The organism is Maritimibacter sp., from assembly GCF_016774595.1.
Lineage (GTDB): Bacteria > Pseudomonadota > Alphaproteobacteria > Rhodobacterales > Rhodobacteraceae > Maritimibacter > Maritimibacter alkaliphilus.
Genome location: NZ_JACBWT010000002.1, coordinates 1,734,894 through 1,789,274 on the forward strand (window position 1 = coordinate 1,734,894; position 54,381 = coordinate 1,789,274).

57 protein-coding genes and 1 pseudogene (1 of these 58 cut by a window edge) are annotated in these 54,381 nt (G+C 65.6%); 33 read left to right on the forward strand and 25 right to left on the reverse strand.

Annotated features, from left to right (window positions below):
- Window positions 1-276 carry the beginning of a two-component system sensor histidine kinase NtrB gene (locus HOY44_RS19675; protein WP_008328657.1) on the reverse strand. It extends 792 nt beyond the left edge of the window, so only the first 276 of its 1,068 coding nucleotides appear in the window; the start codon lies at window positions 274-276; the stop codon falls past the left edge of the window.
- Window positions 273-1,256, reverse strand: a complete 984-nt coding sequence (gene dusB / locus HOY44_RS19680; RefSeq protein WP_287437116.1) for a tRNA dihydrouridine synthase DusB — start codon at window positions 1,254-1,256, stop codon at window positions 273-275. Before dusB ends, HOY44_RS19675 begins: the two co-directional genes overlap by 4 nt.
- Window positions 1,257-1,423: 167 nt before the next feature.
- Between dusB and HOY44_RS19685 the strand changes: the two genes are divergently transcribed.
- The 4 genes from HOY44_RS19685 (at window position 1,424) to HOY44_RS19700 (ending at window position 4,856) form a co-directional block, all read left to right on the forward strand.
- Entirely contained in the window at window positions 1,424-2,554 is a 1,131-nt protein-coding gene (locus tag HOY44_RS19685) for a bifunctional 2-C-methyl-D-erythritol 4-phosphate cytidylyltransferase/2-C-methyl-D-erythritol 2,4-cyclodiphosphate synthase (RefSeq protein WP_287437118.1), read from the forward strand.
- Entirely contained in the window at window positions 2,551-3,042 is a 492-nt protein-coding gene (locus tag HOY44_RS19690) for a phosphatidylglycerophosphatase A family protein (RefSeq protein ID WP_287437120.1), read from the forward strand. Before HOY44_RS19685 ends, HOY44_RS19690 begins: the two co-directional genes overlap by 4 nt.
- 2 nt (window positions 3,043-3,044) lie before the next feature.
- On the forward strand, window positions 3,045-3,515 hold the full coding sequence (locus HOY44_RS19695) for a CinA family protein (RefSeq protein WP_287437122.1): 471 nt from the start codon (window positions 3,045-3,047) through the stop codon (window positions 3,513-3,515).
- Between the two features lie 162 nt (window positions 3,516-3,677).
- Entirely contained in the window at window positions 3,678-4,856 is a 1,179-nt protein-coding gene (locus HOY44_RS19700) for an ammonium transporter (RefSeq protein WP_287437124.1), read from the forward strand.
- A gap of 228 nt (window positions 4,857-5,084) precedes the next feature.
- On the opposite strand, the gene HOY44_RS19705 is transcribed toward HOY44_RS19700, so the two are convergent.
- Together HOY44_RS19705 and HOY44_RS19710 are read right to left on the reverse strand one after the other, a co-directional pair.
- On the reverse strand, window positions 5,085-5,534 hold the full coding sequence (locus HOY44_RS19705) for a DNA polymerase III subunit chi (protein WP_287437126.1): 450 nt from the start codon (window positions 5,532-5,534) through the stop codon (window positions 5,085-5,087).
- Between the two features lies 1 nt (window position 5,535).
- Window positions 5,536-7,011: a leucyl aminopeptidase gene (locus HOY44_RS19710; protein ID WP_287437128.1), complete on the reverse strand. Its 1,476-nt coding sequence runs from the start codon at window positions 7,009-7,011 to the stop codon at window positions 5,536-5,538.
- Between the two features lie 311 nt (window positions 7,012-7,322).
- Here HOY44_RS19710 and HOY44_RS19715 point away from each other — a divergent pair, with 311 nt between their 5' ends.
- Genes HOY44_RS19715 through rsmA form a run of 3 tightly spaced genes read left to right on the forward strand, consistent with a single transcriptional unit; the run spans window position 7,323 to window position 10,413 of the window.
- Complete coding sequence (locus tag HOY44_RS19715; protein ID WP_008328641.1) at window positions 7,323-8,567, forward strand: peptidylprolyl isomerase; 1,245 nt, start codon at window positions 7,323-7,325, stop codon at window positions 8,565-8,567.
- A 47-nt stretch (window positions 8,568-8,614) separates the two neighbouring features.
- On the forward strand, window positions 8,615-9,574 hold the full coding sequence (gene pdxA / locus HOY44_RS19720) for a 4-hydroxythreonine-4-phosphate dehydrogenase PdxA (protein WP_287437131.1): 960 nt from the start codon (window positions 8,615-8,617) through the stop codon (window positions 9,572-9,574).
- Window positions 9,571-10,413 carry a 16S rRNA (adenine(1518)-N(6)/adenine(1519)-N(6))-dimethyltransferase RsmA gene (gene rsmA / locus HOY44_RS19725; protein WP_287437133.1) on the forward strand — a complete coding sequence of 281 codons (843 nt, stop codon included), beginning with the start codon at window positions 9,571-9,573 and terminating at the stop codon, window positions 10,411-10,413. The genes pdxA and rsmA overlap by 4 nt, the downstream gene beginning before the upstream one ends.
- Window positions 10,414-10,476: 63 nt before the next feature.
- Here rsmA and HOY44_RS19730 read toward each other — a convergent pair whose 3' ends face one another.
- A complete protein-coding gene (locus HOY44_RS19730) occupies window positions 10,477-11,604 on the reverse strand; it encodes an anhydro-N-acetylmuramic acid kinase (RefSeq protein ID WP_287437135.1) in 1,128 nt (375 codons plus the stop codon).
- A gap of 64 nt (window positions 11,605-11,668) precedes the next feature.
- Between HOY44_RS19730 and tyrS the strand changes: the two genes are divergently transcribed.
- From tyrS to HOY44_RS19755, 5 genes are all read left to right on the forward strand, one after another.
- Window positions 11,669-12,919: a tyrosine--tRNA ligase gene (tyrS, locus tag HOY44_RS19735; protein WP_287437137.1), complete on the forward strand. Its 1,251-nt coding sequence runs from the start codon at window positions 11,669-11,671 to the stop codon at window positions 12,917-12,919.
- 146 nt (window positions 12,920-13,065) lie between these two features.
- On the forward strand, window positions 13,066-14,184 hold the full coding sequence (locus tag HOY44_RS19740; RefSeq protein ID WP_502710712.1) for a BaiN/RdsA family NAD(P)/FAD-dependent oxidoreductase: 1,119 nt from the start codon (window positions 13,066-13,068) through the stop codon (window positions 14,182-14,184).
- Between the two features lie 72 nt (window positions 14,185-14,256).
- A complete protein-coding gene (gene xth, locus HOY44_RS19745; protein WP_287437141.1) occupies window positions 14,257-15,060 on the forward strand; it encodes an exodeoxyribonuclease III in 804 nt (267 codons plus the stop codon).
- Window positions 15,061-15,063: 3 nt separating this feature from the next.
- Window positions 15,064-16,008, forward strand: a complete 945-nt coding sequence (locus HOY44_RS19750) for a nucleoside hydrolase (RefSeq protein WP_287437143.1) — start codon at window positions 15,064-15,066, stop codon at window positions 16,006-16,008.
- Window positions 16,009-16,020: 12 nt separating this feature from the next.
- Window positions 16,021-17,439, forward strand: coding sequence for a protein adenylyltransferase SelO (locus HOY44_RS19755; protein WP_502710706.1), 1,419 nt, complete (start codon window positions 16,021-16,023; stop codon window positions 17,437-17,439).
- Here HOY44_RS19755 and HOY44_RS19760 read toward each other — a convergent pair.
- Window positions 17,436-18,158, reverse strand: coding sequence for a DUF2238 domain-containing protein (locus tag HOY44_RS19760; protein ID WP_235889006.1), 723 nt, complete (start codon window positions 18,156-18,158; stop codon window positions 17,436-17,438). The two genes, HOY44_RS19755 and HOY44_RS19760, sit on opposite strands and share 4 nt — an antisense overlap.
- Before the next feature lie 70 nt (window positions 18,159-18,228).
- Here HOY44_RS19760 and HOY44_RS19765 point away from each other — a divergent pair, with 70 nt between their 5' ends.
- Window positions 18,229-18,957 (forward strand): endonuclease/exonuclease/phosphatase family protein, encoded by a 729-nt coding sequence (locus HOY44_RS19765; protein WP_287437148.1) that lies wholly within the window; start codon window positions 18,229-18,231, stop codon window positions 18,955-18,957.
- Here HOY44_RS19765 and HOY44_RS19770 read toward each other — a convergent pair.
- Window positions 18,890-19,822: a DMT family transporter gene (locus tag HOY44_RS19770; protein WP_287437150.1), complete on the reverse strand. Its 933-nt coding sequence runs from the start codon at window positions 19,820-19,822 to the stop codon at window positions 18,890-18,892. The genes HOY44_RS19765 and HOY44_RS19770 overlap by 68 nt on opposite strands.
- Window positions 19,823-19,937: 115 nt before the next feature.
- Between HOY44_RS19770 and HOY44_RS19775 the strand changes: the two genes are divergently transcribed.
- From HOY44_RS19775 to HOY44_RS19785, 3 genes are read left to right on the forward strand one after another with little or no spacing between them, the layout of a single operon-like run.
- The gene (locus HOY44_RS19775; protein WP_287437152.1) at window positions 19,938-21,203 is read left to right on the forward strand and encodes a cation:proton antiporter; all 1,266 of its coding nucleotides are present in this window, start codon (window positions 19,938-19,940) and stop codon (window positions 21,201-21,203) included.
- 4 nt (window positions 21,204-21,207) lie between these two features.
- The gene (locus HOY44_RS19780) at window positions 21,208-22,038 is read left to right on the forward strand and encodes a PhzF family phenazine biosynthesis protein (RefSeq protein WP_287437153.1); all 831 of its coding nucleotides are present in this window, start codon (window positions 21,208-21,210) and stop codon (window positions 22,036-22,038) included.
- Window positions 22,035-22,589, forward strand: a complete 555-nt coding sequence (locus HOY44_RS19785; RefSeq protein WP_287437155.1) for a DUF1697 domain-containing protein — start codon at window positions 22,035-22,037, stop codon at window positions 22,587-22,589. Before HOY44_RS19780 ends, HOY44_RS19785 begins: the two co-directional genes overlap by 4 nt.
- Here HOY44_RS19785 and HOY44_RS19790 read toward each other — a convergent pair.
- Entirely contained in the window at window positions 22,568-23,020 is a 453-nt protein-coding gene (locus tag HOY44_RS19790) for a GNAT family N-acetyltransferase (protein WP_287437157.1), read from the reverse strand. The genes HOY44_RS19785 and HOY44_RS19790 overlap by 22 nt on opposite strands.
- Window positions 23,021-23,141: 121 nt before the next feature.
- Between HOY44_RS19790 and HOY44_RS19795 the strand changes: the two genes are divergently transcribed.
- On the forward strand, window positions 23,142-24,044 hold the full coding sequence (locus tag HOY44_RS19795; RefSeq protein ID WP_287437159.1) for a DMT family transporter: 903 nt from the start codon (window positions 23,142-23,144) through the stop codon (window positions 24,042-24,044).
- Here the strand turns inward: HOY44_RS19795 and HOY44_RS19800 are convergent, their stop codons facing one another.
- A complete protein-coding gene (locus HOY44_RS19800) occupies window positions 24,045-25,340 on the reverse strand; it encodes a flavin-dependent oxidoreductase (protein WP_287437161.1) in 1,296 nt (431 codons plus the stop codon).
- 153 nt (window positions 25,341-25,493) lie between these two features.
- Here HOY44_RS19800 and eno point away from each other — a divergent pair, with 153 nt between their 5' ends.
- The 3 genes and pseudogenes from eno (at window position 25,494) to HOY44_RS19815 (ending at window position 27,552) form a co-directional block, all read left to right on the forward strand.
- On the forward strand, window positions 25,494-26,768 hold the full coding sequence (gene eno / locus HOY44_RS19805; protein WP_287437162.1) for a phosphopyruvate hydratase: 1,275 nt from the start codon (window positions 25,494-25,496) through the stop codon (window positions 26,766-26,768).
- Between the two features lie 77 nt (window positions 26,769-26,845).
- Window positions 26,846-27,133, forward strand: a pseudogene (locus tag HOY44_RS19810) (DUF4180 domain-containing protein); the annotation flags it as partial.
- Window positions 27,130-27,552 carry a cupin domain-containing protein gene (locus HOY44_RS19815; RefSeq protein ID WP_287437164.1) on the forward strand — a complete coding sequence of 141 codons (423 nt, stop codon included), beginning with the start codon at window positions 27,130-27,132 and terminating at the stop codon, window positions 27,550-27,552. The pseudogene HOY44_RS19810 and the gene HOY44_RS19815, both read left to right, overlap by 4 nt.
- A gap of 80 nt (window positions 27,553-27,632) precedes the next feature.
- Here the strand turns inward: HOY44_RS19815 and mltG are convergent, their stop codons facing one another.
- The 6 genes from mltG to HOY44_RS19845 form a co-directional block, all read right to left on the reverse strand.
- Window positions 27,633-28,784: an endolytic transglycosylase MltG gene (mltG, locus tag HOY44_RS19820; protein ID WP_008328582.1), complete on the reverse strand. Its 1,152-nt coding sequence runs from the start codon at window positions 28,782-28,784 to the stop codon at window positions 27,633-27,635.
- The gene (gene fabF / locus HOY44_RS19825) at window positions 28,784-30,052 is read right to left on the reverse strand and encodes a beta-ketoacyl-ACP synthase II (protein ID WP_008328580.1); all 1,269 of its coding nucleotides are present in this window, start codon (window positions 30,050-30,052) and stop codon (window positions 28,784-28,786) included. The genes mltG and fabF overlap by 1 nt, the downstream gene beginning before the upstream one ends.
- A 171-nt stretch (window positions 30,053-30,223) precedes the next feature.
- A complete protein-coding gene (locus HOY44_RS19830; protein ID WP_008328573.1) occupies window positions 30,224-30,457 on the reverse strand; it encodes an acyl carrier protein in 234 nt (77 codons plus the stop codon).
- Window positions 30,458-30,675: 218 nt separating this feature from the next.
- On the reverse strand, window positions 30,676-31,413 hold the full coding sequence (fabG, locus tag HOY44_RS19835; protein WP_008328572.1) for a 3-oxoacyl-[acyl-carrier-protein] reductase: 738 nt from the start codon (window positions 31,411-31,413) through the stop codon (window positions 30,676-30,678).
- Between the two features lie 27 nt (window positions 31,414-31,440).
- Window positions 31,441-32,382 (reverse strand): ACP S-malonyltransferase, encoded by a 942-nt coding sequence (gene fabD, locus HOY44_RS19840; RefSeq protein WP_287437168.1) that lies wholly within the window; start codon window positions 32,380-32,382, stop codon window positions 31,441-31,443.
- A 75-nt stretch (window positions 32,383-32,457) separates the two neighbouring features.
- Window positions 32,458-33,051 (reverse strand): hypothetical protein, encoded by a 594-nt coding sequence (locus HOY44_RS19845; protein ID WP_287437170.1) that lies wholly within the window; start codon window positions 33,049-33,051, stop codon window positions 32,458-32,460.
- Window positions 33,052-33,360: 309 nt separating this feature from the next.
- On the opposite strand from HOY44_RS19845, the gene rpsF reads away from it, so the two are divergent.
- Genes rpsF through rplI form a run of 3 tightly spaced genes read left to right on the forward strand, consistent with a single transcriptional unit; the run spans window position 33,361 to window position 34,618 of the window.
- On the forward strand, window positions 33,361-33,726 hold the full coding sequence (gene rpsF, locus HOY44_RS19850; protein ID WP_008328568.1) for a 30S ribosomal protein S6: 366 nt from the start codon (window positions 33,361-33,363) through the stop codon (window positions 33,724-33,726).
- Window positions 33,727-33,745: 19 nt separating this feature from the next.
- On the forward strand, window positions 33,746-33,973 hold the full coding sequence (gene rpsR / locus HOY44_RS19855; RefSeq protein ID WP_008328567.1) for a 30S ribosomal protein S18: 228 nt from the start codon (window positions 33,746-33,748) through the stop codon (window positions 33,971-33,973).
- Between the two features lie 12 nt (window positions 33,974-33,985).
- Window positions 33,986-34,618: a 50S ribosomal protein L9 gene (gene rplI, locus HOY44_RS19860; RefSeq protein ID WP_138423112.1), complete on the forward strand. Its 633-nt coding sequence runs from the start codon at window positions 33,986-33,988 to the stop codon at window positions 34,616-34,618.
- Between the two features lie 75 nt (window positions 34,619-34,693).
- Here rplI and HOY44_RS19865 read toward each other — a convergent pair whose 3' ends face one another.
- Complete coding sequence (locus tag HOY44_RS19865; protein WP_287437181.1) at window positions 34,694-35,563, reverse strand: MBL fold metallo-hydrolase; 870 nt, start codon at window positions 35,561-35,563, stop codon at window positions 34,694-34,696.
- Window positions 35,564-35,874: 311 nt separating this feature from the next.
- Between HOY44_RS19865 and HOY44_RS19870 the strand changes: the two genes are divergently transcribed.
- From HOY44_RS19870 to HOY44_RS19880, 3 genes are read left to right on the forward strand one after another with little or no spacing between them, the layout of a single operon-like run.
- On the forward strand, window positions 35,875-36,015 hold the full coding sequence (locus HOY44_RS19870) for a hypothetical protein (protein ID WP_008328563.1): 141 nt from the start codon (window positions 35,875-35,877) through the stop codon (window positions 36,013-36,015).
- Between the two features lie 54 nt (window positions 36,016-36,069).
- Window positions 36,070-36,396 (forward strand): TfoX/Sxy family DNA transformation protein, encoded by a 327-nt coding sequence (locus HOY44_RS19875; protein ID WP_287437182.1) that lies wholly within the window; start codon window positions 36,070-36,072, stop codon window positions 36,394-36,396.
- Entirely contained in the window at window positions 36,393-37,280 is an 888-nt protein-coding gene (locus HOY44_RS19880) for a CE1 family esterase (protein ID WP_008328556.1), read from the forward strand. The genes HOY44_RS19875 and HOY44_RS19880 overlap by 4 nt, the downstream gene beginning before the upstream one ends.
- A gap of 3 nt (window positions 37,281-37,283) precedes the next feature.
- Here HOY44_RS19880 and HOY44_RS19885 read toward each other — a convergent pair whose 3' ends face one another.
- Both HOY44_RS19885 and ndk read right to left on the reverse strand, forming a co-directional pair.
- Window positions 37,284-37,535, reverse strand: a complete 252-nt coding sequence (locus tag HOY44_RS19885; protein WP_287437183.1) for a hypothetical protein — start codon at window positions 37,533-37,535, stop codon at window positions 37,284-37,286.
- Between the two features lie 133 nt (window positions 37,536-37,668).
- Complete coding sequence (gene ndk / locus HOY44_RS19890) at window positions 37,669-38,091, reverse strand: nucleoside-diphosphate kinase (protein WP_008328547.1); 423 nt, start codon at window positions 38,089-38,091, stop codon at window positions 37,669-37,671.
- Between the two features lie 204 nt (window positions 38,092-38,295).
- On the opposite strand from ndk, the gene HOY44_RS19895 reads away from it, so the two are divergent.
- The 3 genes from HOY44_RS19895 to HOY44_RS19905 are packed head-to-tail and all read left to right on the forward strand — an operon-like array spanning window position 38,296 to window position 41,404.
- Window positions 38,296-40,137, forward strand: a complete 1,842-nt coding sequence (locus HOY44_RS19895; protein ID WP_287437184.1) for an ABC-F family ATP-binding cassette domain-containing protein — start codon at window positions 38,296-38,298, stop codon at window positions 40,135-40,137.
- Window positions 40,138-40,153: 16 nt separating this feature from the next.
- On the forward strand, window positions 40,154-40,780 hold the full coding sequence (locus HOY44_RS19900) for a MarC family protein (RefSeq protein ID WP_287437185.1): 627 nt from the start codon (window positions 40,154-40,156) through the stop codon (window positions 40,778-40,780).
- A gap of 45 nt (window positions 40,781-40,825) precedes the next feature.
- Entirely contained in the window at window positions 40,826-41,404 is a 579-nt protein-coding gene (locus HOY44_RS19905; RefSeq protein WP_008328540.1) for a retropepsin-like aspartic protease family protein, read from the forward strand.
- Window positions 41,405-41,408: 4 nt separating this feature from the next.
- Here HOY44_RS19905 and HOY44_RS19910 read toward each other — a convergent pair whose 3' ends face one another.
- The 3 genes from HOY44_RS19910 to HOY44_RS19920 all read right to left on the reverse strand — a co-directional run bounded on the left by HOY44_RS19910 (window position 41,409) and on the right by HOY44_RS19920 (window position 45,066).
- Window positions 41,409-43,190: an SLC13 family permease gene (locus HOY44_RS19910; protein ID WP_287437186.1), complete on the reverse strand. Its 1,782-nt coding sequence runs from the start codon at window positions 43,188-43,190 to the stop codon at window positions 41,409-41,411.
- A gap of 176 nt (window positions 43,191-43,366) precedes the next feature.
- Entirely contained in the window at window positions 43,367-44,134 is a 768-nt protein-coding gene (locus tag HOY44_RS19915; RefSeq protein ID WP_287437187.1) for an SDR family NAD(P)-dependent oxidoreductase, read from the reverse strand.
- A 116-nt stretch (window positions 44,135-44,250) separates the two neighbouring features.
- Window positions 44,251-45,066, reverse strand: coding sequence for a metallophosphoesterase family protein (locus tag HOY44_RS19920; protein ID WP_287437188.1), 816 nt, complete (start codon window positions 45,064-45,066; stop codon window positions 44,251-44,253).
- A gap of 80 nt (window positions 45,067-45,146) precedes the next feature.
- On the opposite strand from HOY44_RS19920, the gene HOY44_RS19925 reads away from it, so the two are divergent.
- The 3 genes from HOY44_RS19925 (at window position 45,147) to HOY44_RS19935 (ending at window position 48,021) form a co-directional block, all read left to right on the forward strand.
- Complete coding sequence (locus HOY44_RS19925; RefSeq protein WP_008328534.1) at window positions 45,147-46,472, forward strand: HlyC/CorC family transporter; 1,326 nt, start codon at window positions 45,147-45,149, stop codon at window positions 46,470-46,472.
- 61 nt (window positions 46,473-46,533) lie between these two features.
- Window positions 46,534-47,304: a hypothetical protein gene (locus HOY44_RS19930; RefSeq protein ID WP_287437190.1), complete on the forward strand. Its 771-nt coding sequence runs from the start codon at window positions 46,534-46,536 to the stop codon at window positions 47,302-47,304.
- A gap of 63 nt (window positions 47,305-47,367) precedes the next feature.
- Window positions 47,368-48,021, forward strand: a complete 654-nt coding sequence (locus HOY44_RS19935) for a M23 family metallopeptidase (protein WP_287437192.1) — start codon at window positions 47,368-47,370, stop codon at window positions 48,019-48,021.
- Here the strand turns inward: HOY44_RS19935 and HOY44_RS19940 are convergent.
- Window positions 48,008-49,585 (reverse strand): helicase HerA-like domain-containing protein, encoded by a 1,578-nt coding sequence (locus HOY44_RS19940; RefSeq protein ID WP_287437194.1) that lies wholly within the window; start codon window positions 49,583-49,585, stop codon window positions 48,008-48,010. The two genes, HOY44_RS19935 and HOY44_RS19940, sit on opposite strands and share 14 nt — an antisense overlap.
- 529 nt (window positions 49,586-50,114) lie before the next feature.
- On the opposite strand from HOY44_RS19940, the gene HOY44_RS19945 reads away from it, so the two are divergent.
- Window positions 50,115-50,816: an invasion associated locus B family protein gene (locus HOY44_RS19945; protein ID WP_287437196.1), complete on the forward strand. Its 702-nt coding sequence runs from the start codon at window positions 50,115-50,117 to the stop codon at window positions 50,814-50,816.
- A 73-nt stretch (window positions 50,817-50,889) separates the two neighbouring features.
- Here the strand turns inward: HOY44_RS19945 and HOY44_RS19950 are convergent, their stop codons facing one another.
- The 3 genes from HOY44_RS19950 to HOY44_RS19960 form a co-directional block, all read right to left on the reverse strand.
- Window positions 50,890-52,098: a beta-ketoacyl-[acyl-carrier-protein] synthase family protein gene (locus HOY44_RS19950; RefSeq protein ID WP_287437198.1), complete on the reverse strand. Its 1,209-nt coding sequence runs from the start codon at window positions 52,096-52,098 to the stop codon at window positions 50,890-50,892.
- 8 nt (window positions 52,099-52,106) lie between these two features.
- Entirely contained in the window at window positions 52,107-52,373 is a 267-nt protein-coding gene (locus HOY44_RS19955; protein WP_287437290.1) for an acyl carrier protein, read from the reverse strand.
- A gap of 131 nt (window positions 52,374-52,504) precedes the next feature.
- On the reverse strand, window positions 52,505-54,124 hold the full coding sequence (locus HOY44_RS19960; protein ID WP_287437200.1) for a L,D-transpeptidase family protein: 1,620 nt from the start codon (window positions 54,122-54,124) through the stop codon (window positions 52,505-52,507).
- Between the last annotated feature and the right edge of the window lie 257 nt (window positions 54,125-54,381).

Below are 54,381 nucleotides of genomic sequence, written 5' to 3' on the forward strand. Positions count from 1 at the left end.
GATCTGGATGTTGCATTCGACCGGCGCTGTGGTGCCGGTGCCCACATCCACCGAATTGATGAACATCGCCCCCTGATCGCGCCTGACCCGTGCGAAGGCGCCTTCCATGTTGGTCGCGATGGCAAGCTGATCCAGCACGGCCTTGCCCGCGAGGCTTTTGGACGAGCTGTTCAGAAACGCCTCCGCCGCCGAATTCGCATCCACGATCTCGTCGTTTCCGTCGATGATGAGCCCCGGTACCGGGAGCGAGTTCCAAAGGATTTCGTCGTCGGTCATGCAGCTTCCTTCGCGGCGTTCAGGGCTGTCGGGATCAGGTCGAATACGCGCGCGGGCTCCGGCTCGGACAACACGCGACGGCGCAGATCGGGCGGTGTTCCCGCCTCGTCCATGTACCAGCCAAGATGCTTGCGGATGACCCGTTTGCCAAGCGCGTCGCCATAGAACCTGAGCGAGGATTCGTAGTGGCCCTGTACCATGTCGTTAAGTGCCGCACCCTCGGGCACGTCCGGTGCGGGCGCGTCGAAAAGCTCGGCGGCGATCTCGGCGATCAGCCAGGGCCGCCCGCCCGTCCCGCGCCCGACCATCACGCCATCGGCGCCCGAAGCATTCAGGGCGGATCGCGCGTCCGGCGTGGAACAGATGTCGCCGTTCGCGATCACCGGGATGTCCACCGCGTCCTTCACCGCCCGGATCGCGCCCCAGTCGGCCCGCCCCTTGTAGAACTGGCAGCGGGTGCGGCCGTGAATGGTAATCATCCGAATCCCCGCCGCCTCGGCCTGCGCGGCGAGCGTCGGCGCGTTCATCAGATCGTCGTCCCAGCCGAGCCGGGTCTTGAGCGTCACTGGCACCTCGACCGCCTCGACCACCGCCTCGATCAGACGGAGCGCCAGCGGCAGGTCGCGCAGAAGCGCCGACCCCGACAGGCCGCCGACCACCTTTTTCGCCGGGCATCCCATGTTGATGTCGATCATCCGTGCCCCGTTCGCTTCCACCATCCGCGCCGCCTCGCCGATCCAATAGGGATCGCGACCGGCAAGCTGGACGGCCGTATTGGCGACCTCGATGCCCAGTTCGGCCCGTTCGCGCGTGCCCGGCTTGGCCTGAACCATCTCCTGGCTCGCCACCATCTCGGACACCACAAGGCCCGCACCGAAGGACGACACGAGGTCGCGAAACGGCAAATCCGTGATCCCGGCCATCGGGGCCAGAAAGACGGGTGGGTCTAGGGTCAGCTTTTCGGACAGGCAGATCGCCACTGCTTAATCCTTGTGCGTTTGCACTCGATATAGGACGACAAGCAAAAGAGCGCAAATTAGTGGCGTTCAGCTTGGGAATTATTCCGCATATGCCTGATATTTGTGCAAATTGCCCTGCGGGAACCTGTGCCATTGTCCTCCAATCGGGCAAAGCGTAAACGAACACCATGGAAATCGCCGCAATCATCGTCGCCGCCGGACGCGGAACGCGCGCGGGCGGGGACGTGCCGAAACAGTGGCGCAGCCTCGCCGGGCGGCGCGTGGCGGACTGGACGGTCGATGCCTTTCGGACTCACCCCCGCATCGGGCGGATCGTCATGGTGCTGCACCCGGACGACATGGGTCAGGCGGCGGGCTTTACCGACGTTCTCGTCGCGACGGGCGGGGCCTCCCGCCACGCCAGCGTCGCGGCGGGGCTCGAGGCGCTGGCGGGCGATCCTCCGGACGGCGTGCTCATTCACGACGTGGCCCGCCCCCTTGCGACCCACGCCCTTATCGACCGGGTGATCGACGCGCTGGAAACGACGGGCGGGGCCGCGCCCGCGCTTGCCGTGACGGATGCGCTCTGGACCGGCGAGGACTGCTACGTCACCGGCACCCGCGACCGGACCGGGCTTTTTCGTGCCCAGACCCCGCAGGGCTTTCGCTTCGCCGCCTACCTCGACGCCCATCGCGCCCATGACGGCGACGCGATGGATGACGTCGCGGTGGCCCGGTCTGCCGGACTTGACGTGACCATCGTGGCGGGCGACGAGTCCAACCTGAAAATCACCGGCCCGGACGATTTCGCCCGCGCCGAACAGCTTTTGGGAGGTCGCGTGGACATACGCACCGGAACCGGTTTCGACGTGCATGCCTTCGAAGACGGCGATGCCGTCACGCTCTGCGGCGTCACGGTCCCGCATGACCGGGCGCTCAAGGGCCATTCCGACGCGGATGTGGGGATGCACGCCCTGACCGACGCGATCTACGGCGCCTTGGCCGAGGGCGACATCGGCCAGCACTTCCCGCCCTCCGATCCTCAGTGGAAGGGCGCCGCCAGCGACATTTTCCTGCGCCATGCGGTCGAATTGGCCGGCGCGAAAGGCTTCGCGATCTCGAACTGCGACGTGACGCTCATCTGCGAGCGCCCCAAGATCGGCCCGCACGCAGGCGCCATGCGCGCCGAACTGGCCCGGATCATGGGGCTGGACGTGGACCGGGTGAGCGTCAAGGCGACCACCTCGGAACGTCTGGGCTTCACGGGCCGGGAAGAGGGAATCGCGGCGCAGGCCGTCGCGACGCTGGTGCGCCCATGAGCCGCGTGATCGCCACCTTTCTGTTCACCGGCTACCTCAAGCCCGCTTCCGGCACCTGGGGATCGCTCTTCGCCCTGCCCCTGATCTGGGCGCTGCACCAACTGGGTGGCCCGCTCGCCATCGCCGTCGGCGCTGTCGTCCTGTTCGCCGCCGGCCTCTGGGCCACGCAGCAGATGACCGCCGAGCTCGGCATCGAAGACCCGTCCGAGATCGTCATCGACGAAGTGGTCGGTCAGGCGCTCGCTATCCTGCCCGTGTCCATCGGCGCGATGGGGGTCGGGGTCGACGTGCTGAAACTCTGGCCCGGCTGGGTCGCGGGCTTCCTGCTGTTCCGGCTGTTCGACATCTGGAAACCGTGGCTCGTCGGCTGGGCCGACCGGCGCGGCGACCCGCTCGGTGTCATGCTCGACGACGTGATCGCAGGCGTGTTCGCCGGGATCGGTGTCCTGATCCTCGCCGTGCTGTCGCATCTCATCATTCTGGTCTGACGATGGAGCCTGCCGAGCTTCTCGCCCTGTGCCGGTCAAAAGGCGTCACCATCGCCACCGCCGAAAGCTGCACCGGCGGCATGGTCGGCGCCGCGCTGACCGACATCGCCGGATCGTCGGACGTGTTCGAGCGCGGCTTCATAACCTATTCCAACGCCGCCAAGATCGAGATGCTGGGCATCCGCCCGGAGACGCTCGACGCGCACGGCGCGGTTTCGGAAGAGATCGCGCGCGAAATGGCCGAGGGGGCTTTGGCGCGATCCAACGCTAGCCTCGCCGTGTCGATCACGGGTATCGCGGGGCCCGGCGGATCCGAGCACAAGCCCGAAGGCCGGGTCTGTTTCGCCATCGCCGGACATGGGCCGACCGGGGCCGAAACGGTCGAATTCGGCGCCCTCGGGCGCGGTGCGGTGCGCGACGCGGCCATGCGCCACGCGCTCGCGCTTCTCGCCGCGCGCGCCACCGCCGCCTGAGATTCACTTCCGCCTATTTTGGCGTCATCTTTTCGACTCCTGCGCGTATTTCATGCGCATTGCGAGAACTGCGTGCAAATTAATCAGGCCGCACAGGAATGAGGCTTGCCCTTACCTTCCGCGCCCGCAACACCCCGCCCACCAATTCAAGAGGAGGGGACAATGAACGGGGCAGATACCGCCTGGATCATCGTAGCGACCGCGCTGGTGCTTTTCATGACGCTGCCGGGGCTGGCGCTATTTTACGGGGGGCTGGTACGGGCAAGGAACGTGCTCTCGGTCTTCATGCATGTCTATGCCATCGCCGCGCTGATGAGCGTGCTGTGGCTGGTGGCGGGCTATTCCATCGCCTTCGGGGACGGCAACACGATCTGGGGCGGGCTCGGCAAAGCCTTTCTCTCCGGCATCGACGCCGACACCCTGTCGGGCACGATCCCCGAAGTGCTGTTCTTCGCCTTTCAGATGACCTTCGCGATCATCACCCCCGCGCTGATCGTCGGCGCCTATGTGGAGCGGATCGGCTTCGGCTTCGTCCTCGCCTTTTCCGGTCTCTGGATGCTTCTGTGCTACGCGCCCGTCGCGCATTGGATCTGGGGCGGCGGGTTCCTGTCGGACGGCGGGATCTTCGGTGACACCGGCGTGCGCGATTTCGCGGGCGGCATCGTGGTGCACGAAACCGCCGGCCTCGCCGCGATCATGATCTCGGTCTTTCTCGGCCCGCGTCGCGACCAGAAGAAGCCGCCGCATTCGCCCGGCTTCGTGATGATCGGCGCCTCGATGCTCTGGGTCGGCTGGTTCGGCTTCAACGGCGGGTCGCAACTGGCCGCCGACGGGGGCGCCGCGATGGCGCTGACGGCCACGCATCTGTCGGCCGCCGCCGCCTCGCTCACCTGGGCGCTGTGGGAGAAGATCAAGTTCGGCCGCGCCTCGCTCGTCGGGATCGTGACGGGGACCATCGCGGGCCTCGCCTCGGTTACGCCCGCCTCGGGCTTCATCGGCCCGGTCGAGGCGCTCATCATCGGCGGTGTCGCGGGCATCCTGTGTCAGGAGGCCGTGAACCTGATCCGCAACACGCTCAAGATCGACGACACGCTCGACGTGTTCGCGGTGCATGGCGTCGGCGGTATCTTCGGCACGATCATGATCGCGGTCTTCGGCGCCGGAACCTGGGCCGCGCAGCTCGGCTCGCTCGCCATCGTGGGCGTGTTCACCATCGTCGTGACCTTCGTGCTGATTAAGCTGGTGGCCGTCGTCACCCATCTGCGCGTGGACGAAGAGACCGAGACCAACGGGCTCGACATCACGGTGCATGGAGAGCGGGCCTACGACACCGTGTCGTAGTCACATCAGGGCACAAAAATGCGAACGCCGCCGGCATTGAGCTGGCGGCGTTTTGCGTTTTGGAAGGTGGCTCGGAGGGATGGGCCAGATTGTGGAAATTAACCTTTGAGGGGGTGAGTGGAGCGCAAGTCTCTGAAAGTACGAGACAATATTTGCACTAGGATACTAGAATCCTAGTATTCTGGTATCCTGGACGCACGAACACCCCGGCCCTCGCCCACGCGACCCTTATCCTCCGCTTTCCGCTTTCAACTGCCAGCGCCCGGTTTCCTGCGACCAGTATTTCGCGACCACCTTGGCCCCGGTCATCGTCCGCCATTGCTCGCGCGCGCGTTCGACCGCCCCATCGTCGTTTCCGTCGAACAGGATCATGACGCGCGCCGCCTCGCCCACCTCGTCCGGCGCGACCTCGGCCCCGTCCATCGAGACGACACAGTCCGCCGTCGCCGTGCCGGTCGTCAGCAGGATCGGCTGATCGTCGTCATGCGGACCACCGGAAATGCCGTGCGGCAGAAACCCGTCGCCCATCCACAACTTTTCGTCGAGCCACCTGAGACGCGCTCCGTTGCGCCCGCGCACCACCACCCGCCAGCCCTGCTCGCGCGCGCGGCCAAGCAGGACCGGAAGCGTGTCTTCCAGCGGGGTCCGGGTCATGTGGTAGAAATAGGCCTCGCCCACCTCAGCCCTCGTAATTGTCTGCGATCAGACGGTTCAGCGCGCGCACGCCCCACCCCGTCGCCCCTTTCGGCGCCAGAGCCGTGGGCGACTTCACATCCGCGACGCCCGCGATGTCGAGGTGAATCCACGGCACACCGTCCTTCACGAAGCGTTGCAGGAACTGCGCCGCCGTCGTCGCGCCGGCCGGGCGGCCACCGACGTGTTTGAAATCGGCCTTGGCGCTTTCCAGCGCCTTGTCATAGGCGGGCGACAGCGGCAGACGCCATGCGCCTTCCTCTTCCGTCTCGGCCGCCTTCAGGAAATCCCGGCAGAAGTCGTCGTCGTTGGAAAACACACCCGCGTTTTCATGGCCGAGCGCGATCACGCAGGCCCCGGTAAGCGTGGCGAGGTCCACCATCGCCACGGGGCTGAACCGTTCCTGCGCGTACCAGAGCACGTCGCACAGCACCATCCGCCCTTCGGCGTCGGTGTTGATGACCTCGACCGTGTCGCCCTTCATGGTCGTGACGATATCGCCCGGACGCTGCGCCTTGCCGTCCGGCATATTCTCGACCAGACCGATAAGGCCGACGACATTCGCCGCCGCCTTGCGACCTGCGAGCGCCTTCATCACGCCGGTCACGGTGCCCGCGCCGCCCATGTCCATCGTCATGTCTTCCATGCCGCCGGCGGGCTTGATCGAGATGCCCCCGGAATCGAAGCAGACGCCTTTGCCGATCAGGGCCACCGGCGCGTCGCCGTCCTTGCCGCCCTTCCATTGCATCACGACGACCTTCGACGGGCTTTCTGACCCCTGCCCGACGGCCAGAAGCGCGCGCATTCCGAGCTTCTCGAGATCGGCCTCTTCCAGAACCTCGACTTCGACACCCAGCTCCTTCAGACCCTCGGCCCGTTTGGCGAATTCGGTCGTGGTCAGCACGTTGGAGGGCTCATTCACCAGATCACGGGTCAGGAAGACGCCATCGGCCAATGCCTTGATCCCGGCCACGGTCGGCGTCCACTGGTCGGGCTGTGTGGTCAGAAGGGTCAGCGCGCTGTCCTTGACCTCGCCCGCCTCGCCGGTCTTGTGCGCGACGAAGGCATAGGCCCGCAGCATCGCGCCAAGCGCCAATTGATCGAGGTTGCGGTGCGACCCTGCGATCACCGTGACGGCCTTGCCGTTCAGTTTGGCCCCGATCGTGGCCCCGACCTTGCGCGCGAGCTCGGGCGTCAGGCGCTTTTCGATCTTCACCACGTCGACCGCCTCGGCGGCCATCCCCACGGGCCAGGCCAACGACATCGCCTCGCCCGCCTTCAGCTTGCCGAACCCGTCCGATCCCAAAAGCCGCTCCAGCGCGCCCTTGGTCAGGCGGTTCACCCGGCGCGCGCCCTTGTCCATGCTCCCCTCGTCCGGGGCGAGCACGACGACACGGCCCTCGGCGGCGGCGAGCGTTTCGATGTCGAGCGGTTGAAATGCGGGGGTGATGACGTCGGTCATGGGGTCTCCTGTCGGGGTGTAGGGGTGCGGGCCTTGGCCGCGCGTTCTGTCCACGTAAGCACCAAGCCGGGGGCGGTGCAACCAGTCCGCCACGTCCGCCTGACGGGGAATCGCCCGCGCCAGATATGGTGGAGGATCGCGCCCGGACCACCGCATCTCGCCGCATGAAGGCGGCAATTCGCAGCCAAAACGCGGGTTCGGGGCGAGATTTGCACTCGCACCGCGCGGCAAGTCCGACTATTGTGGCGCGTGAACCGGGGGGTGAGACAACACCCCCGGCCCGTGACGAAGACACGACAAGGTTGGGCGGTATGAAGACATTCACGGCATCGACGCGGCGAAACGGCTGGGCGGGACGCATTCTCACGCTCTGTGCCTCGGCGGCCCTCGGCATGATGATGGCCGGATCGCCCGCGACGGCACAGGGTCAGTTCGTCCCGGTCGCCAAGGTCAACGATTCCGCCGTGACGGTCTATGAGCGCAATCAGCGTATGGCCTTTCTGCGGATCCTGAACGCGCCGGGCGACATCACGCAGCTCGCGCTCGACCAGCTCATCAACGAACGCATCCAACTGGCCGAGGCCGAACGCATGGGGATCACCGCCGATCCCGAGGCCGTCCAGAACGGCATGGCCGAGTTCGCCGCGCGCGGCAATCTCGACGTCGAACAGTTCGGGGCTTTCCTCGCGCAGGCCGGTATCGCGTTCGAGACGTTCCGCGATTTCGTCACCGCCGGGATCGTCTGGCGCGAAGTGGCGCGCGCCAAGTTCCTGCCGCAGGTCTCGATCACCGAGAGCGAGATCGACCGCGCCTATGCCGAGGCCGAGCCGCAGCCGGGCGAAAAGTTCCTGCTGACGGAAATCGTGCTGCCTGCTTCCTCTGATCTCAGCCTCAAGGCCTCGCGGGCACGCGCCGATCGGCTGTCCAAGATCACCACCGCCGAAGAATTCGCCGATGCCGCCAAACGCTTTTCGGTCGTCCCTTCGCGCCTGAACGCGGGCGAACGCGACTGGGTCGATGTGCAGGCCTTGCCGCCACAGGCACAAAGCGCGGTCCGTGCGACCCGCGAAGGGCGCGCAAGCCGCCCGGTCATCATCCCGGACGTCGGCGTCGCCGTCTATTTCGTGCGCGACCGCGAAACCATCCGCTCGACCAAGGTCGGCGAGCTTCTGGAATATGCCGCCTTCTTCGTGCCCGGCGGTCAGGAAGAGGCGAACCGCATCCGCGCCGAGGTGCAGATCTGCGACGACCTTTACCCGATCGCGCGCGGCCTGCCCGCCGATCAACTCGTGCGTGAAGAGCTCCCCACCGGCGCCGTGCCTGCCCGCTACCGCGCGGAACTGGCCAACCTCGACCCCGGCGAGGTGTCGACGCGCCTGACGGCTGGCAATGGAACGCTGGTGTTCCTGATGCTGTGCAACCGTCGCAACGACGTGCCCGACAGCGTGAGCCGCGCCCAGATCGCCGATGCCCTGCGCAACCAGCGGATCGGGGCCTATGCCAACGACCTGCTCGCCGACCTGCGCGCCAATGCGCATATCGAATATCTGCGCTGATCGCGGCCACGCCCGCCCCGCATTGCCGTTCACACGCGAGGTGACCCATGTCCCGCGCTGATCTGCCCATTGCCCTTTCCATCGGCGAGCCTGCCGGAATCGGTCCCGAAATCATCGCGAAAGCGTGGGAGCGGCTGGGCGCCGAACTCCCCTTCTTCGTGATCGGGGACGCGCGCCATATCGACGGCCCGGTCGAGACGATCTCGCACCCGTCCGAGGCGCATCGCGCGGTGCATCGCGGCGTTCCGGTGCTGACACGCGACTTCGGTCCGCCGCGCCGTCCGGGTGAGGTGCAGGCCGCCCATGCCGCGCATGTGATCGCTGCGATCCGGGACGGGGTGGCGCTGGTCATGCAGGGCGAAGCCGCCGCGCTGACCACTGCGCCGATCCACAAGAAGGCGTTGAAGGACGGCGCAGGGTTTTCCTTTCCCGGCCATACCGAATACCTCGCCCACCTTGCAGGCGTCGATGACGTGGTGATGATGCTCGCCTGTCCCGATCTGCGCGTGGTGCCCGCGACGATCCACATTCCGCTGGCTGAGGTGCCCTCAAGGCTGACCCGAGATCACCTTACCCGCGTGATCCGCATCACCCATGCGGCGCTGCAATCGCAGGGCTACGGCAATCCGCGCATCGCGGTCGCGGGGCTCAATCCCCATGCGGGCGAAGGCGGCGCGATCGGGCGGGAAGAGATCGAGACGATCATCCCCGTGCTAAATGATCTGCGCGCCGAAGGGCTGGCGCTTGCCGGGCCGCTACCCGCCGACACCATGTTCCATGCGGGCGCGCGCAAGGGCTATGACGTGGCGATTTGCATGTATCACGATCAGGCGCTGGTGCCGATCAAGACCATCGACTTCGCGGGCGGCGTGAACGTGACGCTGGGCTTGCCCTTTGTGCGCACCTCGCCCGATCACGGCACAGCCTTCGACATCGCGGGGCTGGGCCGCGCCGACCCGACATCGCTCATCGCCGCGCTGCGCATGGCGCGGGAGATGGCGGTATGAGCGCCATCGACGGCTTGCCGCCCTTGCGCGAGGTCATCGCGACCCACGGGCTTGTGGCGAAGAAGTCGCTGGGCCAGAACTTCCTACTCGACCTGAACCTCACCGCCAAGATCGCGCGGCAGGCGGGCGACCTGACCGCCTGCGACGTGCTGGAGGTCGGCCCCGGCCCCGGCGGCCTGACCCGTGGCCTGCTGGCCGAGGGGGCGCGCCGCGTGCTCGCGGTCGAGAAAGACGCCCGCGCCATGTCGGCGCTGGCCGAGATTTCCGACGCCTACCCCGGTCGGCTCGAAGTGCTGAACGCCGACGCGTTGGAGATCGACCCGCTGGCGCATCTGACGCCGCCGATCCGGATCGTCGCGAACCTGCCCTACAACGTGGGGACCGAGTTGCTCACCCGCTGGCTGACGCCGCCCACATGGCCGCCTGCGTGGTCGTCGCTGACGCTGATGTTCCAGAAGGAAGTCGCGGAGCGGATCGTGGCGAAACCGAAATCGAAAGCCTATGGACGACTGGCGATCCTGTCGCAATGGCGCACCGACGCGCGCATCGTCATGGAACTGCCGCCCGAAGCCTTCACCCCGCCGCCCAAGATCCGTTCGGCGGTGGTCCATCTGACGGCCCTGCCCGAGCCGCGCTATCCGGCGAACGCGGCGACGCTACAGCGGGTCACGGCCACCGCGTTTCAGCAGCGCCGCAAGATGCTCAGGGCGTCCTTGAAAGGCCTTGCGCCGGGGATCGAAGCCTTGCTGGAAAGCGTGGACATCACGCCGACCGCGCGGGCCGAGGAGATCGACCTCGAACATTTCTGCGCCTTGGCGCGGGCGTTGGACGCTGCGTGAGTTTCGAATTTCGCTGAAGCGAAATCCGATCCGAGCGGGGGCGCTGCCCCCCCCCGAGGTTTTTTAAAACAGAGAAGAGGCCGCGTTCGGGTCGTTCGGTGCGGAAAGGCGGCCGCCACCGACGTTGGCCGCGACGCCGGTCGTGGACGGGCAGGACGTGGAGAGGCCCCGGGCCACGCGCACGGCGAGATAGGCGAAGGCCTGCGCTTCGAGCATATCGCCGTCGAGGCCGACCTCCTCCACCGGGATTGCGGGAATGCCGGAGCGCGCGGCGATTTCGGCGACGAGCTTTGCGTTCTTGCGCCCACCCCCGCAGAGAAGCAGGCGGTCGGGCGGGGTCGGGCAATGCTCAAGCCCGCGTGCCACGGCCGCAGCGGCGCAGGCGGTCAGGGTCGCGGCGGCATCGGCATCGGCAAGGTCCGCAACGGCAGAGGCGAGGGTCGTGAACGCGTCACGGTCGAGCGACTTGGGAGGAACCCGGTAGAAATACGGGTGGTCGAGAAAGGCACCGACGATCCCGTCGTCCGCCGTGCCGGAGGCGGCCAGCGCCCCGTCCGCGTCGAACGCCACGCGCCGGCGCGCCCACATCAGGTCGTTGATCGGCGCGTTCGCGGGGCCGGTGTCGAAGGCCAGAAGCGCGCCCTCGTCCTCGGGCTTGTCGAAGGTCGGATCGACCCATGTGATGTTTCCGACCCCGCCCAGATTGAGGAACGCGACCGGCGTCGTCGCTTCAATCCACTTGGCCAGCGCGAAATGGTAGAACGGGGCGAGCGGCGCGCCCTCGCCCCCCAGCGTCACATCCGCCGTGCGGAAATCCCACGCCACCGGCAAACCGAGCGCCTGCGCCAGCCGGTCGCCGTCGCCCACCTGATGCGTCTGCCCCCGTCCGCGCGGGTCATGGGCCAGCGTCTGGCCGTGGAAGCCCACGATCTGTGCACCGTCGAACCCCGCAAGCGCGGCGACATGGGCCGCGTGGATTACCTCGGCGGCCTCGTCCACCCCCGGCTCGCCCGGCCAGCGGCCCAGAGCCGCGCGCAGCACGCCGGACTCGTTCTCGGAATAGGCGGAATAGCGCGCCGGGCCGAACGCGGAGATCGTTTCGCCATCGGTCAGGACCATCGCCGCATCGACCCCGTCCAGCGAGGTGCCCGACATCGCTCCGAGCGCCCAGATCGCGCGCGCCTCCATCATGGCTTTTCCTCCGCCCATGCCCCCGATATAGAGGCAGCACCCGCAGACAATGGACAGAAAACCGATGACCTACCACCCGAAATCAGACTTCATGCGCGTGATGATCGAGCGCGGCTATCTTGCCGACTGCACCGATTATCAGGCGCTGGACGAGGCCCTGACGAACGGCGTGGTGACGGCCTATATCGGCTACGACGCGACGGCGAAATCGCTGCACGTCGGGCATCTTCTGAACATCATGATGCTGCGCTGGCTGCAAAAGACCGGGCACAAGCCCATCACGCTGATGGGCGGCGGGACGACCAAGGTGGGCGACCCGTCCTTCCGTGCTGACGAACGGCCTTTGCTGGGACCGGAGCAGATCGACGCGAATATCGACGGGATGAAGCAGGTCTTCGCGAAGTACCTGTCCTATGGTGACGGCGAGACCGATGCGCTTATGCTCAATAACGCGGAATGGCTCGACGGGTTGAACTACCTCGAGTTCCTGCGCGACATCGGGCGGCATTTCTCGGTGAACCGGATGCTGTCCTTCGAGAGCGTGAAATCGCGGCTCGACCGGGAGCAGAGCCTGTCTTTTCTCGAATTCAATTACATGATACTGCAAGCCTACGACTTTCTCGAGCTCAATCGCCGCTATGGCTGCACGCTCCAGATGGGCGGGTCGGACCAGTGGGGCAACATCGTGAACGGGATCGATCTGACGCGCCGGGTGCTGGACCACGAGATTTATGGCCTGACCTCGCCGCTTCTGACCACGTCGGACGGCAAGAAGATGGGCAAGTCGCAGGGCGGGGCCATGTGGCTCAACGCCGATATGCTGTCGCCTTATGAGTTCTGGCAGTTCTGGCGCAACACGACCGACGCGGACGTGGGGCGGTTCCTGAAGCTTTACACGGAGTTGTCCGTCGAGGAGTGCGAGCGGCTTGCCGCCCTGCCCGGCAACCGGATCAACGAGGCCAAGATCGTTCTGGCGAACGAGGTGACGACGCTTTGCCACGGGGCGGAAGCTGCTGCGGCGGCGGAGGCCACGGCGCGCGAGGTGTTCGAGAAAGGTGGCGCGGGCGACGACCTGCCGACACTCACGCTGACGGCCGATGAGATCGGGGACGGCATCTCGATCACCCAGCTCATCACGCGGTCGGGGCTTGCCAAGACCGGCAAGGAGGCCAAGCGGCTGATCGCGGACAAAGGCGCCAAGTTGAACGACGCGGATGTGACCGATGCGGGGCTGATGATCACGGCCGCCGATCTGGACGCGCCGATCAAGCTGTCGGCGGGCAAGAAGCGTCATGCGCTGGTGACTTTGGGGTGAGTTTCGCCGCGGGCTGACGCCCCCGACGACCCGCCGGGGGCTCTGCCCCCGGACCCCCGAGGTTTTTTGAAACAGAGAAGAGGATCGAGGACGGTCGGGTGGAACGATATCGCACGATCATCCTTGGCGCGGGCGCCGCGGGCCTGATGTGCGCGGCGCATGCCGGGCCGGACACGCTGGTGCTGGATCACGCGAAGAAGCCGGGCGAGAAGATCCGGATTTCCGGTGGCGGGCGCTGCAATTTCACCAATCTCGACGTGACGCCCGCGAATTTCCTGTCCGAAAACAAGCATTTCCACAAATCGGCTCTGGCGCGCTACACCCAGTGGGATTTCATTGAACTGGTGTCGCACCATGGCATCGCGTGGCATGAAAAGACGCTGGGGCAGCTTTTTTGCGACGGGAAATCCACGCAGATCGTGGAGATGTTGCTGGCCGAGATGCGGGCGGCGGGCGCGGTATTGCGGTTGGAGGTCGCGATCACCTCGGTGAGCCATGCCGACGGGCGTTTCAAGGTAGAGACCGACGCGGGCGCCTTCACGGCTGAGACCCTCGTACTCGCCACGGGTGGCAAGTCGATCCCCAAGATGGGGGCGACGGGGCTGGCCTATGACCTTGCGCGGCAATTCGGGCATGACATCGTCACGCCGCGCCCGGCGCTGGTGCCGCTCACCTTCGGCGACCGTTTCGCGCCGATTTCGGGTGTGGCGACGCCGTGCCGCGCCTTCAACGACCGGATCGCCTTTGCCGAGGCGCTGCTTTTCACCCACCGTGGTCTGTCCGGTCCCGCCGTACTGCAACTGAGCAGCTATTGGCGCGAGGGCGAGGCGATCACGCTGGACATCTGCCCGCCGGGCCTGCTGGACACGCTCAAGGCCCAGCGGCAGACACAGGGGCGACATGCGCTGACCACCGAGCTGTCGCGCCACCTGCCCGCCCGTCTTGTGGAGTTCCTGGCGCCCGATCTGGGCCTTTCCGGCAACCTCGCCGACCAGTCCGACGCGCGGCTCGCCGAGATCTGCGCGGCGCTGGCCCACTGGACGCTCACACCCACCGGGTCCGAAGGTTATCGCACCGCCGAGGTGACGGCGGGCGGCGTGTCGACCGCGGGCCTGTCTTCGCAGACCATGGAATCCGCTCACCTGCCCGGCCTGTACGTGATCGGCGAAGCGGTCGACGTGACCGGCTGGCTGGGCGGCTACAACTTCCAATGGGCCTGGGCCTCGGGCGTGGCGGCGGGGCGGGCGATTGCGGCGCGGGGCTGAACCACCTGCCGATTTCCCGCTTTCGCCCCGGCGCTCGCACCGCTAGGTTTTCGCCAACCAAGGGGGTGCGCCATGAAGATCGCCAGTTACAACATCAACGGGATCAAGGCCCGCCTGCCCGCCGTCACCGACTGGCTGACCGAAGCCCAGCCTGATGTGGTGATCTTTCAGGAGATCAAGTCGGTGGACGAGAACTTCCCCCGCGAGCACTTCGAGGACATGGGATACAACGTTGAAACCCATGGACAAAAGTCGTTCAACGGGGTCGCGATCCTGTCGAAACGCCCGCTCGAAGACGTGGCGCGCGGCCTGCCGGGGGCGGAAGGCACCGGGCGCGACGGCGAGGATGACGAACAGGCGCGTTACATCGAGGCGACGGTCGTGGGCGACCAGAGCGCGGTGCGGATCTGCGGGCTTTACCTGCCCAATGGCAATCCCGTGGGCGACGAGAAATTCGCCTACAAGCTTCGGTGGATGGAACGGCTGGAAAAGCGCGCGAAAGAGCTTCTCGCGCTCGAGCAACCCTTCCTCATGGCCGGCGATTACAACGTGATCCCGCAGGGGATCGACGCGCTGCACCCGGAAAACTGGCAGGACGACGCGCTGTTTCAGCCCGAAAGCCGTGGCGCGTTCTGGCGGCTTCAGAACCTCGGGCTGACCGAGGCGTTCCGGGCGCGCAATCAGGCCGCCGAACAGTTCACCTTCTGGGATTTTCAGCGCGGCGCGTGGCAACGCAACGATGGTATCCGGATCGACCACTTCCTGCTCTCGCCGCAATGCGCGGACCTGCTTGAGGATTGCCAGATCGACAAGGAGGTGCGCGGGCGCGACAAGCCGTCGGACCATGTACCGATCTGGGTCGAGCTTGCCGCGTAACCCATGACGGAAGCACGCAAAATCATCATCGACACCGATCCGGGTCAGGACGATGCGGTGGCCATACTTCTGGCGCTCGCCTCGCCGGAGCTGGAGGTCTTGGGGATCACCGCCGTCGCCGGGAACGTGCCGCTGGGCCTGACCCAGAAGAACGCACGCATCGTGTGCGAGGTCGCGGGGCGGCGCGACGTGCGGGTCTTCGCCGGGTGCGACGCGCCGATGAAGCGCAAGCTCGTGACCGCCGAGCATGTCCATGGGCGCACCGGGCTGGACGGGCCGGAGTTGTTCGAGCCGACCATGCCGCTGCAATCCCGACACGCGGTGGATTTCATCATCGACACCCTGCGCGCCGAGCCGCCCGGAACCGTGACACTCGCCACGCTCGGGCCGCTCACAAACGTCGCCACCGCTTTCCACCGTGCGCCCGACATCGTGCCGCGCGTGGCCGAGGTCGTCAGCATGGGCGGGGCCTATTTCGAGGTGGGCAACATCACGCCTGCGGCTGAATTCAACATCTATGTCGACCCGGAAGCCGCTGAAATCGTGTTCAAATCCGGCGCGCCCGCCACGATCATGCCGCTTGACCTGACCCACAAGGCGCTGGTGACGAAACCCCGCAACGATGCGTTCCGCGCTTTGGGCACCCGCACGGGCACCTTCACCGCCGAGATGACCGAATTCTTCGAACGCTTCGACAAGGAGAAATACGGCTCCGAGGGCGCACCGCTCCACGATCCGACCGTCATCGCCTATCTGCTGGCGCCAGATCTGTTCACGGGCCGCTTCATCAATGTCGAGGTCGAGACGACGTCCGACCTCACGCTCGGGATGACCGTTGCGGACTGGTGGCGCGTGACGAACCGAGACGAGAACGCGACCTTCATGGGCGATATCGACGCCGACGGGTTCTTTTCGTTGCTGACCGAACGTCTTGCCCGTCTGCCCTGACGACCCTACCTTTTGGGTATGAGTATCAGTTTCGACAATTCCTATGCGCGCCTGCCCGAGGGCTTCTTCGCCCGGCAGGCCCCCGTTCCCGTGGCGACGCCCCGCATCGTCGCGCTCAACCGTGACCTCGCCGCCGAGTTGGGGATCGACCCGGACGCACTGACGGCCGAGGTTCTGGCGGGCAACGAGGTGCCGGAGGGGGCCGAGCCGCTGGCGCAGCTTTACGCCGGCCACCAGTTCGGAAACTTCGTGCCGCAATTGGGCGACGGCCGCGCGATTCTTCTTGGCGAAGTCATTGATACCAAGGGCAATCGGCGCGACATCCAGCTTAAGGGTTCCGGCCGCACGCCGTTTTCACGCGGTGGCGATGGGCGCGCGTGGCTCGGCCCGGTTCTGCGCGAATATGTGGTGTCGGAAGCCATGCACGCGCTCGGCATCCCGACGACCCGCGCGCTGGCTGCCGTCACCACGGGCGAGGACGTCATTCGCGAGCGGGTGCTGCCCGGTGCGGTCCTGACGCGCGTGGCGGCGAGCCATCTGCGGGTCGGCACGTTTCAGGTCTTCGCCTCGCGCGGCCAGACCGATGCGTTGCGCGACCTGACCGCCCATGCCATCGCCCGGCATTATCCCGATGCCCAAGGGCCGCTCGACCTCCTCTCCGCCGTGGTGGAGCGGCAGGCGGAGCTGATCGCGGCGTGGATGTCGGTGGGCTTCATCCACGGCGTCATGAACACGGACAACATGGCGATCTCGGGCGAGACGATCGACTATGGTCCCTGCGCCTTCATGGATGCCTATCACCCGAACATGGTGTTCTCGTCCATCGACCAGATGGGCCGCTACGCGTTTCAGAACCAGCCGAACATGGCGGTCTGGAACCTCGCGCAACTGGCCTCGGCGCTTCTGCCGCTGATCGACGAGGATGACGACAAGGCCATCGAACTGGCCGAAGATCGGCTGCACGCCTTCCCCGACCTCTTCGGCGCGGCTTGGGCGCGGCGGTTTCGCGCCAAGATCGGCCTGACCACCGAAGAGCCGGGCGACGGCGCGCTCATTCAGGGGCTGTTGTCGCGCATGGCCGCGTCGCAGGCCGATTTCACCAATACCTTCCGCGCCTTGTCGACCGGCGATGCCTCGTCCCACCTGACCGATGCGGGCGCGTGGGACAGCTGGGCCCCTGACTGGCGCGCGCGGCTGGAGCGGCAAGGGTCGGACGGTGGCGCGGTAATGCGGGCCGCGAACCCCGCCGTGATCCCGCGCAACCACCGGATCGAAGAGGCTATTCAGGCCGGTGTGGCGGGCGATTTCGCGCCGTTTCACAAATTGAACGACGTTCTCGCGCGCCCCTTCGACGACGGACCGGAAACGAATGACTTCGCGAAGCCGCCCAGACCCGAAGAGCGGGTCATGCGCACCTTCTGCGGAACCTAGTCGTCGCTGCGGCCCACGCCCATTGTGCGCGAGTGGGTCTCCAGCCGGTCGAGATGCGTTTCGACTTTCCCGTCGGTCTCGATCTCACGCGCCGCGCGCCGGAAGAATCGGCGATTGCGCAGGATGAACTCGGATATGATGGCCGAAAGCCCGTAGCGCGAGCGGAATTTGAGGAAGGCATAGCCGGACATCGCCGCAAGCCCGGCGCCGAAACAGTCGACCATCAGGTCCGTCATGGTATCGACGAGGCCGGATTTCTGCATGTTCATGCCGAACAGCTGATCCATGCCGAACTCGAAAATCTCCCACACCGCGCCGATGGTGACGGCGAAGGAAAACGAGATGCCCGCGACCGCATAGGGCGGAGCCGCGTATTGATCGCCCTCGAACATCAACAGCGTCAGGACGACGCCGACGATCCCGAACCCCATGGCCGAGGTGCCGTGCAGGAACAAATCCCACCACCAGAATCGCTCGTAAAAATTGAAGGCCTCGCCAAGAAACACGGTGCCGAACAGAAACAGCACGATGCCCGAATAGAAGTAGACCGGGATCTTGAGGTGCCAGCGTTCGGCCATGAAGGCGGGCGCGAAGGACAGCGCAAGGGTCGCCAGACCCACCGCACCGATCATCAGGTCGCCCAGCACGAATGCGGCGACACTGGCCACGATGAGGATCGCCCAGACGGTGTATGTGATGAAGGAGTGACCGCGTAGCATCCGGATCATTTAGTCGCAGGGCAACATCCGTTCAATTGGCGCGTTGAAATCCCATATGATCGGATGAGACATGAAACTTGCAAGCTACAACATCCGCAAGGCCGTTGGCCGGGACCGGCGCCGTGATCCGGGCCGGGTGATCGAGGTCATCAACAGCCTCGCCGCGGATGTGGTGGTGTTGCAGGAGGCCGACCGGCGCTTGGGCCAGCGGCCCACCGCCCTGCCCCGCAGGATGATCGAGGACCATACCGACCTGATCCCCGCCCCGCTCGCCACCAACGACGTCTCGCTCGGCTGGCACGGCAATGCCGTGCTCGTGCGGCGCGGGCTGGCGGTGACCGGGGTCGAGCGTTTCGACCTGCCCTCGCTGGAGCCGCGCGGCGCGGTCGCGGTCGAGATCGAGGGGCGGTTTCGCGTGACCGGCGCGCATCTGGCCCTCATGCGCCGCTATCGCCACCAGCAGTTGCGCGAACTGCGCCGGGTTCTGGGCGACAAGGCGCTCGCCACCGTGGTTATGGGCGACTTCAACGAATGGTCCCTGCGAAACGGGATGGAGGAGCTGTCGCGCGGCTTTCACCTTCACGCCCCCGGCGCGACCTATCCCACGATGCGCCCGGTCGCGCATCTGGACCGCTTCGCCTTTTCGCACGATCTGGAACTGACGGGCAGCGGCGTTCATGCCACCGAACTGGCGCGCATCGCGTCCGATCACCTGCCGGTCTGGGCCGAGGTCAGGACGACTGACGCGGCGGCATCGACGCTCCCGTCGGCGGCAGGGGCGAACGCCGCACGCGGTTGATGAGGATGATCCCGAGGACGACGAGGCCGAGTTGCGCGAGCAGCGCCCAAGTCACCCGTTCGCCAAGGATCAGCCACCCCAGCGTGACCCCGATCACCGGCGACAGAAAGGCGAAGGATGCGATGTTCGACGCCTTGTAGCGGTTGAGAAGCCAGAACCACGCAAGGAAAGACGCGGTCGCGACGAAGACGATCTGAAACGCCAGCCCCGCCCAGTGCCACGGCTGAATGTCGCGGATGGCCGGACCGAAGAAGCTGGCCGCGATCAGAAGAACGGGGCCGGAGACGAGCACCTGCCAGAACATCTGCATCTCGGACGACACCTCGCGCACGCGCGTGGTGCGCGCGACGAGCGCCAGCGCCGTCCAGCCGAACGCGCCGAGCAGGGCCAGCAGATCACCCTTGAGCGACGCGGTGCCGCCGCCGCCCTGATCCGCGATCGCCCAGGCCACCCCGCCGAAAGCCAGCGCAAGGCCGACCGCTTTGGGGATCGTCAACCGCTCGCCCGGCAACAGGAAATGCGCGGCGAGGGTCAGCCAGATCGGCATGGAGTAGAAAATCACCGAGGTGCGGGTGACCGTAGTCAGATCGAGCGCGAGGAAAAGGCCGAGGAATTCGACGGTGAAACACAGGCCGATGGCGATGCCGGGCAGGATCGTCCCGCTCTTGAAGTCGAGCTTCTGTCCGCGAAACCTGATCCACATCCAGACGAGAATCGTCGCCCCGACCGACCGAAGCCCCGCCGCGAATACAGGCTGCAACCCCTCGTTCACCAGTTTGACGATGACGTGGTTGAAGCCCAGCACGAGCGAAACGCAGATCAGCATTCCGGCGCCCAGAAGCGTGAGATTTGATTTCTCCTCCATGGCCGCGACAGGACGCTTAACATGTTCGGAAGTCAACCGATGACGCGGCGTTTGTGTGCTAGGCGCGCATGGGGGTGCGTGTTACCGTCGGCCAAAACCGCGCAGTGGGACAGTCATGAATTTCCTTCAGATCGCCTCGCTCCTGATCGTGCTCGCTGGCGCGTTCGGGGCCATCAACTACCTGTTTTTAAAGCTGCCTTCGGCCATCGGCATCCTGATCGTGTCGCTGGTATCGTCGATGATAATTCTGCTGATCGAACTGATTACGCCGCAGACGGTTTTCGCCGAAACGGTCACGGAAGTGGTCAGATACGTCGATTTCTCGGACACGCTGCTCGAAGGGATGCTGGGGCTTTTGCTGTTCGCGGGCGCGTTGCACGTGAAGATCTCGGACCTGCGGGAGCAGTGGCGGGTCGTGTTCCTCATGGCCACCATGGGCGTGGGGCTGTCCACCCTGATCGTGGGCACCGGGTTTTCCTACATCACCGGAATGCCGTTCCTGATCGCGCTGGTCTTCGGCGCGCTGATTTCGCCCACCGATCCGGTGGCGGTGCTGGGCGTGCTGCGGGACGCGAGCCTGCGCAAGTCGCTGGAGACCAAGATCGCGGGCGAATCGCTGTTCAATGACGGCGTCGGTTACGTCGTCTACCTCGTTCTCGTCGGCCTCGCCTTTCCCGTGGTCACGGGTCATGGCGCGGACAGCCATGCGACGGGCGGCCTTGCGGATGCGGCCAAGCTCTTTTTCGTCGAGGCGGGCGGCGGCGTGCTGCTGGGTCTCGCGCTCGGGTGGCTCACCTTCCGGCTCATGCGGCTGATCGACGACTACTCGCTCGAAGTGCTCATCACGCTGGGCCTTGCCTTCGGTGGCTATGAACTGGCCGTCGCGCTGCATGTGTCGGGGCCGATCATGGCGGTGACCGCCGGGCTGCTCATCGGCGACGTGGGCGCGAAACACGGGATGAGCGAGGAGACGCGCAAATATATCGATGCCTTCTGGCGGCTGATCGACGAGATCCTGAACGCGGTCCTGTTCCTGCTCATCGGGTTCGAGGTGTTCATCGTGCCGTTCAACGGCGACACGGTGATCGCCGGTCTGCTCGCCATCGTGCTGGCGCTGGTCGCGCGGCTCGCCGCCGTGGCGATCCCGGTCGTGATCCTGAAACCGTTCCGCGATTTCTCGCCCGGTGTGATCCCGATCATGACTTGGGGCGGTTTGAAGGGCGGCATTTCGGTCGCGCTCGCCCTGTCGTTGCCCGACAGCGAATGGAAGCCCACGATCCTCGCCGCGACCTATATCGTCGTCGTGTTCTCGATCATCGTGCAGGGGTTGTCGATCAAGAAGGTCGCGACCAAGCTGGGCCGCGAACCGGAACTGGTGTGATCGCATGACCGACTATCTCGTCTACGACGTCTTCACCGACCGACCGTTCGGGGGCAATCCGCTGGCGATCATTCCGAACGCGGCGGAGCTGCCCGAAGAGCGGCTTCAGCGCATCGCGCGGGAGTTCAACTTCTCGGAAACCGTGTTTCTTTACCCGCCCGAAGGCGAAGGCGTGGCCAAGGTCCGCATCTTCACCCCGATGTCCGAAGTGCCCTTCGCGGGGCATCCGGTGATCGGGACCGTCGTCATGCTGGGCGAGGCCGGGCTTGGCCCCGACTTCGTGCTGGAACTGGGCGTCGGCCCGATGGCGGTGCGCGTCGAAGACGGCCACTCTTCGTTTGAGAACCGTGTGCCGCTGGAGCATGTGGCGACCCCCGACAAGGCGCTGGTCGCCCGCGCGCTCGGCACGCCCGAGGCGACGATCCTCGGCGAACCGGTCATGGCGGGCGTCGGCCTGCCGTTCACCTTCACCGAACTGGTGGATCGGGCCGCGCTGTCCGACCTCGTCCCCGACACGAGCGCCTTTCGCGAAGGGGCGACGCGGTATCCGTCCGGGCTGGATTTCGCGCAATGCGCCTATACGCGTGTGGACGGGCGGGTTCACATGCGGATGTTCGCCCCGCTCGACAATGTGCCCGAAGACCCGGCCACCGGATCGGCGGCGGCCGCGCTCGGCGCGCTTCTGTGCCGCGAAGCGGGCGGTCCCGTGAGCCTCACGATCCATCAGGGCGAGGATATGGGGCGCCCGTCCGTGATCGGGGTCGAGGCCGAACCGGGCCGCGTCACCGTCAGCGGGCGCGCGATCCGGGTCATGGAGGGAAAGCTGGTCATATGAGCGTCTGGGTGCTGCTTTTGCGCGGGATCAACGTGGGCGGCACCGGCAAGCTGCCGATGGCCGACCTCAAGACGCATATGGCGGCGCTGGGGGCGGAAGCCCCCGAAACCTACATCCAGTCCGGCAATGCGGTGTTCGAGGGCGACATCGACCCCGCCGCCTTCGCCACCGCCCTGACCGAGCGGATCGAGGCCCTGCACGGCCACGCGCCCCGCACGCTCGTCCTGCGGGGGCAAGACATCATCGACGCGCGGGACGCCTATCCTTTCGCCGAGGGGCTCGATCACCCGAAGTTCGCGAACATCTGGTTCTGCACGAACGCCCCCGACGCGCCGGACCTTGCCCGGCTCGAAGACCTCGCCACCGGGACCGAACGCTTCGCGCTCAAGGGGCGATGGTTCTTCCTCGACGCGCCGGACGGGATCGGACGGTCGAAACTGGCCGAACGGGTGGAAAAGGCGCTGGGCGTGCCCGCGACCGCGCGCAACCTCAACACCGTGACCAAACTCGCCCGGATGGTCGAAGCCCGTCAGACGCCGGGCCAGACGTAGTAGACGATCTCGTGCCCGAACTCCGGGTGCGCTTTGGTGTGGGTCGCCTGCATCCCGCCCCGCTCATAAAACGCCCGCGCGCGCCAGTTGGCGGCTGGGGTGTAGAGCGTGAAACCATCCGGCATCCGGTCCTTGGCCATCCGAAAGAAGGCAGACCCCAGCCCCTGCCCGATAAAGGCGGGCGCGAGGAAGATCTGCCCGAGCACGCGGTCGGCGGGATGGACCGCGAGAAACCCCGCGAGCGTGCCCGCCTCGAACGCGAGCGTCACCGACCACCCTTCCCCGAAGTCCTCCGCCAGCCGCCCTTCAAGGTCCGGAACCGGCGGTAAAAACGCCTCGCCCAGCCCCATGAGCGCGGCGCTTTCCCGCCAGAGTGCGGCCACGGCGGGGTGGTCAGAGGCCCGCATGGGACGGAACTGGAAGTCTGCCATGCGGCCCCCGCTCTTTCATTGCCGCCAACCGCGCCGCGCGAAACCTGTATCCACGCGACCCCTTTCCGCCGCCGCAAGCGCACGATAAGGAGGCCGGACCATTTCACCCCGGGAGGCACCCATGGACAACATCCGCGGCGCATTGTTCATGACGCTCGCCATGGGGCTTTTCGCCTCGGAAGACGTGCTGATCAAGATGGTTCTCGACCGCGTGCCGATGGGGGTCGTGCTGATCGCCGTGGGTGGCGTGGGGGCGATCGTCTTTGCACTGATGGCCCAGATGCGCGGACATTCGGCCTTCACCCGGCAGTTCTTCCATCCGGTCATCGTCATCCGGAATCTGGGCGAGCTGGTCGGCACCGCCTGTTTCGTCATCGGCCTGACTCAGGTGCCGCTCGGCCTTCTGTCCGCGCTGCTTCAGGCCAATCCGCTGTTCGTGAACATCGGCGCGATCCTGTTTCTCGGCATGACCGTGGGCTGGCGGCGCTGGCTGGCCATCGGCGTGGGGTTGATCGGTGTCGTGGTCATCCTGCGCCCCGGCTTCGACGCCTTCCAACCCTCGGCGCTGTTGGGGTTGGGCGCGGCCATCGGGCTGGCGGTGCGCGACGTGGCCACGCGGATCACGCCGCAGGGCATCCATACGCTTCAGACGTCGAGCTGGGGCTTCCTGATGGGCACGATCTCGGGCGCGCTGCTTTTGGTCGTCGACCCGCCCGTTCTGCCCTCTGCGGGCGATGCGGGCATTCTGATCGCCGCCACGGCGCTTGGTATGGCCGGGTATTACCTGCTGACGCGCGCCATGCAGACGGGCGACGTGCCCGCCGTCACCCCGTTCCGCTATACCCGTCTGGTCTATGCGATGATCTTCGCGCTGGTGTTCTTCGCCGAGGTGCCGGACGCGCTGACGCTTCTGGGCGCCGCCCTGATCGTGGGGGCCGGTGTCTATACGCTCCTGCGCGAGGCGCGCGTCAGCCGTGCGGCGCGCCGCGCGAAACCCGTCGCCTCGCCCGTGCGCCCGACCTGATTATTCGGCGGGCGTGAGGTCCGCCGCCCTGGCCCCCGGCTGGATCGTCGGCGGCGCGCCGTTCAGCGCATCGCGGGCAAACCCGGCGGCCGCCTGATAGCGCGCCATGAAGTCGCGCCGTTCGGCTTCGGGAATCACGTCGTCGATGTCGTCGAACTCGCCGCCGCAGCGTTCGTCGACCATGTTGAGCAGACCGAAGGGCCCCGCGCCCCGGTTGCGCAGCACCACTTCGCCGATAGGCCCGGCCATCTGCGCGTCATAGGCGGCAAGCGCGGCAGGCGTCGGCCCGTGCGCAACGATCATGGCCCCCAGAACCCGCGCGTCGATCACCGCCTGCGACGCGCCGTTCGACCCGGTGGGATACATGGCATGGGCCGCATCCCCCATGAGGGCCACGTTCCCGTCGATCCAGCAGTCGATCGGATCGCGGTCGATCATCGGGTTCTCATAGGCCACATCGGCCTTGGCGAGCAGATCGGGCACGTCCAGCCAATCGTACTTGAACCCGTCGAAATGGTGGGCGAACGCGTCGATCTCGACCGGGCGGAACCAGCCCGACTTTTCCCAGCCGGACGCCGGATCGACCGTCATCTCGGCGATCCAGTTGATGAGCGCCAGCCCCGTCTCGGGGTCCGGGTGGCTGATCGGATAGATCACCATGCGGTGCTTGTGTGTCCCGAGGCCGACGAAGGACGACCCCGTGCGGATCGGCTCTGCCAGCGTCGTGCCGCGCCACATGATCGCGCCGCCCCAGTTGATCGGCGGCTGATCCGGGTGCATCTGTGCGCGGATCGCCGAATGGATACCGTCGGCCCCGATCAGGAGCGTTCCGGTTTCCTCCTGCGTGCCGCCCTCGGTCTCGACGAAGGCCGTCACGGTCCCGTCGTCATTGTTGCGATACCCCGTCACACGGGCGCCGAGGCGCAGCGCATCGGCCCCGGCCCGCGCGGTGAACGTGTCGGCCAGCAGCATGTGGAACTGCCCGCGATGCACGGCGTATTGCGGCCAGTTGTAGCCAGCGAGCGTGCCGCGTTCTTCCGAATAGATGTCGTTGCCGTTCAGACCCACGAGCGCCCATTCCTTCGCGGGAACACCGACACCGTCCAGCGCCTCGGCCCCGATCCCCAGATCGTAAAGCTCGCGCACCGCATTGGGTTGCAGGTTGATGCCGACGCCAAGGGGGCGAAGCTCGCGCACGCCCTCGAACACCACGCAATCCACGCCGATCTGGTTCAGCGTCAGTGCGGTGGCCAGCCCGCCGATCCCGCCGCCTGCGATCAATACCCGTGGTGCCATCGTCCCCTCCCCGAAAAAAGCCCCGTGTGAATAGCACGCGAAACCCGAACCACAATGGTTCAATCGCCGCACCGTTGGCGCAACCGCCCTTTTCCTTGCCTTCCGTGGCCGTTAGAACCCGCATCAAGCAAGTCATTCAGACGGGGACGCCTCATGAGCATCATCATCGACATTTTCGCCCGCGAAATCCTCGACAGCCGGGGCAACCCGACCGTCGAAGTGGACGTGATCCTGGAAGACGGCACGATGGGCCGCGCGGCCGTGCCCTCGGGTGCCTCGACCGGCGCCCACGAAGCCGTGGAAAAGCGCGACGGCGACAAGAGCCGTTACATGGGCAAGGGCGTGTTGGAAGCGGTCAATGCCGTGAACGGCGAAATTGCCGAGGAACTCGCCGGCATGGACGCGACCGAGCAGGAACTGCTGGACCGCGCCATGATCGAGCTTGACGGAACGCCGAACAAGGCCCGTCTTGGCGCAAACGCCATCCTCGGCGTGTCGCTGGCCGCCGCGAAAGCCGCCGCCGATTTCTCGATGCTGCCGCTCTACCGCTACGTGGGCGGCTCGTCGGCGCGGGTTCTGCCGGTGCCGATGATGAACATCATCAACGGCGGCGAACATGCCGACAACCCGATCGACATTCAGGAATTCATGATCATGCCGGTGAGCGCGGGCAACATCCGCGACGCCGTGCGCATGGGGTCCGAAGTGTTCCACACGCTGAAGAAAGAGCTGTCGGCGGCGGGCCTGTCCACGGGTCTGGGCGACGAAGGCGGCTTCGCGCCTGCGTTGGGTTCGACCAACGAGGCCCTCGATTTCATCCTGAAATCCATCGAAAAAGCGGGCTACAAGCCGGGTGAGGACATCTACCTCGCCCTCGATTGCGCCTCGACCGAATATTACAAGAACGGCAAGTACGAGATGGTGGGCGAAGGCAAATCGCTGACCTCGGAAGAAAACGCCGATTACCTCGCAGCGCTCTGCGACGCCTATCCGATCATCTCGATCGAAGACGGCATGTCGGAAGACGACTGGGATGGCTGGAAGCTGCTGACTGACAAGATCGGCGACAAGGTGCAGCTTGTGGGCGACGACCTGTTCGTGACCAACCCGGCGCGCCTGGCCGACGGGATCAAGAAAGGCGTCGCGAACTCGATGCTGGTCAAGGTGAACCAGATCGGCTCGCTGTCGGAAACGCTGAAGGCGGTCGATATGGCCCATCGTGCGCGCTACACCAATGTGATGAGCCACCGCTCGGGCGAGACCGAGGATGCGACCATCGCCGACCTCGCCGTGGCCACGAACTGCGGTCAGATCAAGACCGGCTCGCTGGCACGGTCCGACCGGCTTGCGAAATACAACCAGCTGATCCGCATCGAGGAAGCCCTTGGTGAAACGGCGGAATATGCAGGGCGTTCGATCCTGAAGTGATCCGCGCCACGTGAACGAGCCAAGGCCCGCCCACCCGGCGGGCCTTTTTCGTTGCGCTCACCGTCCAATGCGACAAGGGTTGCCGCATGATACGCACACATGCCGACCTTATGGACCTGATCGGAAACGCGGCCTACGGCGGCGCGCCGCGCCTTGTCCGCGACAAGACCGATTTCGCGCCGGAGTTCTGGAACCTCCGCTCCGGGCTTCTGGGTGAGCTGACCCAGAAGCTCACGAATTACGGTCTGACACTGCACCTGACCGGGGATTTCAGCGGCGAGGCCGCCGGGTCGCGTGCGCTTCACGATTTCTTCGTCGAGACGCAGCGCACCGGCCTCGTGACGCTGGAGACGCCGATCCGATGACCGCAGACGACATCATCGCCGCCCTCGACCTCCAGCCCCATCCCGAAGGCGGATGGTTTCGCGAAACCTTCCGCGCAGACGCACCGGACGGCGGCAGAAGCCCCGGCACGGCGATCTATTTCCTGCTGAAAGCGGGCGAGACGAGCCATTGGCACCGCGTCGATGCGGCGGAGACGTGGCACTTCTACGCGGGCGCGCCGCTGATCCTGTCCATCGCCTCGACCGATGTGGGGCCGGCCGTCCCGCACAAGCTTGGCCCGGCGTTGGCCTTGGGCGAAGCGCCCCAGATCACCGTGCCGCCGCACCATTGGCAGTCGGCGGACACGACGGGGGACTACACCCTCGTCGGCTGCACCGTCAGCCCGGGGTTCGAGTTCGACGGCTTCACCCTCGCACCCCCCGGATTCACGATCCCCTGAACTTTGCACCGGCGAATCTGAAGCCAACGCCGAAGAACCCGCGCGCGCCCCTTGGGGCGCACGCCGCCTGATCGCCACCGCTATTGGTTCGCGCGTTCCGCTTCGATCTCGCGCCAGCGCGCGACGTTGCGGTTGTGCTCTTCCAGCGTCTGCGCAAAGGCGTGGCCGCCCGTGCCGTCCGCCACGAAGAACAGATAGTCGGTCGTGTCCGGGTTCAGCGCAGCCTCGATCGAGGCCATGCCGGGGTTGGCGATGGGCGTCGGCGGCAGGCCGGAGATGACATAGGTGTTATAGGGCGTCTCGGCCCGCAGTTCCGACTGACGCAACCCACGGCCCAGTACGCCCTGCCCGCGTGTGATGCCGTAGATCACCGTCGGGTCGGTTTGCAGGCGCATCCCTTGTTCCAGACGGTTCACGAAGACGCTGGCGACCTGACCGCGTTCTTCCGGCACGCCGGTTTCCTTTTCCACGATCGACGCCATGACGAGCGCCTCTTCCGGGCTTTCGTAGGGCACGTCGGGATCGCGGGCCTCCCACGCGGCGGCGAGGCGTTCTTCCTGCGAGGCCCGCATCCGGGCGATGAGGTCGGCACGGTCGTCGCCGGGCCGCATTTCATAGCTGTCGGGGGCCAGCATCCCCTCGGGCGGCACCTCGGTGATTTCGCCCGACAGGAATTCGACCTTGTTCAGCGCATCCACGATCTGCCACGAGGTCGCGCCTTCGGCGATGGCGACGCGGTAGCGCGTGTCCGGTTGCCCACGCACGCGGGTGTAATCGGCGGGCGCCTCAACATCCGGGTCGAATTCGGCGACGAGGTTGAAGCTTTGCGTGGCCGGGTCCAGTTCGCGCACCTGATACTCGGCCGCGTTCACGCCGATGCGATAGACGACCTCGGTCCCGCAGGTCGAAGCGCCACCGCGGGTGACGATATCGACGATCTCTTCCATCGAGGCGTGTTCTTCGACGAGGAAGGACCCGGCCTTGAGCTCGGTCGCCTTGCCGGAATAGTCCGCTCCCATGCGAAAGATCGAAGGGCTGGAAATCGCGCCCTGCGCGTCCAGCGCCTCGGACACGCGCGTGAAGTTCGACCCCGTCTCGACCTTAAGACAGATCGCGGTTTCAAGCGGCCCCTCGGCCACGTATTCGCGCTTGCCCCAGCCGATCACACCGCCAAGGACGATGAGGGCGACGATGGACAGGGACAGCGCGTTGGAGGCGATGTTTCGCCACATCAATCGGCCACCTTACCCATGATGAGACAGGCATTGGTCCCGCCGAACCCGAAGGAATTGGACAGGGCCACCTCGATCTCGCGTTCCTCGGCCTTGTTCGCGGCCAGCGACAGCTTCGGCTCGATGGCCGGATTATCGAGGTTGATGGTCGGCGGCGCGATCTGGTCGCGCAGGGCGAGCAGCGAGAAAATCGCTTCGACCGACCCCGCCGCACCCAGAAGGTGCCCGATGGAGGATTTGGTCGAGGACATGGTGGCCTTGGCCGCATGATCCCCGAGCAGACGTTCGACGGCGGCCAGTTCGATCACGTCGGCCATGGTCGAGGTGCCGTGGGCGTTTATGTAATCCACGTCGGACGGCGTCAGACCCGCCGATTTCAGCGCGGCGGTCATGGCGCGGAAGCCCCCGTCGCCGTCTTCGGACGGCGCGGTGATGTGATAGGCATCGCCCGACAGGCCATAGCCGAGGATCTCGCCATAGATCTTGGCGCCGCGCGCCTTGGCATGTTCGTATTCTTCGAGCACGACGACGCCCGACCCCTCGCCCATGACGAAACCGTCGCGGTCCGTGTCATAGGGGCGCGAGGCGGTTTCGGGGTTGTCCGCACGTTTCGTCGACAGGGCCTTGCAGGCGTTGAAGCCCGCGATCCCGATCTCGGAAATCGCCGCTTCCGCACCGCCCGCGACCATCGTGTCGGCATCGCCCAGCATGATGAGCCGCGCGGCGTCGCCAATCGCATGTGCGCCGGTCGAACAAGCGGTGACGACCGCGTGGTTCGGGCCCTTGAAGCCGTATTTGATCGAGACCTGACCCGAGATGAGGTTGATGAGAGCGCCGGGGATGAAGAACGGCGACACGCGACGCGGCCCCTTCTCCTGTATCATCACCGCCGTCTCAGCGATCGAGTTCAGCCCGCCGATGCCGGAACCGATCATGACGCCGGTGCGCAGCGCCTCTTCTTCGTCGAGCTCTCCGATGCCCGCGTCTTCGACCGCCTGGGTCGCGGCGGTCATGCCGTAGAGAATGAAATCGTCGACCTTGCGCCGGTCGCGGGCTTCCATCCAAGCGTCAGGGTCGAAAGTGCCGTCGGAGCCGTCGCCGTAGGGAATTTCGCAGGCATAGTTCGTGACGACGCGGGAGGCGTCGAACCGGGTGATCGGGGCAGCGCCCGATTTGCCTGCCAGAATACGCTTCCAGGTTTCCTCAACCCCGCAAGCCAAGGGCGAAACCATGCCCAGACCGGTTACGACGACGCGACGCTTGTCCATGTAGACAGCCCTTTTTCGTTTGTCTTTGCCGGGGGCTGGATAGCCTCTCAAACCCCCATGTGGCAAGCGCGAAACGCCCCTTTCGTCCGGTGACGGCGGGACTTCGCGATCTCCTCCCCAAAATGCAAAACGGCGCCCGAAGGCGCCGTCCGCTTAACACTCTCCGGTGGCTCAGGCCGCTTCGGAGATGAACTTGACCGCATCACCGAAGGTCTGGATCGACTCGGCGGCGTCGTCGGGGATCTCGATCCCGAACTCTTCTTCGAAGGCCATGACCAGCTCGACGGTGTCGAGCGAGTCGGCGCCGAGATCGTCGATGAACGAGGCCGATTCAGTGACCTTGTCCTCTTCAACGCCGAGGTGCTCGACAACAATTTTCTTCACGCGATCTGCGACGTCGCTCATATCATATCCTCACAGTTTTCAGGCCATTGGCCCTTTCGTTTGCCCCTTGCGGAGCTGCTTGAACTGTCCCCGTCGGTGCGAGGCGCACCCCGGAGTCCCATTTATCCCGGGGTCGAAACTGCGCCCCCTTTAACATAAAGCCGGTCGGGGGCAAACGATTTGTCCCGCGCGCCGCACGCGCCGTCAAGGTATCGTTTACCAACCGGACAAAGACGCTCTCAGAGCATCGCCATACCGCCGTTCACATGCAGGGTCGCGCCGGTGACATAGCCCGCCTCGGGCGAGGCCAGATAGAGCACCGCAGCGGCGATTTCCTCGGGCGTGCCCATGCGCGCGGCGGGGATCTGGGCGTTGATCTTTTCTTTCTGATCGTCGGTCAGTTTCTCGGTCATCGCCGTCGCGATGAAGCCCGGAGCCACGCAGTTCGCGGTGATGCCACGGCTGGCCACCTCATAGGCGATCGACTTGGTCATGCCGACCATACCGGCCTTGGACGCGGCATAGTTCACCTGCCCCGGATTGCCGGTCGCGCCGACGATGGACGAGATGTTGATGATCCGGCCCCAACGCGCCTTCATCATCGGGCGCATCACGGAACGGCACAGGCGCATGGTCGCTGTCAGGTTCACGTCGATGACGTTCTGCCAGTCCTCGTCCGACATGCGCATGAAGATCTGGTCCTTGGTGATCCCGGCGTTGTTCACGAGGATGTCGAGCCCGCCCATGACCTCGGCCGCCTGTTTCGGCAGCGCATCGACCGCCTCGGGGTCCGACAGGTTGCAGGTCATCACATGCACGCGGTCCCCCAGCGTGGCCGCAAGGTCGTTCAGCGGTCCCTCGCGGGTGCCCGAAAGCGTGACGGTCGCGCCCGCACCATGCAGGGCCGTGGCGATGGCGCCGCCGATGCCGCCCGACGCGCCGGTCACCAGCGCGGTTTTTCCTGTCAGATCAAACATGTCTCGTCCTCTGTTTATGTGCGCCGCTCAACCGGCGGCCTGTTCTGCGGCGGCCTTCACTTCATCCGGTGCGCCGATGGTGAGGGTGTTCAGGCTCTTGTCGATCCGCCGGATCATGCCGGTCAGCGCCTTGCCCGCGCCGATTTCCCACGTCTCGGTCACGCCGTTCGCGGCCATCCACGCCACGCTTTCACGCCAACGGACCGAGCCGGTCACCTGTTCGATCAAAAGCGCGCGGATCGTATCCGGGTCGCTCACCGCCTCGGCGCGCACGTTGGCGACGACCGGCACGGCGGGCGCGTTGATGGTGACGCCCGCAAGCGCCTCGGCCATCACGTCGGCGGCGGGCTGCATCAGGGCGCAGTGGAACGGAGCGGACACGGGCAGCATCACCGCCCGGCGCGCGCCCTTCTCTTTCGCGATCTCGACGGCCCGCTCGACGGCGGCCTTGTGGCCCGAAACGACGACCTGCGCCGGATCGTTGTCGTTCGCAGCCTGACAGACCTCGCCCTGCGCGGCCTCTTCCGCGACGGCCTTGGCCGCTTCGAAATCCAGACCCAGAAGCGCGGCCATCGCGCCGACACCGACCGGAACCGCCTTCTGCATCGCCTCGCCCCGCGTGCGCAGCAGGCGCGCGGTATCCGATACCGTCAGCGCCCCCGCCGCCGCGAGCGCGGAATACTCCCCGAGCGAATGGCCCGCCACGAACCCGGCGGCGTCCATCGTCACGCCCTCGGCCTCGAGCGCGCGCATCGCGGCCAGCGACGTGGCCATGAGCGCGGGCTGGGCGTTCTGGGTGAGCGTCAGCTCGTCCTGCTCGCCGTTCCAGATGATGTTGGACAGCTTGATCCCCAGCGCCTCGTCGACCTCGTCGAACACGGCGCGGGCTGCGGGATAAGCCTCGGCAAGGTCACGCCCCATGCCGATGGTCTGTGCCCCCTGTCCCGGAAAAACGAATGCGCGGGTCATGTCCCCTCCCTCGTCCATATGCTGACAGGGGGGATAGCGCGGGGCGTGCGCGGGTGCAACGCCCGGCGCGGCGCGTCAGGCGCGGTTCGCGCCGTAGGTCAGATCATAGGTCAGACGCTGCCGCACGCGTTCCAGCGCGTTCCGTTTGCCCTTGGCGATCTCGATGGCGATGTTCTCGCCCAGCCGCAGGTAAAGGCGCGAGGGCGAGGTCTTGTCGGTCCCGCGCAGCATGAAGACCGATTGCACCTCGTCGAAGCGCAGAAGGTCGGAAAGCTGGAAGTCGCCGGTCAGGCTGCGGTTGCCCAGACGGATCACCTTGTGCTTGAGATCGACGTGCATTTCGATGCCCGGACGTTCCCGCCCGGCCCGGAAAAGCACGGCGCCCACCAGCATGAAGATCACCATGCCGCCAAGTTTCATGGCGATCAGCCCCGACCCGGCCGCGCCGTCCGGCAACAGGCCGAGCGTCAGGCCCGACATGAACAGGACGATCCCGAAGAACCGCGCCAGCGATTGCCGCAGCATCAGGCTGCCGTCGGTGTTGCCCGTGCCGATCACGTAGCCCCAGGGCGTCATCGTGGTGAGACCGTCGTTGGCCCCACGCACGTCTTTCCACATTTCGTTTTCGATCTCTGCGTCCGGCAGAGAGAGGCCAACGATTGCGTTCATGTTCGTTACCCGCGTCCCGATTTGCAGTTCCGTTAGTAGAAACTTCTTAATCAACTGGGGCGGGAATGCGGCATGTGCCGGGTGTTTTGGCGGCATATTCCCTTGTTAATAAGGGACATCGGTAGGTTAACCATACCTTTGCGCGGCGGCGGACCGCCCCATCGGTTAGGTCGGTTTTCCTTGCAATCGAACGTGATCCGTGTAGGTAGGCGCTTCCTTCCGTGACTGAGTGAACCGCGTGGCCTCTCGTGAACGGATGCGGAAGGTTTATCCGTTCTTTGAAGCGCGCCTGAAAAAACTGGAGACCCCATGCCGCTTTACGAGCATGTGATGATTGCGCGTCAGGACCTGTCCAACGCGCAAGCCGAAGGCCTTGTCGAGCACTTCTCGACCGTCCTTTCCGACAACGGTGGCAAAGTCGTCGACTCGGAATACTGGGGCGTCAAGACGATGGCCTACAAGATCAACAAGAACCGCAAGGGCCACTATGCCTTCCTGAAAACGGACGCGCCGTCGACCGCCGTTCAGGAAATGGAACGCCTGATGCGCCTGCATGACGACGTGATGCGCGTTCTGACCATCAAGGTCGACGCCCACGAAGAAGGCCCGTCGGTTCAGATGAAAAAAGACGAACGTGGCGATCGTGGCGACCGCCGCGAGCGTCGTGACCGCTAAGCCGGGAAGGAGCTAAACCATGGCCGCGAAACCGTTTTTCCGCCGTCGCAAGGTGTGCCCGTTCTCTGGCGACAACGCACCGAAAATCGACTACAAGGACACGAAACTCCTGCAACGCTACATCTCTGAGCGTGGCAAGATCGTGCCCAGCCGCATCACCGCCGTTTCGGCAAAGAAGCAGCGTGAACTCGCCCGTGCCATCAAGCGCGCCCGGTTCCTCGCCCTGCTTCCCTACGCCGTGAAGTAAGGGAGAGGTCCAATGGAAGTCATCCTTCTCGAACGTGTGGCCAAGCTTGGCCAGATGGGCGAAGTGGTCGACGTAAAGCCCGGCTTTGCGCGCAACTACCTTCTGCCGCAGGGCAAGGCGCTGACCGCGTCGAAAGCCAACATCGAACACTTCGAAACCCAGAAAGCGCAGCTGGAAGCACGCAATCTGGAAACGAAGAAAGAAGCTGAATCGCTGGCCTCGAACCTCGACGGCAAGCAGTTCATCGTGATTCGCTCCGCCTCGGACGGCGGCAACCTCTACGGCTCGGTCACCACCCGTGACGCCGCCGACGTTGCCACGGAAGAGGGCTTCACGGTCGACCGCAAGCAGGTCCTGATCCGTGAACCGATCAAGACGCTGGGTCTGCATGAGGTGGAAATCCACCTGCACCCCGAGGTCATGGTCGCGATCACGCTGAACGTGGCCCGTTCGCCGGAAGAAGCCGAGATTCAAGCTTCGGGCAAGTCGATCCAGGAACTGGCCGCGGAAGAAGAAGCCGCCGCCGATTTCGAGATCGCCGAGCTGTTCGACGATCTGGGTGCCGCCGCTTCGGACGACGAAGAACTGGCGGAAGCCGCCGGTGTCGCCGAAGAAGCCCCGGCAGAAGAATCGGACGACGAGTAATCGTCAGTCCAATCTCCGGAAAGGGCCGTGCGGCGTGTCGCGCGGCCCTTTTTCTTGTCCGGGCGGTAGGCCGCGTCAACGCGGCTCGAACAGGTCCACCGGCACTTTGAGATAGGACCGCCCGTCCGCCTCCGGCTCGGGCAGCCGCCCGCCCCGGATGTTGACCTGAAGCGCGTAGAGCATCAGGTCGGGCAACGGGAGGGTCGCATCCCGCGCGTCGCGGGTGGCGCGATAGTCGGCCTCCGACACATCGCCGCTCAGATGCTTGTTGCGGGCCTTGTGCTCGGCCACCGTCGCGCAACAGGCCGGCTCGCGCCCATCCGGCCCGTAGTCATGCCCCACGAACAGGCGCGTCTCGTCGGGTAGTGCCAGAATGCGCTTGAGGCTCGCGTAAAGGTCCGCTGAATTGCCGCCGGGAAAATCGGCGCGGCTGGTCCCCGCGTCCGGCATCATGAATGTGTCGTTCACGAAGGCCGCATCGCCCACGACATAGGTGATCGTGGCCAGCGTATGCCCCGGCGTGAACATCACCGAAACCTCCAGATCCCCGACCATGAACGTCTCGCCATCGGCGAACAGCCGGTCCCAGGCCGAACCGTCCACCGGCTGATCCGGCAGGTGATAGTAGTCGCGCCAAAGCGCCTGAACGCCGGTCACCTTCTCCCCGATGGCCGTGGGCGCGCCGAGCTTTTGTTTCAGGTATTGCGCGGCCGAAAAGTGGTCGGCATGGGGATGGGTGTCGAGAATCCAGACGACCTCGATCCCCGTCTCCGCGATATACTCCAGAATCCGGTCGGCGTTCCCATGCGTCACGGCTCCTGCGCGGCGGTCGAAATCCAGAACCGGGTCGACGACCGCACCTTTCAGGGTGACCGGGTCGTGAAAGACGTATTGCCAGCTTCCGGTGGTTTCGTCCCAGAAGCTTTTGACGATCGGGCGTTTCATGCTGCCTCCTGTGTCGTTGCTCACCGGGACAACACAGGCAAACGCATTCTGTTCCATGAATTTGTTTTTCGGGTCGGACGGCGGATTTCCAGCGCCCCCTGAGCGCCCTTCCGCTCATGCGCAAAATCCCGCGTTCACAGTGCATTAAGCATCTTGCCGAGCGCCACGATCTCGCCGTATTTCCGCCACGCTCTGACCCGATTGCGCGCGCAGCGTCATCGGACAACCCCCGAAAAAGAGGGGTGTCAGGGTGGATCAACCCACCGGCTCGCACGTTGGACGTGCGCAAGCCAACACAAAGGAAGAGGCAGATGGCAACCTACAAGGATCCGCGCATCGAGCAGCGCGAACCCGCCGCGAGCCGTGATACCAAAGCGAAACAGACCGAGCGCAAGGCCGAAGCCGAAGCGCCCAAACCCAAGCCGGTCATCACCGACTGGGCCGCGATCTGAGACTCGCACACGTAGCGGATTGACCCGCCGCCCCTGCCCTCGCAGGATCGGCGGATGGCGACGCCCGTAACCTCCATTCCGAATCTCGGTCCGGCGACGGCCGAGGGGTTTGAACGAGCCGGCATCGGCTCGGCGGAAGCGTTGCGTGCGCTGGGGGCGGACGCCGCCTATGCGCAATGGCTGGCGGCGGGCGAACCTGCGCATTTCATCGGATATTACGCCCTTGTCATGGGGTTGCAGGGCCGTCCCTGGAACGATTGCAAGGGCGCCGAGAAAGACGCGTTGAAGCTGCGCTTCGACGCGCTCAAGGCCAGTGCGTCGCGCGATCTGACCGGCATCGAAGCGATGCTCGACGAAATCGGAGTGAGGGCCCCACGATGATCCGACTTTTCCTGTTGATCCTTCTTCTCCTGCCCGGCTCGCTTGCCGCAAGCGAAGTGCGCTTCGAGATGGAGGGCTTTCCGCGCCGGTTTCAGGTCTTCGCGCCGGACGAGCCGCAGGGCGAGATGCCTCTGGTCCTCGTGCTTCACGGCGTGTTCCAGACCGATAACCGGATGATCGAAACCACGCGCGGCAAGTGGGGGGAATTCGCCAAGAAGCACAACTTCGTGGCCGTGTTCCCCAATGCGGTGAACCGGGTCTGGGACATCGGTCAGGGCACGGGCACCTTCGAACCCAGCCCCCGCCGCGACGATATCGCCTATCTCGATCAGGTGATCGGGCTGACCGCGCAGCAATACCGGATCGACCGCGACCGCATCTTCATGGTCGGCTTTTCGCTGGGTGCCCAGATGAGCTTTGCCTATGCCTGTCAGCGCGGCGGAATCCGGGGGATCGCGACGGTTTCGATGCCGCTGCCCAAGGCGCTGCTCGACGATTGCGCGCGCACCCCGGCGGTGCCGCTTCTGTCGATCCACGGCACCAACGACCCGGTCATTCCCGCCGAGGGTGGCGACCTGCCGATGCAGGGCGACACGGTTCTGTCGCTCATCAGCCAGCAGGACACGATCGATATGTTCGCGGGCAAGGCGGGCTGCACCGGGCCGGGTGAACTCAAAAGCTACGACCGGCGCGACGACGACACCAAGGCGAACTTTACGCGCCTCGCCGGATGCAGCGTGCCGATTTGGACCCTGTCGATCGAGGGGCTGGGCCATAAATGGCCGGGCGGTGGACCGGACCTGCCCGTCGCGGTGCTTGGCCGGGGCACGGAAGAGGTCGAAGGCACCGCCTTCGTCTGGTCGTTCTTCTCGTCGATCCGGTAAGGGTCAGGGCGTCATCCCCTGCGCGTAAAGCGCATAGACCGCCCCCCTGTCGCCGCCGCGCGGGACAAGCGCGCTGCCGGCCACCTCCATCCCGATGTCTTCCAGATGCACGAGCGTCTGACCCATCGGCAGCGCGGTCGCGAGGATCACCATCGGCTCATCGAATTCGTCGGTGACCTCGCGCACATCGAACCGCTGCGCGAGGGCGCTTACAAGGTCATCGTGGGCGACGGAAATGGCATCGACTTCAGGCATGGTACATGACTCCCGGATACGCATTCAGCGTGGGAGCGGACCGGTTAATTTGGGGTTAACACCTGGCGAGCCGCCCAAAAGAAAAGGCCGCGTCGGTTAACGCGGCCTTTCAAAGTGTCACGGGACGGGCGGATCAGCCGACCAGTTCGAGACCCGAGAAGAAATACGCGATCTCCTCGGCGGCGGTGTCTTCACCGTCGGAGCCGTGGACCGAGTTTTCACCGATCGACAGGGCGAATTCCTTGCGAATGGTGCCTTCGGCGGCCTCTTCCGGGTTGGTGGCGCCCATGACTTCGCGGTTCTTCAGGATCGCATTCTCGCCTTCGAGAACCTGAACCACGATCGGTTCGGACGACATGAATTCGCACAGCTCGTCGTAGAACGGGCGCTCTTTGTGGACGGCGTAGAACACACCGGCCTGCTCTTTCGACAGCTTGATGCGCTTCTGCGCCACGATGCGCAGGCCCGCGCCTTCGAGTTTGGCGTTGATCGCGCCCGTCAGGTTGCGCTTGGTGGCGTCCGGTTTGATGATGCTGAACGTGCGTTGAATGGCCATGTCGGTCCCTCTTTCGTGTCGCGGGCGAAGCCCGGTTGCAATCGTCGCGCGGCGGATAGCATGGGGCGGTTTTGGGGGAAAGGGGTTTCGACGCGCTTGCGCACGCCGATCAGGTTGGGGGGCCAGCCCCCCAAACCCCCCGGGATATTTCAGGACCGGAAAGACGGAATTGACGCGCCTTTGGGGTTCGGGCAGTAGGCGGGCATGTTGAGGATCGACGATATCACTTACTCGGTCGAGGGCCGTCCGCTGATCGATCACGCCTCCGCCGTGATCCCCGAAGGGCACAAGGTGGGGCTGGTGGGGCGCAACGGGACCGGCAAGACCACGCTCTTTCGGCTGATCCGGGGCGAACTGACCTTGGAGACCGGAACGATTTCCGTGCCCCGCGGGGCCAAGATCGGCGGAGTCGCGCAGGAAGCGCCTGCAAGCGACGTGTCATTGCTCGACACCGTGCTGGCCGCCGATACCGAACGTGCCGCGCTTCTGGCGGAAGAGACCGAGGATGCGGCGCGGATCGCCGAGATTCAGGCGCGGCTCACTGACATCGACGCCTGGAGCGCCGAAGGGCGCGCGGCCTCGATCCTCAAGGGTCTGGGGTTCGATGATCCCGACCACGCCCGGCCCTGTTCGGATTTTTCCGGCGGCTGGCGGATGCGCGTGGCGCTGGCCGCCGTGCTCTTCGCCGAGCCCGATCTGCTGCTTCTGGACGAGCCGACCAACTATCTGGACCTCGAAGGGGCGCTTTGGCTGGAAAGCTACCTCGCCAAGTATCCGCACACCGTGCTGGTCATCAGCCACGACCGGGGGCTTTTGAACCGCGCGGTCGGGTCGATCCTGCATCTCGAGGCCAAGAAGATCACGCTTTACAAGGGCGGCTACGATACCTTCGCCGAAACGCGGGCGGCGCGTCTGGCCGTGGCCGAGGCCGAGAACCGCAAGAACGCGGCGCGGCGCGATCACCTGCAAAGCTTCGTGGATCGGTTCCGGGCGAAGGCGACCAAGGCCAAGCAGGCGCAAAGCCGTCTGAAGATGATCGAGAAGCTGAAGTTCACGGTGACGCCGCAGGAAGCGGCGTTGCGCAAGTTCACCTTCCCGGAGCCGGAGGAGTTGTCGCCGCCCATCGTGGCGATCGAGAGCGGATCGGTGGGCTATGACGGCAAGGCGGTGCTGTCGAAGCTGGACCTGCGCATCGATCAGGACGACCGGATCGCGCTTCTGGGGAAAAACGGCGAAGGCAAGTCGACACTGTCCAAGCTGATCTCGGGCCGGCTGGCGTCGATGGGCGGGCGTGTCACCACCGCGTCCAAGCTGCGCATCGGCTATTTCGCCCAGCACCAGATGGACGAGCTTTACCCGGACGAAACACCCATCGACCACCTGCGGCGGCTGCGCCCGGACGAAACCCCGGCCCGCCTGCGTGCGCGGCTGTCGGGCTTCGGGCTGGGCGCCGAGCAGGCGGAAACGGTCGTGGCGCGGCTGTCGGGGGGGCAGAAGGCGCGGCTCACGCTGCTCATCGCCACCATCGACGCGCCGCATCTTCTGATCCTCGACGAGCCGACCAACCATCTGGACATCGAAAGCCGCGAGGCGCTGGTCGAGGCGCTGACGGAATACACCGGCGCGGTCGTGCTGGTGAGCCACGACATGCACCTTTTGTCGCTAGTTGCCGACCGGCTCTGGCTGGTAAAGGGCGGGCGCGTGACGCCGTTCGAGGAAGACCTCGAAGCCTACCGCAAACTTCTGCTCACCTCGGACAAGCCGGAGAAGCCGGCCGAGGAGAAGCCAAAGCCCAGAAAGGCCAGCCGTGACGAGGTGCTCGCGCTGCGTTCCGAGGTGCGCAAATGCGAGGCGCGGGTCGAAAAGCTCGAGGATATGCGCGAGAAGCTGGCCAAGAAGCTGGCCAACCCCGACCTCTATGACAAGTCCAAGGTCGGCGAGATGGAAGTCTGGCAGAAGAAATATGCCGAAGTGATGGACGGGCTCGACCGGGCCGAGGCGCTTTGGATGCAGGCGCAGGAAAAGCTCGACAGGGCGCAGGCCTGACGCGCAGGGTGACCCCATGAGTTTCGACGCGCTCCTGCCCGCCTTCGTCACGCTGTTCGTGATTATCGACCCGATCGGGCTGGCGCCGGTGTTTCTGGCGCTGACCAAAGATATGACGGCCCCGCATCGCCGGGTGGTGGCGGTGCGCGCGGTTCTGGTCGCCGCCGTGATCCTGATGATCTTCGGGCTGGCGGGTCAGGCTGTGCTCGACCTTTTCGGTATCTCGATGGCGGCCTTTCGCATCGCGGGCGGTGCGCTGTTGTTTCTGACCGCGCTCGACATGCTGTTCGAGCGGCGCAAGCAGCGGCGCGAGAGCCAGTCCGAGGCGAGCGTGCTGGACCCCGCCGACGATCCCAGCGTGTTCCCGCTGGCCATGCCCCTGATCTCGGGGCCCGGCGCGATGGCGACCATGATCCTGCTCATGGGCGGGGCGGACAAGGTGGTGGGCAAGCTGGCCATCGTCGGTGTCATGGTCGCGGTGCTGGTCTGCGTCTTCGCCTTCTTCCTCGCCGCGGGGGCGCTGGGGCGATACCTCAAGGACACCGGGATCAACGTGGTGACCCGCCTGCTCGGCATGTTGCTGGCGGCGCTGGCGATCCAGTTCATGATCGACGGGTTGGCGCAGACCGGGCTGTTCGGCTGATCCGCCGCATGGAAACCGCCCTGCCCCGTGCCTATGTGATACGGCATGGATAGTTACGAAATCGGTCGTCTCACCTACCTCGTCCTGCTCGGCGCCGCCGTGATCGGGTCGTTCTTCATGATGAACAAGGCCAATCTCGGCAAGAGCCTGCAACAGCTCGCGATCTGGGCGCTCATCTTCGTGGGCGCGATCGGCGCCTATGGGCTGTGGAACGACATCAGCCGGGATGTGATGCCACGCCAGTCGGTCGTCTCGCAGGGTGTGGTGGAGGTGCCGCGCCGCCCCGACGGGCATTTCTATCTGACGCTCGAGGTCGACGGCACGCCGGTGAATTTCGTGGTCGACACCGGGGCCAGTCAGGTGGTGCTCAGTATGGACGACGCGCGCCGGGTCGGGCTGAACCCCGACGACCTGCCCTTCATCGGCACCGCCATGACCGCGAACGGCGAGGTGCGCACCGCGCCGACCACGGTCGACGAGATGGTTCTGGGGGATATCACGGAACGCGACGTGCGCGTTTACGTGAACGAGGGGGCGATGGATATGTCGCTACTGGGCATGACCTATCTGCGCCGCTTCGACCGGATCGAGATCGCGGATGACATGCTGATCCTCACGCGGTGAACCGTCAGAGCGGAAAGAACAGGCTGATCGCCACGACTGCCGTCACCCCGACGATCAGGTTCATCGGCACGCCCATTTTCAGGAAATCCGCGAACTTGTAGTTGCCCGCACCGTAGACCAGCGTGTTGGTCTGGTAGCCGATGGGGGTCGCGAAGCTCGCGCTGGCCGAGAACATGACGGCGACGACGAAGGGGCGCGGGTCGACGCCCATCTGGGTCGCGAGTCCGATGGCGATGGGGGTGAAGATCACTGCCACCGCGTTGTTCGTCACCACCTCGGTCAGGATCGACCCGACCACGTAGACCGCGAGCAGTGCCATGAACGGGGACAGCCCGTCGAGCCACGGGACCAGCATCTGAACGATCCGTTCGACCGCGCCGGTCGCCTCCAATCCAAGTCCGATGATGAGCATGGAAAAGATCAGGACGAGGATCGAGGCGTCGATGGAGGACCACGCCTCGTCATTGTCGATGCAGCGCAGAACGAGGATCAGCGCGACGCCCAGCAGTGCGAGGATGCCGATGGGCAGGATGTCGAAAGCGGCGAGGCCCACGATCCCCACCAGCGTCAGCACCGCGATGGGGGCCTGACGGCGGCGAAAAGCGCGCCCGCCGGGTTCCGTGACCGAGATCACGTCGCCGGAACGGGTGAGTTCCTCGAAACCCTCCGCCGTGCCGTCGAGCAGCAGCTTGTCGGCGGGGCGCAGGCGCACGCTCGACAGATCGGCACCGGCGATGTGGTTCGGGCGATAGGCGCCCAGCACGCGCATCCCGGCCCGGCGCCCGAGCGCGAGGTCGGCGATCCGCACCCCGGAGGACCGGCGCGATGGTGTCACGATGGCCTCGGCCACGCGGACCTTGGCGCTTGCGTCCAGTTCGATGGATCGGCGCAGACCGACGCGCAGGCCGGATTGCTGGGCCAGTGTCAGAAGCTCCGAGGTCGGAGCGAACAGGATGACCGCGTCGCCCTTTTGCAGCACGATGTCCGACAGGTCGCGCCGTTCGATCTGCGGCCCGCGCCGAACCCCGGTGATCCGGATGCCGGCCCGCTGAAAATCCGCGACCTTGCCCAGAGCCTCGCCGATCTGGGGATAGTCGGCGCGAATGGTGATTTCCGACAGGAACGCCGTTTCTTCGTTATCGTCCGGCAGGTCGGATGCCCGGTCGGGCAGCAGGAAACGCCCGAGGATCAGCATGGACAGACCGCCGACCACGGCCACGACGATACCGACGGGCGCGATTTCGAAGATCGAGAACGGCTCCAGCCCCGCGTCGCGGGCCACCCCGTCGACGAGGATGTTGGTAGAGGTGCCGATGAGCGTGCAGGTGCCGCCGAGAATCGCGGCATAGGACAGCGGGATCAACAGCCGGGTCGAGGCGAGGTTCAGGCTCGCCGCCAGCCGGATCACGACCGGGATCAGGACCAGCACCACCGGGGTGTTGTTCATGAAGGCCGAGGCGACGATGGTGGCGAAGACGAAGATCAGGACCGCGAGCACAGGCCGCGTCTGCGCCCGCCCGATCACCAGCCCGGCAAGGCTGTCCAGAACGCCCGTCCGCACCAGCGCGCCCGACACGACGAACATCGCGGCGATGGTGATGGGGGCGGAGCTGGAAAACACGCTCATCACCTCGTCGGTCGGGGTCAGCCCCAGCACGATGAACAGCGCGGCACCCCCCGCCGCCGTGACTTCGGGCGGGTATTTCTCGATCGTGAACGCGATGAAGAGGAGGAGCAGAAGGCCCAAGGCGACGATGGCCGGGTCGACTCCGAGGAATGAGGTCATGATTGCCCTGATCCAATCCGAACGTCCGGGGGAAACGCATGGACGCGCGCCCGTGTTCATGGGCACTGGAGTTATTTTTCCTGCCCGATGCAAGAATGAAATCGGCCCGCGTGACGGATGCACGCGGGCCGGCTCGTATCAGCGTCGAAAGCGGGCGGAGACCCGCCTGAACCGGCTTATTTCGGGGCCATCCGGATCGCGCCGTCCAGACGGATCACTTCGCCGTTTAGCATCGAGTTCTCGACGATATGGCGGGCCATGGCGGCATATTCGGACGGTTTGCCAAGGCGCGACGGGAACGGAACCTGCGTGCCGAGGCTTTTCTGCGCCTCTTCCGGCAGTCCTTCCATCATCGGGGTCAGGAACAGCCCCGGCGCGATGGTGCAGACGCGAATGCCGTCGCGGGACAGTTCGCGCGCGAGCGGCAGGGTCAGGCCCGCGACCGCACCTTTGGACGCGGAATAGGCCACCTGACCGATCTGGCCGTCGAAGGCCGCGACCGACGCGGTGTTGACGATCACGCCACGCTCGCCGTCTTCGGTCAGCGGTTCGGCCTGCATCATGCCGAGCGCGGATTGCGACGCGCAATAGAACGTGCCTGCGGTGTTGACCATCAGGGTCTTGGCGAAAGCGTTCGGGTCGTGGACGACCCCTTTGCTGACCGCCTTACCGATGGTGCCTATCCCGGCGCAGTTCACCATGATCCGCTCCTGACCGTTCTTGGCGCGGACGGTTTCGAACCCGGCGGCGACGCTGTCGGCATCCGACACGTCGACCTTGGCGAAGGCCCCGCCCAGTTCTTCGGCGAGTTTCGTGCCCGCCTCTTCGTTCAGATCGAAGATGCCGACGGGCGCGCCCGCTTCGGCCATGGCACGGATCACGGCGGCACCGAGGCCCGAGGCGCCTCCGGTGACGACGACGGGGGTCTCTTTGGAAATCTGCATGCTGTCCTCCAACTTGGTTGCTTGGTGGGTAGCAGCCGCTGCACACCTGCGCAACGTGATCGGTATACGAGGCGGGGCGCGCCGCGCCGGGTGACGTAACGTTCGCGGGCGGGCGCCTATCTCGCCATCACCTTTCGCCGCATCTCGTCCGGCAGGATCTCTTCCGACGGCCACCGGCCCGTGGTGAGGGCATCGTTGTAACCTTGCGTCAGACCGGCCCGCCGCATGGCTGCGACCGAGGGCGCGGGGTCGTAGGACAGGCGTCGGATATGGGCGCCCTTCTGGTCGAGCCGCACGTACTGCCCACCCGGCACCCCGTTGTTGGGCGGCATCCCGATGACGCCCGCGTTGATCCAGCGCCGCCCCGCCACGACGCGCTGGAACCCGAACCCGCAATGGCCCGCCACCACGCCGTCCACGGGGCCGACCTCGGCCTCGATCGCGCCGATCTCCTCGGCGAATTCCGGCTGGCGCGACACGGGCCACAGGAAGCGCGAGACGTCGGTGACACCGCCGTGGATCACGGCATAGCGGCGGTCGGCATGTTCGAAGACCACCAGATCGGGCAGGCCCGCGAACCAGTAGCGGCTCGCGGTCGACAGCGTCGCGTTGGTATGCGCCCACCATTTGACCGACAGCGTGTCGCAGATCGAACCGGCTGCGAAGCCGCAGCCGCAATCGGCGCCCCCGTCCGCCAGTTGTTTTTCGATGTTGCCCGCGATGCCGCGCCAGCCCCGTCGGCGCACCATGTCCGCACAGGCCTCGCCCTCGGCGCAGTAGCCCGCGAGATCGCCGGTGAACAGGATGTTCCCGCCCGCGATCCCCTCGTCCCGCGTAACGTCGCGCAGCGCCAGAAGCGCGGACAGGTTGCCAAGCGCCCCGCCCCACAGCACCACCGGGCCTTCGAGGCGGCCCAGATCGGTGATTTTCATGGTGTCCTCCCAGACACGCCCACTTGAAACGGGCGCTTCGGAGAACCATAACACGATCATTCCAAAGAGACGCAATCACAATGACCCCAGCCGACACCGGCACGCTGCTCGACACCGCCTTCTGGACAAGTGTCGGCGCCATCCTCCTCCTCCTGATCCTGTCCGGGTTCTTTTCCGGGTCCGAGACGGCACTGACCGCCGCCTCGCGCGGGAAACTGCGCGCCAAGGCCGACAAGGGCGACAAGAAGGCCGAGCGGGCGCTGGTCATCACCGAAGACAACGAGCGCCTGATCGGGTCCGTCCTTCTGGGCAACAACTTCGTCAACATCCTCGCCTCGGCACTGGCGACCGCGCTGTTCACGCGCCTCTTCGGCGACAGCGGCGTGGCCTACGCGACGATCATCATGACGCTGCTGGTCCTGATCTTCGCCGAGGTGCTGCCGAAGACCTATGCCATCACCCGCCCGGAAAGCGCGGCGGGCTGGGTGTCGGCCCCGATCCGTATCGTCATCTTCGTCCTCGCCCCGATCGTGAGCATCGTGCGGGGTCTGGTCCGGCTGATCCTGCGCGCCTTCGGCGTTCAGACCGACCCGGACAGCCAGATCCTTGCCGTGCGCGAGGAGATCGCGGGTGCGATCACGCTGGGCCACCACGAAGGCGCGGTTGAAAAAGAGGACCGCGACCGCCTTCTGGGCGCGCTCGATCTGGGCGACCGGACGGTGGAGGAGATCATGCTTCACCGCAGCCAGATCGAGATGATCGACGCCTCGAAATCGCCGACCGAGATCCTCGAACAGGCGCTGTCGTCGCCCCACACCCGCCTGCCGATCTACAGCGAGGAGCAGGAGAACATCGTGGGCGTGATCCACGCCAAAGACCTGAGCCGCGCCATGTATGCCGCTGGTCAGGCCGCGGGCGAGACGGGCCGGACCGAGGCGTTCGAAACCTTCGACATCCTCAGCGTGGCGATGAAGCCCTATTTCATCCCCGAGACCACGACGCTCGACGACCAGATGCGCGAGTTCCTGAAGCGTCAGACCCACTTCGCCCTCGTCGTGGACGAATATGGCGCGCTTCAGGGCCTCATCACGCTCGAGGATATTCTCGAAGAGATCGTGGGCGAGATCACCGATGAATTCGACACCAACGACGCGGGCGACAACCGGCTATTGTCCGATGGCAGCTATTCGGTGGACGGCGGCATGACGATCCGCGACCTCAACCGCGCGAACGACTGGGCTCTGCCGGATGAAGAAGCCAACACCATCGCGGGCCTCGTCATTCACGAGGCGCAGACGATCCCGAACGAGGGTCAGGTGTTTTCCTTCCACGGGTTCCGGTTCGAGGTGACCAAGCGCGTCGACAACCGGATCGCGCGCCTGAAAATCCGCAAACTCGGCGCCTGACGCAAGGTCCGGTCTTCCCGGCGAACCGCCCGGTTCATAGGTTTCGCAAAACGGAGGGGTCATGCGCGAACGGATCATCGACTGCGGAAACGGGTTCTGGAACATCCGGGGCAGCTTCAAGCTGGGCGGGCTGATCGAAATCGGCACGCAGGCCTCGCTCGTGCGCCTGTCGGACGGTCGGTTCGTCATGCTGGACAGCTACACCCTGTCGCCCGACCTGCTTGCCGAGGTCGACACCATCACCGGGGGCCGTGCGAACGTGGTCGCGGTGGTGAACCTGCATCCGTTCCACACGCTTCACAGCGAGGCGATGCAACGCGACTTTCCCGATGCCACGCATTACGGCACGCCGCGCCATGTGCGCCTGTTTCCCAAGCTGAAATGGGGCAACCTCACGTCGAACGACCCGGCGCTCTGGGCGATGTTCGCCCCCGATCTCGAGTTCACGACGCCGGACGGGATCGAACTGATCCCGGCGAACGAGAAAATCCATTGCGGCTCGGTCCTCGCCTATCATCCGGCGAGCGGCACGATCCATGTGGACGACACGTTCAACTATCGCCCGCCCCGCTCCGAGGGCAAATCCGGCAAGCTGGGTGTGCACCCGACCCTGTCGATGGCGCTGGAAAAACGCGCCGGGGCGGCCAGCGCCTTTCGCGACTGGGGCGCCGGGATCGTCACGCGCTGGAACGGGGCCGAGCGGCTCTGCGCGGCCCATTCGGGCGTGCTGACTCCCAAGCGGCTTGGCACCACCAACCTGTCGGACGCGATGCGCGACGCCTTGGCGGGGGCCGAGAAGAAACTCGCCCGCCACGAGCGAAAGTATAGCTGAGACTTCCGGTCCAGCGCCACGTGCCGCTAAGATCGCAGCGGATCTAATTGGGCAGGGATGCGGATGCGGCGTGTTTTGTGTTTCGTGGCGATGTCCGCGGTGCTGACGGGGTGTCTTGCGCGCGGTCCGGGAACGGCGGTGCCCTATCCGCCCCATGTCGCCGCGATCCCCGTGACGATGCCCGCGACGGCCCCCGCCATCGCGCAGCAGTTCATTCCCGTGACCCCCACCGGCCAACCCGGCCATATGGGCATCGACGTGGCCGACGCGACGGGAACGCCGGTGATCGCCGCCGCGCCGGGGGTCGTGACGATCAGCCTGTATGAACCGGCCTATGGCAACCGGATCGTCATTGACCACGGAAAGGACGCGACCGGGCGGCGCGTCCAGACGCTGTATTTCCACCTTGCCGCGCGTCAGGCCGAGGTCGGGCAGCGCGTCGCGCGGGGCGCCCCCATCGGCACGCTCGGGGAGACCGGGCTTCTGTCGTCCTATCCCCACCTGCATTTCGAATATCACCGCGAGGTCGAACCGGGCGCGCGGGTCAGATCCGGCAACAACTGGTGGCAGGGCATGGTGCAGGAGGACCCGAACGGAAACTGGGTCGACGGACCGGGACGTGTCACCTGTTTCCGGGGTCAGACCGCCCCTGCCGACAAGATCACCTATCCGGTCGTCTGCCGGGGAAGCTCGTCGCCGGGGCTCACCGCGCCTTGAAGATGGTTCCGAAGATGCCGCGCACGATCCGGCGGCCCGTGGTGCCCTTGAGCTCCTTGATGATGACCTTGGTCACCTCTTCGCCCACCTGACTGCCGAACGAGCGGTCGTCTTTCTTCGTGGTCTTGCGGGTGGTCCGGCTTGGGCTGCGGCCACCGTCATAGCGGCGGGCGTTGTTGAATTCGCGCGGGCCTGCTGCGTCCTCGGGTTCGGCAACGGCGGCTTCCGCCGCTTCGGCCTCTTTCGCTGCCGCTTCGGCGCGGGCGGCGAGGATTTCCGCCGCGGATTCCCGGTCGATCAGGGCTTCGTATTTGCCCGCGATGGGTGAGGTGTCGATCACCGACTTGCGCAAGGCCGGGTCGATCGCGCCCAGATACGAAGACGGCGGGCGGATCAGCGTGCGCTCCACCACCCCCGGCGCGCCCTTGGCTTCGAGGAAGGATGTCACCGCCTCGCCCACGCCGACCTCGCGGATCGCGTCCTCGGTCGAAAAGCGGGGGTTATCGCGATAGGTTTCCGCCGCCTGCCGCAGATCCTTGCGATCCTTGGCCGTAAAGGCGCGCAGGGCATGTTGAATACGGTTGCCCAACTGGCCCAGCACGTCCTCGGGCACGTCCGCCGGGTTTTGCGTGACGAAATAGACGCCCACACCCTTGGACCGGATGAGCCGCGCGACCTGTTCGACCTTGTCCACCAGCGCCTTGGGGGCATCGTCGAACAGAAGGTGCGCTTCGTCGAAGAAGAACACCAGCTTGGGTTTGTCGGGATCGCCCACTTCGGGCAGTTCCTCGAACAGTTCCGACAACAGCCAGAGCAGGAAGGTGGCGTAAAGCTTGGGCGATGCCATCAGCTTGTCGGCGGCGAGGATCGAGATGCGGCCCTGCCCGTTCGGCTCGGTCCGCATCATGTCGGACAATTCCAGCGCCGGTTCCCCGAACAGCCGTTTGCCGCCCTGGTTTTCGAGCACCAGAAGCGCCCGCTGGATCGCCCCGACCGAGGCGGTGGCGACGTTGCCATAGCGCAGCGACAGATCCTCGGCGTTCTGGCCGACCCAGACCAGAAGCGCCTGAAGGTCTTCGAGGTCGAGAAGCGGCATGCCCTGTTCGTCGGCGACGCGGAAGGCGATATTGAGCACCCCTTCCTGCACGTCCGTGAGTTCGAGGAGACGCGAGAGCAACAGCGGCCCCATCTCGCTCACCGTCGTGCGGATCGGATGGCCCTGTTCGCCGTAGATGTCCCAGAAGGTGACCGGGAACGCCTCGTAGGCATAATCCTCGAACCCGATGACGCCCGCGCGTTTCTGGAATGGCTCATGCAGCTTGTGGTCGGCGCTCATGGTCGCGGCGAGACCGGAGAGATCGCCTTTCACGTCCGAGACGAAGACGGGAACACCGGCCTTGGAGAACCCTTCGGACAGGATCTGGAGCGTGACGGTCTTGCCGGTCCCGGTCGCGCCCGCGACCAGCCCGTGCCGGTTCGCGTATTTCAGGAGCAACCCCTGCTTGGTGGCATACTCCTCGCCGCCGCCACCCACGAAAATCGCCCCGTCCAGTCCGCCAACCATGCCCCGAATACCCCTTAGTCCTGCAACGTTCTCAGGTGACAATACATTTTTAACCCTTTCCTGCCAGAGTGATCCGCATCCGGACGCATGTCCATTTGGGTCCGGATGACTTCCTCCCTGTCAGACTGCCGCGCCCCTTGGGGCGCGGTCTTTTTTGCGCCCGGTCCGGCGCATCGCGGTGAAGAGGGGATCACCAGAGGTGAAGCCCCTTGTTTTCATGCGTCTGCGGCACGTCTTCACGATCCGTTACGGGTTCCATCACAGATCGCGAATGGGCTGTTGACGGGTCTCATCTTTCATCGTAGCGTCCTGCCCATAAGTCGGCCAGTCCGGCAGGGAGAACAAAAAAACGAGAAAGGGTTCGCAGTTTGCGGGCCCTTTTTCTATCGTGGCGACCCCTTGTCCGGACACCCGACGCCCCCTGCCCGCATGGGCGGAAATCTGCGCGGACCAAATCGGGGGCTGACCTCATCCAAGGCTCATGTTAGTGGGTCCTTCGACAACTCCGGACGGAAACAGGGAAACCACAATGGCAACGATCCTGAAACCTCTTGGCCTTGCCGCGCTGATCGCGCTGGGCGGTGCGGCCTACGCGCAAGACACCAACGAAGGCGACGCACCGGCCGCCGAAGCGCCCGCCACAGATGCCCCCGCAACCGAAGAGGCCCCGGCCGCCGCTGACGAAGCGACCGGCAACCCGGACCTCGACATGGGCGAAACGACGGAAGCGCCGCAGGTCGAAACCTATGTCGACGAAGTGTTCGACGACTGGCAGCGCGAATGCCTGCGCATTCCGGGCAACGACGGCCCCGCGCCGTGCCAGATCACCCAGTTCCTGCGTGAAGAGCCCGAAGGTGCGCCGGTCGGCAAAGTCTCGATCGGTAAGCTGCCGGAAGGCAACGAGGCCGCAGCCGGTTCGATGATTATCGTGCCGCTCGGCGTTCTGCTGACCCAGCAGATGACCATCGGCGTCGACAGCGCCGCGCCCAAGCGCTACCCGTTCCGCTTCTGCGATCCGAACGGCTGTGTCGCCCAGATCGGCTACACTTCGGCCGAAGTGGCGGCGTTCAAAGCGGGCGGCTCGGCGACCCTGACGGTGGTGCCGGTCGCGGCCCCCGACCAGAAGGTCGAACTGCCGCTGTCGCTCAAGGGCTTCACCGCCGCCTATGACTCGCTCGAGCAGCCGGCAGCCCCTGAGGCCGCCGCACCCGCAGCGGAAGCCGCGCAGTAAGCGAAGCTCAAATTGGACGAACGAACCGCCGCGCCCCACCGGGTGCGGCGGTTTTCGTTTCAGGAGCCGGTTTTCACGGTGCGGTCAGCGCGATGACCGCGTTCATGCCCCCGAAGGCGAAGGCATTGGACAGAACCGCTTCGACCCGTGCCCTTCGCGCCTGTCCGGTGACGAGGTTCAGCGCGATATCCGCATCCGCCTCGCGCCACCCGACGGTGGGTGCGATGACGCCTTCGCCAAGCGCCAGCAGGCAGGCGATCAACTCGACCGCGCCGGCCCCGCCGATCAGGTGGCCGTGCATGGACTTGGTGGAGGACACCGCGACCCGGTCGGCCTCCGGCCCGAACGCGGCGCGGATCGCCGCGGCCTCGGTCCGGTCATTGGCCGCCGTGGCCGTGCCATGGGCGTTGACATAACCGATGTCGCCCGGCGTTAGATCCGCGGCCCGGAGAGCCCCCGTCATCGCCGCCGCCGCCCCGGCTGCGTCCGGCAGAACGATGTCGCGCGCATCCGAGGTCATCGCGTGGCCCGCGACACGGGCGAGGATGGTCGCGCCACGGGCGCGTGCGTGCTCCTCGGCCTCGAACACGAAAATCGCCGCGCCTTCGCCCTGCACCATGCCGTCGCGGCTGGCGCAGAACGGGCGGCATCCGGTGGCCGACATGACGCGCAGCCCCTCCCACGCCTTCAACCCGCCGAAGGTCAGCATCGCCTCGGTCCCACCCGTCAGCATCACGTCGGCCTGCCCGCTGGCGATCAGGCTCGCCGCCTGCCCCATCGCGTGATTGGACGACGCACAGGCGGATGAGACGGTGAAGGACGGCCCCCTGAGGCCGTGGCGCAGCGTCAGATGCGCGCTTGGCGCGTTGCCCATGAGCCGGGGCACGGTAAAGGGGTGAACCCGCGCCTTGCCCGCCTCATAGACAGCGCGGAAGCCGTCGTCCTGCGTTTCCATTCCGCCGCCGGAATTGCCGAGGACCGCACCGAACCGGGGCGCGAGGTCGGGGTCGGCAGCAAGCCCCGCCTGCCCCATCGCCTCCTCCGCCGCGACGAGCGCGAACTGGCTGAAGCGGTCGGTGAGCGAGATCGTCTGGCGGTCCTGATGCGCCGCCGGATCGAAGCCCGCGACCTGCGCCCCGATGGGGGCTGTCAGCCGGTCCGCGTCGCGGATGTCCAGCGGGCCGATGGCGCATCGCCCGGCTTTCATCGCCTCGAAGGTCTCGGAAACGCTCGCGCCGAGCGGGTTGATCGTCCCGGCCCCGGTGATGACGACACGCCGCATGGGGTGGCTCAGGCGCCCCGCGCCCCGACCAGTGCGCGCACCGCGTCGATCACCCCGTTCACGGTGGTCAGGTCGAAGCCCCCGGCCTCGGGCGCATTGGCGTTGAACGGCACCGACACGTCGAAGGTCTCTTCGATGGCGAAGATGATCTCGACCAGCCCCATGCTGTCGATCCCAAGGGTTTCGAGCGCGGCGTCAGGGTCGATGTCGGCAGGATCGCGCACCGCCTGGCGGGCGAGAATGTCGATCACCTGTCCTGCGATATCGTCGGTCATGTCTTTCATGGTCGCCTCCATCCTGTCTCATTTCCCGGTCCCCTGCCACCGAAATGCAACGCCCGGATGACGGCGCATGAAAAAACCGGCGCAGGCAAGGCCCACGCCGGTTCTCAGGATCTCGGCCCCGGTCAGCTGTCGAGCATACGCAGATCGACGCCGGCGGCCTGAAGCGCGGCCCAGATGCGGGCGTCGCGGCCATACATATCGTTGCGATAGTTCATCTCGCCACGCGTGTCGGTGAAGGCCGTGCGGTAGACGAGGTGAACCGGAACCGGCTCGTCCAGCTCGACCTTGGTTTCCTGCCCCGTGCGCAGGATCGACTGGAAGAACCCTTCGGGGTCGGCTTCCTGCGGCGCGAGCATGGTGTAGGCGAAGTCGAACGGTTGCTGAAGACGCACGCAGCCATGGCTGAAGGTCCGCACTTCACGCCCGAACAGGCTCTTGGACGGGGTGTCGTGCAGGTAGATGTTGTATTGGTTCGGGAACATGAACTTCACGTAGCCCAGTGCGTTGCCCGGTCCCGGCGGCTGACGCATGTCGAACGGGAAATTGCGGGCCGAATATTGCGAAAAGTCCGTCGCCCGGCTGACCGTCCTCCCCCGCGCATCGGTGATGAGCAGGTGACCGGCCGCACCGCTGTTGGCGCGCAGGGCGGGCAGATATTCGTTCACGATGATCGAGCGCGGCACATACCACGACGGGTTGATGACCATGTGCTCCATCATGTCCGAGAATTCGGGCGTGCGGTGGGTCGACAGGTTCTGGCCGACGACCGACCGGGTTTCGAACGTCACCTTGCCACCGTCGACGACGCGGGCGGTGAAGGTGGTGAGGTTCACCCAGACGTAGCGGTCGCCACGTTCGATGTTCATCCACCGTTCGCGTTCCATCGCGACGATGATGCGCTCCAGCCGATCCTCGACCGGCGTGTTGATCGCCTTGACCGTGTCGCCACCGGCGACGCCATCGGCGGTCAGCCCGTGGTTGGTCTGGAACCGCTGCACCGCGCGCTGGATATTTTCGTCATAGGTCTGCGTCGCGGAGCGATCCATATAGCCCATGGTGACCAGACGGTTGCGCAACTGGATCACCGCCTGCCCCTGATCGCCGGGGCGCAGCGAGCCGGCCTGAACCGTGGGACCCCAACCCCCCTCGGCGCGGACACGTTCCAGCCGCAGCTTTTCGCGCATGAGGCGGGCGTATTCCTCGGATTTCGGGGGCAGCGTGCGCAGGAACGGCGCCGGCTGCGCCTGCGAGAACGCCTTGAGCAATTCGGTGCGATCCTTGAGCGGCACTTCGCGCTTGATCCCGTCGTCGACGGCAGCGGGCGTCAGGATGCCGGTCTGGATGTATTTCGCATAGGTCAGGAAGAGCTTGGACAAATCGACTTCGACGCGGCCCAGATCGCGGGGGCTGTCGATGGCCCGCATCGCGTTTTCCAGTGCGGCGGTGTCGAAGGCACGCTCCGGCAGCCCGTGGTCGTCGGCGTGCTGGATCGCCTGAAACAGCGCCATGATCCGCGCCTGATGCTCGTCCGAGCCCGAGGTCCAGATCGGCTGATAGCCATTCTCACGATAAAAGCCCGCGATATCCTCGTCGTCCGAGGCCGCTTCGGCGATCGCCTGTGCGAAGGTGGAAATCTTGATCTGCGCCGTCGCGGGCAAGGTGACGACCGCGGTGGCAGGCACGGCAAGTGCGATGGAGAGCAGGATCGGGCGGAATAGGCGGTTGAGCTTTGTCGTCTTCATGGTCCCCGGTTCGTCAAATGGCGTTTCTTCCCTAACTCCCAAGTCTTGCCACAGGGTCCATCCGGGGGAAATCACAAAGCCGACAGGTCCGGGCGTTTCGGCCCGTCGCCCAAGGGGTGCGACAGTTTCACCACGCTTTAAGGCAATGTTTGGGCTTTTCAGCGAGATTTTGCCCAAACCCCTTGATTCGTTCCGAAGGGCAACAAACTGGGCTTTTCCCACGAATCGAGTTGTGTCATATTCCCCTCATCGCCTGG

Bases quoted from the DNA above. Each gene is read 5' to 3' on its own strand.
- ndk (WP_008328547.1), bottom strand. From the start codon at position 38,091: ATGGCCATTCAACGCACGTTCAGCATCATCAAACCGGACGCCACCAAG.
- HOY44_RS19710 (WP_287437128.1), bottom strand. From the start codon at position 7,011: ATGACCGACGTCATCACCCCCGCATTTCAACCGCTCGACATCGAAACG.
- HOY44_RS19770 (WP_287437150.1), bottom strand. From the start codon at position 19,822: ATGGAGGAGAAATCAAATCTCACGCTTCTGGGCGCCGGAATGCTGATC.
- HOY44_RS19875 (WP_287437182.1), top strand. From the start codon at position 36,070: ATGGCGACGCCCGTAACCTCCATTCCGAATCTCGGTCCGGCGACGGCC.
- rsmA (WP_287437133.1), top strand. From the start codon at position 9,571: ATGAGCGCCATCGACGGCTTGCCGCCCTTGCGCGAGGTCATCGCGACC.
- HOY44_RS19695 (WP_287437122.1), top strand. From the start codon at position 3,045: ATGGAGCCTGCCGAGCTTCTCGCCCTGTGCCGGTCAAAAGGCGTCACC.
- HOY44_RS19800 (WP_287437161.1), bottom strand. From the start codon at position 25,340: ATGGCACCACGGGTATTGATCGCAGGCGGCGGGATCGGCGGGCTGGCC.
- HOY44_RS19785 (WP_287437155.1), top strand. From the start codon at position 22,035: ATGAGCGTCTGGGTGCTGCTTTTGCGCGGGATCAACGTGGGCGGCACC.
- fabD (WP_287437168.1), bottom strand. From the start codon at position 32,382: ATGACCCGCGCATTCGTTTTTCCGGGACAGGGGGCACAGACCATCGGC.
- HOY44_RS19910 (WP_287437186.1), bottom strand. From the start codon at position 43,190: ATGACCTCATTCCTCGGAGTCGACCCGGCCATCGTCGCCTTGGGCCTT.
- xth (WP_287437141.1), top strand. From the start codon at position 14,257: ATGAAGATCGCCAGTTACAACATCAACGGGATCAAGGCCCGCCTGCCC.
- HOY44_RS19935 (WP_287437192.1), top strand. From the start codon at position 47,368: ATGCGGCGTGTTTTGTGTTTCGTGGCGATGTCCGCGGTGCTGACGGGG.
- fabG (WP_008328572.1), bottom strand. From the start codon at position 31,413: ATGTTTGATCTGACAGGAAAAACCGCGCTGGTGACCGGCGCGTCGGGC.
- HOY44_RS19870 (WP_008328563.1), top strand. From the start codon at position 35,875: ATGGCAACCTACAAGGATCCGCGCATCGAGCAGCGCGAACCCGCCGCG.
- HOY44_RS19685 (WP_287437118.1), top strand. From the start codon at position 1,424: ATGGAAATCGCCGCAATCATCGTCGCCGCCGGACGCGGAACGCGCGCG.
- pdxA (WP_287437131.1), top strand. From the start codon at position 8,615: ATGTCCCGCGCTGATCTGCCCATTGCCCTTTCCATCGGCGAGCCTGCC.
- HOY44_RS19925 (WP_008328534.1), top strand. From the start codon at position 45,147: ATGACCCCAGCCGACACCGGCACGCTGCTCGACACCGCCTTCTGGACA.
- HOY44_RS19700 (WP_287437124.1), top strand. From the start codon at position 3,678: ATGAACGGGGCAGATACCGCCTGGATCATCGTAGCGACCGCGCTGGTG.
- HOY44_RS19775 (WP_287437152.1), top strand. From the start codon at position 19,938: ATGAATTTCCTTCAGATCGCCTCGCTCCTGATCGTGCTCGCTGGCGCG.
- rpsR (WP_008328567.1), top strand. From the start codon at position 33,746: ATGGCCGCGAAACCGTTTTTCCGCCGTCGCAAGGTGTGCCCGTTCTCT.
- HOY44_RS19795 (WP_287437159.1), top strand. From the start codon at position 23,142: ATGGACAACATCCGCGGCGCATTGTTCATGACGCTCGCCATGGGGCTT.
- HOY44_RS19940 (WP_287437194.1), bottom strand. From the start codon at position 49,585: ATGGTTGGCGGACTGGACGGGGCGATTTTCGTGGGTGGCGGCGGCGAG.
- HOY44_RS19930 (WP_287437190.1), top strand. From the start codon at position 46,534: ATGCGCGAACGGATCATCGACTGCGGAAACGGGTTCTGGAACATCCGG.
- eno (WP_287437162.1), top strand. From the start codon at position 25,494: ATGAGCATCATCATCGACATTTTCGCCCGCGAAATCCTCGACAGCCGG.
- HOY44_RS19950 (WP_287437198.1), bottom strand. From the start codon at position 52,098: ATGCGGCGTGTCGTCATCACCGGGGCCGGGACGATCAACCCGCTCGGC.
- HOY44_RS19915 (WP_287437187.1), bottom strand. From the start codon at position 44,134: ATGCAGATTTCCAAAGAGACCCCCGTCGTCGTCACCGGAGGCGCCTCG.
- HOY44_RS19715 (WP_008328641.1), top strand. From the start codon at position 7,323: ATGAAGACATTCACGGCATCGACGCGGCGAAACGGCTGGGCGGGACGC.
- HOY44_RS19730 (WP_287437135.1), bottom strand. From the start codon at position 11,604: ATGATGGAGGCGCGCGCGATCTGGGCGCTCGGAGCGATGTCGGGCACC.
- HOY44_RS19885 (WP_287437183.1), bottom strand. From the start codon at position 37,535: ATGCCTGAAGTCGATGCCATTTCCGTCGCCCACGATGACCTTGTAAGC.
- HOY44_RS19880 (WP_008328556.1), top strand. From the start codon at position 36,393: ATGATCCGACTTTTCCTGTTGATCCTTCTTCTCCTGCCCGGCTCGCTT.
- HOY44_RS19765 (WP_287437148.1), top strand. From the start codon at position 18,229: ATGAAACTTGCAAGCTACAACATCCGCAAGGCCGTTGGCCGGGACCGG.
- HOY44_RS19740 (WP_502710712.1), top strand. From the start codon at position 13,066: ATGTGCGCGGCGCATGCCGGGCCGGACACGCTGGTGCTGGATCACGCG.
- HOY44_RS19690 (WP_287437120.1), top strand. From the start codon at position 2,551: ATGAGCCGCGTGATCGCCACCTTTCTGTTCACCGGCTACCTCAAGCCC.
- rpsF (WP_008328568.1), top strand. From the start codon at position 33,361: ATGCCGCTTTACGAGCATGTGATGATTGCGCGTCAGGACCTGTCCAAC.
- HOY44_RS19845 (WP_287437170.1), bottom strand. From the start codon at position 33,051: ATGAACGCAATCGTTGGCCTCTCTCTGCCGGACGCAGAGATCGAAAAC.
- HOY44_RS19750 (WP_287437143.1), top strand. From the start codon at position 15,064: ATGACGGAAGCACGCAAAATCATCATCGACACCGATCCGGGTCAGGAC.
- HOY44_RS19760 (WP_235889006.1), bottom strand. From the start codon at position 18,158: ATGCTACGCGGTCACTCCTTCATCACATACACCGTCTGGGCGATCCTC.
- fabF (WP_008328580.1), bottom strand. From the start codon at position 30,052: ATGGACAAGCGTCGCGTCGTCGTAACCGGTCTGGGCATGGTTTCGCCC.
- rplI (WP_138423112.1), top strand. From the start codon at position 33,986: ATGGAAGTCATCCTTCTCGAACGTGTGGCCAAGCTTGGCCAGATGGGC.
- HOY44_RS19960 (WP_287437200.1), bottom strand. From the start codon at position 54,124: ATGAAGACGACAAAGCTCAACCGCCTATTCCGCCCGATCCTGCTCTCC.
- mltG (WP_008328582.1), bottom strand. From the start codon at position 28,784: ATGTGGCGAAACATCGCCTCCAACGCGCTGTCCCTGTCCATCGTCGCC.
- HOY44_RS19905 (WP_008328540.1), top strand. From the start codon at position 40,826: ATGGATAGTTACGAAATCGGTCGTCTCACCTACCTCGTCCTGCTCGGC.
- HOY44_RS19830 (WP_008328573.1), bottom strand. From the start codon at position 30,457: ATGAGCGACGTCGCAGATCGCGTGAAGAAAATTGTTGTCGAGCACCTC.
- HOY44_RS19780 (WP_287437153.1), top strand. From the start codon at position 21,208: ATGACCGACTATCTCGTCTACGACGTCTTCACCGACCGACCGTTCGGG.
- HOY44_RS19920 (WP_287437188.1), bottom strand. From the start codon at position 45,066: ATGAAAATCACCGATCTGGGCCGCCTCGAAGGCCCGGTGGTGCTGTGG.
- HOY44_RS19815 (WP_287437164.1), top strand. From the start codon at position 27,130: ATGACCGCAGACGACATCATCGCCGCCCTCGACCTCCAGCCCCATCCC.
- HOY44_RS19945 (WP_287437196.1), top strand. From the start codon at position 50,115: ATGGCAACGATCCTGAAACCTCTTGGCCTTGCCGCGCTGATCGCGCTG.
- tyrS (WP_287437137.1), top strand. From the start codon at position 11,669: ATGACCTACCACCCGAAATCAGACTTCATGCGCGTGATGATCGAGCGC.
- HOY44_RS19900 (WP_287437185.1), top strand. From the start codon at position 40,154: ATGAGTTTCGACGCGCTCCTGCCCGCCTTCGTCACGCTGTTCGTGATT.
- HOY44_RS19790 (WP_287437157.1), bottom strand. From the start codon at position 23,020: ATGGCAGACTTCCAGTTCCGTCCCATGCGGGCCTCTGACCACCCCGCC.
- HOY44_RS19865 (WP_287437181.1), bottom strand. From the start codon at position 35,563: ATGAAACGCCCGATCGTCAAAAGCTTCTGGGACGAAACCACCGGAAGC.
- HOY44_RS19955 (WP_287437290.1), bottom strand. From the start codon at position 52,373: ATGACCGACGATATCGCAGGACAGGTGATCGACATTCTCGCCCGCCAG.
- HOY44_RS19895 (WP_287437184.1), top strand. From the start codon at position 38,296: ATGTTGAGGATCGACGATATCACTTACTCGGTCGAGGGCCGTCCGCTG.